This is a genomic window from Candidatus Limnocylindrales bacterium (assembly GCA_035626395.1).
Taxonomy (GTDB): domain Bacteria; phylum Desulfobacterota; class Binatia; order UBA1149; family CAITLU01; genus DASPNH01.
The window spans coordinates 171,143-228,813 of the sequence record DASPNR010000030.1; the positions used below are offsets into that span (position 1 = coordinate 171,143).

Sequence of the window (57,671 nt, forward strand, 5' to 3'; positions counted from 1 at the left end):
AGGTCGCCGTCGTTGTCGGTGTCGAGGATGACCGAGCACGACGGGTTGCTGATGGCGGCGATGTCGTCGCCGAGCTGCGTGAACGTGCCCGCGCCGTCGTTGCTGAAGATGCGCCAGAAGCCGCCGCCGAAGCTGGAGACCACCAGATCCTGGTCGCCGTCGCCGTCCAGATCGCCGACGTCGACGGAGGGAGTATGCGAGCCGATGGGCAGCACCGAGCTGAGGGACAGGGCGCCGAGGCCGCTGTTCATGAGAATGCCGACGGTGCCGCTGCCGTCGTTCGCCGACGCGACGTCGAGATCGCCATCGTCGTCGAAGTCGCCGAGATTGACGACCCAGACCGCACCTCCGCATCCAGCCGGGACGCCCGGTGTGAACGTGCCGTCGCCGTTGCCGAATACCACGTTGACCGTCTGGCTGCCGTTGCCGCCGACGACGAGGTCGGTGATGCCGTCGCCGTTCATGTCGGCGGGCGTCAGGCCGTATTCACCGTCGACGCCGCCTTCGAAATCGCTGGGCGCGCCGAAGATGCCGGCGCCGTCGTTGATCATCAGCGAGAGATTGTCGCCGTTCTCGTTGGCAACGACGAGGTCGAGGTCGGCATCGCCGTCGACGTCCAGCGCCGCGATGCCGTGATTGGCGGGGCCGACGTCGATGAACTGGCCGGGCGGAAACGTGCCGTCGCCGTTGTTGAGCAGGATCGTGACCTCGGCGCTGCTGGTGGCCGAGGTGGCGATGTCCATGTCGCCGTCATTGTCGAAATCGCCGACTTCGCTCGGGCTGGCCTCCACGCCGACCGGCTCGGGCGCCAGCATGTTTTCATACAGGCCGCTGCCGTCGCCGCGATTGAGGAAGACGCGCACGTCGTGGCTGTCCTCGTTGACGGTGGCCAGATCGATGAAGCCGTCGCCGTCGAGATCGGTGGCGGAGGCGCCGTAGATGCGCGTGTTCCCGCCGCCGCTGCGGTTGGTGAAAGAGGCGACCTGACGGAAGTTGGCGTCGCTGGCCACGACCGCGGCCAGGAACTGGTGCGCGTAGCCCTGCGTGCGAAGCGTCGTGGTATCGGCGCCCGTCAGCGCCTCGGAGAGATTGACGAAAACGGTGTCGCCTGCCGAAAACGGCTCATCGGGCGTCAGTGTGACGACGGTGTCGCCAGCCGAGAACGAGAACGTGCCGCGCGCGGGGCCGCTGGCGCGGCCGTAGACGCGAAAGGTCGAGTCATTGACGGTGGCGGTGTTCACCGCCTGGTTGAAGGTGACGACGATCGGCGCCGTGGTCGGAGCGGTGGCATTGAGCGCCGGGCTGATGCTGGTGACGACGAGCTCGGCCAGGGCCGGCGCGGTCGCCGCCAGGCTGGCGACGACGAACACGAACGCCCGCACGGCTGCGGGCAGAGACACGAATTTCATCTGCTTCCCCCCAACGACGCGCGCTGGCGCGTCGACGCTTCTCGGGCCGAGGCCCGGGCCAATCGCTGCCGTCCCATGGCGAGCGACGAGGACGCAGATAGCATGGCGCACCACCGCAGAGAAAGGGCGGCGCGCCAACTCGCGTCTTAACACGACCTAAATCCTTCGTCCCCGCCTCCGGCCGGTGTTGCGGCGAAGCGTCGTGCAACCTGGTTCGATTCGGACGCGACGCAGCGCCGCATCGTGCGCGCCGTCCGTGCACTGCCGCACGCGTGAGCATGGACCCCGGCGCGCGCTCACATATGATGCGCGCATGCAGAACGTTTCGCGGCTTTGGACTGCAGCTTCCGTGCAACCGGGCTCTCCGGCTGGCAGCGCGACGCTGGCGCCTGGCGCGCCGGTGATGGCATTGCCCTTGCTGGAGCTCCTTTCATGTTAGGTCTGGTCATGACCGCCGGAGGCGCTCGCGGCGCCTATCAGGCGGGCGTTCTCAAGCGTATTGCGGAGATCCCGGCATTCGCCGATGCGCCGTCGCCCTTCGCCATCATCACCGGCGCCAGCGCAGGCGCCATCAACGGCAGCGTTCTGGCGGCGCGAAGCGCGCATTTCGCCGACGCGGCCGAGGACGTGGCGCGGGTCTGGTCGCAGCTGCGAGTCGAACAGGTCATTCGCGCGGACGCGTGGTCCCTTCTGCGCACCGGCCTGTCGCTGACCAGCGACTTCGTGCTCGGCAGCGTCTTCGGCCACACGGTCACGCACGGTCTGTTCGATACGACGCCGCTGGAGACGATGCTGCGCGCGGTATTCCCGCCCAAGGGCATCGGCGAGTCGATCCAGCGCGGGCACCTGTACGCGGTGGCGATGACGGCCACCAGCTATCATTCCGGCCGCTCCTTCACCTTCATCCAGGGCCGCGAGGGCCATCCGGTCTGGAGCAAGAGCCGGCGCGTGGTGCTGCCGGTGACGCTGACGCATCGCCACGTCCTCGCCTCGGCCGCCATTCCCATCGTGTTTCCGCCGGTGCAGGTCAGCCTGCGCGAGGGCGATCTGTGGTTCGGTGACGGTGCGCTGCGCCTGGTCGCGCCCCTGAGCCCTGCCATTCGACTCGGCGCGACCCGCATCCTCGCGCTCGGTGTCCGGTCGAAGAAGTCGGCCGATACCCTGGCTCAGGAAGAGGCCGGCACCGCCTGCCGCATCGGCGGCGGCGGCGGCGGACCCGAGCTGCCATGCCCGCCGCTGGCGCAGATCTGCGGCGTGTTCATGAACGCGATCTTCCTCGACCACCTGGACGCGGACGTGGAGCACCTGCTGCGAATGAACGAGCTGCTCGCGGACCGCCCCGGCTTCACGAGCCTCGTTGCCACGCAGGAGGCCGGCGGGAAGCCGCTGGAGCCCATGAAGCGGATCGAGCCGCTCGTGCTCTCGCCGTCCGAGGATCTGGCGCTGGTCGCGCAGCGCTTCGTCCATCGCATCCCGCGCCTGGTGCGCCTGGTGCTCGACGGTCTCGGTTTCCCCGACGCGCAGAGCGCCGACCTGACCAGCTACCTGCTGTTCGACTCGACCTACACTCGCACGCTCGTCGACATCGGCTATCGCGACGCCAGCGCCTGCATCGACGAGCTCGAGCACTTCCTTCGCACCGCGCCCGTGCTGGCGCCGCCGTCGCAGCAGCCGAAGGCGCGCCGGCTGTGGGCCGTGACCAGCGACCGCGTTGCGGAAGGCGAGGACATCGAGCCGGGAGCGATGTAGATCCGGCCGCTCAGGCGCCGTCTGCCGCGGCTCCGCACGCGCGCACGGCAATCCGCTCGCGCGATGCCGATGCAGCCGATGTTCGGCCGCGCACGACAGGCTCGACACGCGCAGCCCTTCCTGATGGACTGCCTCGCCGTGCGCGCGCATTTCCTCCCTGCGATGGCGGCGGTCCTGGCGATGGTCGGCTGCGAGGATCCCGACGTCACGCGTGCGCGCATCTTCGAAGCTCAGCGTCAGGACACGTATGCGCGCTGCCTGGCGCACGGTGCTCTGGAGAACTACCGCAAGCAGTGCGAGCACATCGGCGGCCGCATCCTCGTCGTGCGCCATACGTTCGTGTGCTTCGGCGAAGGGCGCGAGCGCAATCCCGAAGGCCTCGGCGACGGGCCCTACTGCGTCTGCCACGAGCGCAACGAGCAGGGCCGCTGCGTCGGCGAGGCCGACTGCGACGCCGGCGTCAAGGAGAAATGCGAGCCGCTGCTGAGCGCCGAGCTCGTTCCGTTCTACAAGCCGCCCGCCGGCCAGGATCTGCCGGCAGAGGAGTCGAGCGGCAACGCCCCGGCGCGCCCGTGAGAATCGAAGCCGCCACGGAAGGCTCCGCGGCCGCGCCGCCGCCGTCGTCGTCCCGGCAGCAGCGCGAGCCGGAGCTGGACGGGCTGCGGGCCATCGCTGCCACGCAGGTGCTGCTGTTCCATTGCCTGAGCGCCGTGGGCGCGACGACCGAGGTGCAGCATTGGTTGATAACGGGGCCGCCCGCCGCCGTCGCCAACGGCGCCTCGGCAGTCGTCCTGTTCTTCGTGCTCAGCGGCTACGTGCTCGCAGGTTCGTTTCTGCGCGATGCGTCCGCGCTCGGCGCCGGCGCCTTTCTCGTCCGGCGCATGCTGCGGCTGTATCCGGCATTCCTCGCCGCGCTGGCGGCGGCATGGCTGGTCAGCATGATCGTGCCGCACTTCGACGATGGTGCGGGCCAGAGCGCGTGGCTCCGCGCCCATGCACAGCTGCGCCTCAGCGCCGGGCAGCTTCTGCTGAGCGCGCTGGCGCCGGGCGCCGCCTACGAGCTGGTGCCGGTGGGCTGGACGCTTCGTCTGGAGCTCATCTACTCGCTGCTCTTTCCGATGCTGATGGTCATTGCGCTGCGCACACACGTGGCGGTGCTCGTGCTGCCGGCGGCGCTGAGCCTGCTGCTGACGCCGTCGCGCCTGATCAACTACGCGTTCCCTTTTACCGTCGGCATCGCGATGTACGCGTGCCGCGAGCGCATCCACGCGTCCGATCGCGGCGTTCGTGCGATCCGCTGGCCGCTGCTGCTCGTGGCTGCCGGCGGCTATCTGCTGCCGCCAACGCACCTGTGGCCCGCCTCGCGGCTGCTCGGGATGGGCCTTGCGACCCTCGGTGCGGCCTCGCTGATGCTGCTCGCGCGAATGCCGCCGCTGGCGCCGCTGCTGCGCTCCCCGGCAATGGTCCGCCTCGGCGAGATCTCCTACAGCCTCTACCTTCTTCACGTCCCGGTCGTGCTGCTGGTCGCGCCGTGGCTGCTCGGAGGGGAGCCGGCGGAGGATGCAGCGACGGCAACGATGCGGTGGCTGCTCGTTGGGGTCGCGGTCCTGCCGCTGACGATCGTCGCGGCGTCCTTCGTCCATCGGACGATCGAGCTGCCGGGAATCGAAGCGGGGCGCAGGCTCGGCCGCCGCATCACGGCGCTCCAGGATTGAGTGAGGGCGCGAGCGGCAGGCCGAACGCCCCGCGCCGCTGACGGCGCTACTCGTCGCGATGCACCGTCTGCGGCGAGAATGCCGGCATGCATACGGCAATGTACTCGGCCCCTTCGGCACCCGGCGTGCTGTAGCGGACCCATTCTCCCGGCGCCGTGATCAGAGCCTGTCCGGCGCCGACGTCGGTCGAGCCGCCTTCATACTCGACGTGCAGCGATCCGTGCAGCACGATCGAAATCTCCTGGAACTCGGGGCGCTGTCGCGGCTCTTCCCATCCGCTCGGCGACTTCATGCGCGCCACGCTCACCGACCTCGTGCCGGTGCTCGGCACGCCCACGAACTCCTCGATGAGCTTCGGTTTGGTGCCGACGGCCTCGATGATGACGGGGGCCGTTACCAGCCGCGGCATGCCCGCTACTCCGGATCCACGAACTGGGGCGCGCGCTTCTGCATGTTCGCCTGCACGGCTTCGAGCTGGTTGGGGCCGCCGATGAGAGTGCGCTGAACGTCCTCCTCGAGCCGAAGCCCTTCGCCTTCGTCGGTGACGAGGTAGGCCCGTTCGAGCAGTTGCTTGGCAGCGCGGATCGCGTGCGGCGACTTTCCGGCGATCTCTTCGGCGAGTGCGAACGCCTCGGCCAGAGGATCCTCGGCCGTTCGCGTTGCCAGGCCGAGCGCCACCGCTTCGGTGCCGCTGACGATCTTCGCGGTGTACGTCAGCTCCTTGAGCACGTCCTGCCGCACCACCGTGCGCAGCGTGCGCGTGCCGCTCATGTCCGGAATCAGGCCCCAATACGTCTCGCGCACCGACATCTTGGCCTCCGGATGGACGATGCGAATGTCCGCCCCCGCTGCGATCTGGAGACCGCCGCCGTAGGCCACGCCGTGCACGGCGGCGATCACCGGCACCGGCACTTCTTTCCATACGTAGCCGGCGAGCTGGGCCAGATTGGCGGGGCTGGTCTCGTCGCGATCGAAGAGGCTGCGGCGCGGGCGGGCGTCGTCGGCCATGGCCATGAAGCTCGCGAAGTCCAGCCCCGCGCAGAACGCGCGTCCTTCGCCCGAGAGCACCACCGCGCGGATACTGCGATCCGTCGAGATGCGGCGCCCGGTCTCGACGAGCGCATCGAACATGTCCTGATCGAGGGCGTTGAGCTTGTCGGGGCGGTTCATGCGCACGTCGGCGATGTGCCCGCGCCTGGTGACGGTTACGCGTTCGGACATGTGCTTCTCCTCTGGCGATCCGACGAGCGGCGTCGAAACGCGCCCGACCCTTTACATCGGGCCTTGCTTTACCGGAAGCGGCTTTCAGGCGCTGGCGGTCCCTGCCACACTTCGCGGCGGAGGTGCCCATGTCGCAAGAACGCCCGCAGATTCCGCCGCCCACGCAGATACTCCAGATGGCAACCGGTTTCTGGATTTCCAAGGTTCTGCTCAGTGCCGCCGAGCTCGGTCTGTTCACCGAGCTGGGGTCGGGGCCGTTGTCGTACGAGGAAATCCGACGGCGTCTGAACCTGCATCCGCGCTCTGCCCGCGACTTCCTCGATGCGCTGGTTTCGGTCGGGCTCCTCCAGCGCGAAGGCGACCAGTACGCGAACTCGGAGCTCACCGCTGTGTATCTCGATCGCGCCAGGCCCACGTACATCGGCGGCTTCCTCGAGATGTGCGAGCGTCGTCTGTATCCGTTCTGGGGCCGGCTGACCGATGCGTTGCGAAGCGGCGTGGCGCAGAACGAATCCGGCGGCGCCGACGACTTCTTCGCCTCGATCTACTCGACGCCCGACAGGCTGAGGGGGTTCCTGCAGGCGATGACGGGCATCAGCAAAGGTGCCGCCGTCCAGATCGCGAGCAAGTTCCCATGGGATCGCTACCGCACCTTTGCCGACATCGGCTGCGCGCAGGGCTGCGTGCCGGTGGAGCTGGCCGAAACGCACGCGCACCTGAGCGGCATCGGGTTCGATCTTGCCGCCGTGGGCCCGGTCTTCGACGAGTTCGTCGCTTCGCGACGGCTCTCGGAGCGCCTGCGTTTCGTTGCCGGCGATTTCTTCGCCGACCCGTTGCCGCAGGCCGACGTGCTGATCATGGGTCACATCCTGCACGACTGGAACCTGGAGGAGAAGAAGACCCTGCTGAAGAAGGCGCACGATGCGCTGCCCAGCGGCGGCTCGCTCATCGTCTACGAGGCCCTCATCGACGACGACCGCCGCAGCAACACGTTCGGCCTCCTGATGAGCCTGAACATGCTGATCGAAACGCCGGGAGGCTTCGATTACACCGGCGCCGATTGCACCGGCTGGATGAAAGAGATCGGCTTTCGCGAGACGCGCGTCGAATATCTCGACGGTCCCGACTCGATGGTCATCGGCGTCAAGTAGCGGTCGCTCGGCCATTCCACGCTGGCGCGACAACAGGAGCGGAGCCATGGCGACGACGGAGATCCACGGAAACTGCGACGAGAAGTTCGAGCCGGTCAGGGAGACGTTCGCCGCCGCTTTCGACAGCGGGCTCGAGGTCGGCGCTGCCGTCGCGGTGACGATCGACAACGAGCTGGTCGTGGATCTGTGGGCCGGCCACGCCGATCACGCCGGCACGCGGCCATGGCAGCGCGACACCATCGCCAACTTCTATTCCACGACCAAGGGCGTGGTTGCGCTCCTCGCGCATCGTCTGGTCGAAGAAGGCCGCATCGATCTGGATGCGCCCGTGACGCGCTACTGGCCCGAGTTCGGGCAGGTCGGCAAGCAGACGATGCCGGTGCGGCATCTGCTCAACCACAAGGCGGGCCTGCCTGCCGTATCCATGCATCTGGCTCTGGACGCGATCTACGACTGGAGCGTCATGACCGAGGCGCTGGCCGCGCAGGAGCCGTGGTGGCAGCCGGGCGCCGCGCACGGCTATCACGCCGTCACCTACGGTTGGCTGATCGGCGAGGTGATGCGGCGCGTGACGGGCAAGAGCGTCGGCAGCTATCTTCGCGATGAGATCGCCGAACCGCTCGGCCTCGATCTGTGGATCGGTCTGCCCGAGAGCGAAGACGGACGCTGCGCCGAGCTCGCGGCGCCGCAGCTGACGATCGTCGAGGGTCAGCCCAATCTTCTCGAGCTCATCATGCGCGACCCCGAGTCGGTCACCGCCAAAGCCTTCACGAACCCGCCGACGCTGATGATGCCGGGCACCGTCAACTCACGCCCCTGGCGCGGCGCCGAGATCCCCGGCGCCAACGGCCACGGCAGCGCAAGATCGCTCGCGCAGCTCTACGGCGCCGTCGCCAGCGGCGGCGACCTGCGCGGCGTGCACGTGCTCGGGCCCCAGCAGGCCGCGCGCGCCGCCACCGAAGAGGCACGCGGCATGGACCTCGTGCTGCAGATGAACACGCGCATCGGCCTGGGCTTCATGCTCTCGCAGCCGCACGCATCCTTCAGTCCGCGCGAGGGCGCCTTCGGACATCCCGGCGCCGGCGGCTCGGTGGCGTTCGCCGATCCGAGCGTGAAGATGGGGTTCGGCTACGTGATGAATCGGATGGGGCCGCATATTCTCATCGATCCGCGGGCGCAGGCCTTGATCAATGCGGCGCATTCCTGCGTGTGGTAACGGGCGGACCGCGCGGAACGGGTCATTGGCGGCGTTGCGGCCTGCGTGCTCGCTCCAGCGGGCCTCCAGCCCGCTTCCGCTGTGCGCGCGGGCCGCGCCTTGCCACTGACCCGTTGCGCGCGGTCCGTTGCAAAGTTGTGCTCTGGTGCTCAATCGGACGTCGAGCGAATCAAAAATCTTATCTTCGAGCGCGGGCGCGAAGAGTGGTGCGGCTACGAGGCGCAGACCGAGGAGTGAGCGTAGGCGGGCTGGAGGCCCGCCGCAGCGAGCCCCGAGGGCGGCAACGAAGTAGACGGGCCGCTATGCGCGTCCGCGGCCGCTATCTGGCAGAGACCACCATCGGCCGCCCCGGCGGAATGACCACGCACGGTATGCGCCCATGCTGCAGCTCGGTGCACGCCTGTCGGGCATCCTTCTCGTTGACCATCGCAAAGCGTGAGCTGACGTGGGTGCCCAGGGAGCTCACCAGCAGCGGGGCAGTGCGCAGCTGCACCGGCAGCTTGACGCGCACCTCTTCGCCGCGCTGGCGGGCCATCGAAGCGTCGCGGAAGACTCCGACCTGAACTGACCAGCCTTCGGGCGCCGGCGTTGCGGCGGCGGGCGCGGGAGCCGCGGCCGGACCGTCCCCTTGCTCGATGGCGGCTTCCGGCTCTTCGCTTGCCGGCGTGCCAGGACGTGATGGAGGCGTTGCCGCGACTTTGACCGCGGCGGTCGTCGCTGCGACCGCGACGGCGGCGGACTTGGCCGGTGCGGCAACAGCCGACTTCAGCGCCGCCGCCGGGGATGTTGCAGCGGCCGTGGCGGTAGCGGCAGCCGGCGCGGCCGGAGCCGACTTCGTGGTCACGACCGTGGCCGCGCGAGCCGGCGCTGCCGTCGCCGTCTTGACCGGTGCCGGTGCTGCCGCACTCCCCGTTGCTGCCGCTGACGCTGGCGAGACTGGTGCCGCAGCGGCGGGCGCCGCTGCAACGGCTGCAGGCGCGCCGGGCTGCACTGCTGCACCGGCAGCAGCAGTTGCCGGTGCCGGCGCGGCAGCTTTCTGCCCGCGGGGATTTTTCTGGTACGCGGCCGCCGCCGTCAGCAGCATCGACGTGGCAGGCGAGGGGGAGTGCACCGCGGGCGGCAACTCGGTGCTGGCCGCCGCCGCCGCAACCGGCGCCGCTGCGCCCTGCTCCGAAGGCAGCACGGGAACGGAGGGCGCGTTGCCGGCGGCAAGCGAAGGAAGCTCGACCGGCTTGGCCTCTTCTTCCGTCACTTCCTCCATCGGAGCGCGCTCGGGCTTGGCATCGGCGACGACGATCAGGCTCGGGTCGATTGCCGCGTACGCGATGTCCATGAGACGCGAGGCGTGCTCGCGCGTCCATCCTGCCGTGTCGCCGCCGAGCACGATGGCGATGAGGCGCTTGTTCTGGCCACGCACGGCCGAGGCAGCCAGGTTGTGCCCGGACGAGTAGATGAAGCCGGTCTTGATGCCGTCGGCGCCGAAGTAGGTTCGCAGCAGACGGTTCTGATTGGGCCAGTGCCTGCCGCGATATTCGAAGTCGTTGAGCGAGACGAAGTGGTAGTACTCGGGGAAGTCGCGGATCAGAGCCCGCGACAGGATGGCAAGGTCGCGTGCCGAGGAAACGTGGCCCGCGGCGGGCAGGCCCGAAGCGTTGTAGAAGACGGTCTGGACCATGCCGAGGACCTTGCCCTTGGCGGTCATCAGCTCGGCGAAGTTCTGCTCGCAGCCGGCCAGGTGCTCGGCTAGGACGCTGGCTGCGTCGTTGGCCGACTTGGTGGTCATGCCGCGAATGGCCTGCTCCACCGTCAGGGTCGAGCCGGGCGTGAGGCCAAGCTTGGACGGATCGCGGCCGGCGGCGTACTCGGACACCTTCATCGGCGTATCCAGCTTGATGCGCCCGGTCTTGAGCGCCTCGAACGCCAGATACAGCGTCATGATCTTCGTCAGTGATGCGGGATAGCGCGAAAAGTCGGCGTTGCGCTCATAGAGCACCTTGCCGGTCTCGTGCTCCACGACGATCGACGCATAGCGGGACGCAGGCGCGCTGGCGGGCGCAGCCGCGACTTTCGCCGCAGCCGGGCTCGCCAACATCCCGGCGATCAGCACCCCCGCAAGTGCAGATTGGAACCCCATTCCCCCTGAACCCCACCCTGACAGTCTCGTCACCCTTTACTCCATCGGATAGCGGATGTCGCTAGAAATCTGGTCGACGGCTGCGATGGCGTCTCCGGAGAGCGTCACGTCGGCCGCGGCCAGGGTTTCGTCGAGCTGGTTTCGATGAGTGGCTCCGATGATGGCGGAGCCGAGGAAGTCTCGGGTCAGCGTCCACGCGATCGCGAACGTCGCCGGCGCCAGGCCATGCTCCTTGGCCACCGCCGCCATGCGGTCGAAGGTGGCGCCAGTGGCGTCGTTGACGAAGCGCTCGGTCATGCGCGCGCCGCGGGCGGCGTCGCTGCGGTAGTTGGTGAAGCGTGCGCCCTGCGGCCACTGGCCGCGCTGGTACTTTCCGGAAAGTACGCCGCCTCCGAGCGGACTGTAAGCCAGCAGGCTCAGGCCCTCGCGCCGGCAGACGTTGGCGAGCTCGTCGTCGAAGCGGCGGTGCATGAGGCTGTAGTTGTTCTGTATGGTCTCGTAGCGGACGCGGCTGCCGAGGGAGTCGGCAGCCCACAGGCTCTTCATGACTCCGTAGGCGTTCTCGTTGCTGCAGCCGACGTAGCGGACCTTGCCCGCCTGGACGACCCGCTCCAGGCCCTCGAGCGTCTCCTCGTAAGGCAGGCCGATGTCCTGCCAGTGCGTCTGGTAGAGGTCGATGTAATCGGTTCGCAGTCGCCGCAGGCTGCCTTCGACCGCGCGCTCGATGGAATGGCGGTCCAGGCTCGTGTTTCCGCTGCGGACTGGCGCCTGGAACCAGCCGCCGCTCGGGCCGCTGATCTTGGTGGCGACGATGACCGAGTCGCGCTGGCGGCCGGCCAGCCAGTCGCCGACGATCTCTTCGCTGCGGCCGGCCCATTCCCGGCGCGGCGGCACCGGATAGATCTCGGCGACGTCGAGGAAGTTGACGCCGGCATCGAAGGCCTTGTCCAGGATCGCGTGGCTCTCGGTCTCGTCGGCCTGGGCACCGAAAGTCATGGTGCCAATGCAGATTTCGGTGACCGTCAGGCCACTTCGCCCGAGACGCCGTCGCTTCATGCTGTTCCCGTCGCGCCAATGCAGCGCGCGATTTGGCATCCGACGAAGCCAGCTCCCTCCGGCTCCGCCCGACGTGCCGCGAATCCTAGCGCTGAACGATTGCGTCAGCGAACGGCGGAGGCGGCCGAAAGGTATTCGCATATCCGGTGCAAATTGGAATATAGAAAGTCCGTGCCCACGCAGACTGCCGCCGTCGACGGACGCCGCGCCAGGTCGCTCAAGACCCGGCACGCCATCGTCGATGCCACCATCGCCCTGCTCGAGGCCGGGGACCTCAAGCCCACGGCGGCTTCGGTCGCCGAACGCGCGGGGCTGTCGGTTCGTTCGATATTCCAGCACTTTACCGATCTCGAAGACCTGTTCCTGGCGGTCTCGGACCGGCAGGCCAACCGCGTGGCCGCGCTGTATGCGGGCACCGCCTACGACGGAGACCTGCCTTCGCGCCTGGCGACCTTCGTCGGATATCGCTCGCGGCTCTTCGAGACCGTCGCCCCCATTCGACGCGCGGCCCTGCTGCAGGAGCCTTTCTCCCCCACGGTTGCCGACCGTCTCGCGCTGGCTCGCATGCTTCAGCGCGTCGATGTCGAGCGCGCCTTCGCGCCGGAGATCGCGGCGGCAAACGCCCAGGGCAAGACCTGGCTGCTGGAAGCGCTGTGCGCGATCACGTCCTTCTCGACCTGGGACGAGCTGCGCCGCAGCGCCGGTCTGAGCATCGAAGCCGCCAGCGAAGCGTATGGCCGTGCGGTCGAGGCGATTCTGACGTCGGCGGTCGCCGGCCAGGGCGCGGCTCACCCTGCCGCCGCGCACGACGCGACGGACAGCGCGGCCGACTGACGCTGCACTGCCGGCTGCTGCGTCCGCGCGACTGACGCTGTAGAGGACGCGCGTGCAGCCGACGCTTCCGCCGCCTCCTGCCGTAGCGCGAGCACGCCGGCGGCTCCTTCGCTTCTACGACCACGACGGCCGCGACCTTCCCTGGCGCCGCACCACCGATCCCTACGCGATCTGGATCTCGGAGGTGATGCTGCAGCAGACGCGCGTCGAGGCGGTGATCGCGCACTACGAGCGCTTCCTGAAACGATTTCCGACGCTGGCCGATCTTGCATCCGCTGAGCTCGAGGAGGTTCTGGCGGCCTGGACGGGCCTCGGCTACTACCGCCGCGCGCGCCTCCTTCATGCCGGCGCACGCTTCGTCGCCGACGAGCATGACGGCAGGCTGCCGTCTTCGCGTGAGCAGTTGCAGGCCATTCCCGGGGTCGGCGCGTATACCGCCGGCGCGGTCGCATCGATTGCGTTCGGCCGCGCCGAGCCGGCGGTGGATGCGAACGTGGCGCGTGTGGTCGCGCGCGTGTTTGCCGGCGGCGGCGACCAGGGCTCGCGCGCCCCGTCGCGCATGCAGATCGAGCAGCATGCCGCGGCCCTCGCGCGCTGCCGCCGCGCGGGCGACGTCAATCAGGCCTTGATGGATCTGGGTGCGCGCATCTGCCGGGCGAAACGGCCGCGCTGCCAGGAGTGTCCGCTGCAGCCGCTGTGCGGTGCGTGGCAGACCGGAGTGCAGGAGCAGATCCCGCCGCCGCGCCCGCGAAAGCCGGCGCGCGACGTGCATCTCGCGTGCGCGGTGGTGCGAAGCGGCCGGCGCGCGCTGCTCGTTCGCCGCGACCGCGATCGTGCCCTGCTCGGCGGGATGTGGGAGCTGCCGACCGTCGAGCAGGCCGCGGCAGCCGACGCGCGCCGCCTGCTCGAGGACCTGGTGGATGGCGCGCTGGGCCGCCGCGCAAGCCTCAGCGGACCGTGCGCGCGGGTGCGCCACGATATCGTCGGCCGGCGCATCGTCGCCGACGTCTACGTCGCCGAGGTCGATGCCGGGGCGCCTCGCGCGCAGCGGCCGAGCGGCGCCGCACGCGGCGTGGAATTCTTTTCCGAGGAAGAGATGAAGAGGGCGGCGCTGTCGGCGCTGCCGCTCAAGATCCTGCGCGCGACCGGCTTTCCTGGGCGGCCGCAATCGAGCGCATCTCGCGCGGAAGCGCGAACGTGACGTCCTCACGCGCCGTCTCCAGGTCGCGCACCGTCGTGCATCCGAGCTGACGCAGGCGCTCGATCGTCTCCTGCACCAGCGTCTCGGGCGTGGACGCCCCCGCCGTAAGTCCCACGCTGACGATGCCCTCGAGCCAGTCCGGCTCGATGTCGCCGGCGCATTCGATTAGGCGCGCCCTGGCTCCGCTGTTGCGTGCCACTTCGACCAGGCGGTTGGCATTACTGGAGGTGGGCGAGCCGATCACCAGCACCAGTTCGCTCGCCCGTGCCAGCTCCTTGACGGCGGTCTGGCGGTTCTGCGTCGCGTAGCAGATGTCGTCCTTCTTGGGTGTGCGCGCGTGCGGGAACCGCCTCTGGATCGCCTCCACCACCTCGCGCGTATCGTCGACCGACAGCGTCGTCTGCGTGACGACGGCGACCGGAGTGTCCGCCGGCAGCGCGAGCCGCTCGACGTCGGCGACGGTCTCCACCAGATGCATGCGGTCGGGTGCGTGCCCGAGCGTTCCCTCCACCTCGACGTGGCCGCGGTGGCCGATGAGCAGGATCTGGAAGTCCTGGCGCGCGAAGCGCAGCGCTTCCATGTGAACCTTGGTGACGAGCGGGCAGGTTGCGTCGATGACGCGCAGGCCCGCGCCGGAGGCGCCGGCGCGCACTTCGGGCGAGACGCCGTGGGCCGAGAAGATCAGAAGGCTGCCGGCCGGAACGTCGGCCAGATCGTCGACGAAGATCGCGCCGCGCTCGCGCAGACGGTCGCAGACGTGACGATTGTGCACGATCTCATGGCGCACGTAGACGGGCGGCCCGTAGTGGTCGAGCACCAGGTCGACGATCTCGATGGCGTAGGAGACGCCGGCGCAGAAGCCGCGAGGGCTTGCCACCAGCAGTTGTCGTGCGGCTTCCGTGCTCATGCGAACGCGCAGGCTGACATGCCCGCTGCCGGCAGACAAGCAGCCGTTCCACCTGCCACCGCCCCGATTGGCCTGACGCGCGGCGGTTGGCATGATGGCGCCACATGCAAAGCATCGCACGGTACGCGTCGCTGCCGGCAGCGCTGGGGCTCGCCTGTCTCTTCGCAGGCTGCGAGGGCAAATCCCAGGGCCCCGGCACCATCGAAGGCAAGGCACTCCCTGTCGAAGTGGTGGCCGCGCGCGGCATCGTCGAGGCCAAGGCGGCCACGGCCATCGCCAAGCGGGTCAAGGCGGATCTTCCCGAAAAGCAGATCCTCTTCGGCGACCTCCACGTTCACACGACCTACTCGGCCGACGCGTTCATGATGAGCCTGCCGATCATGCAGGGCGAAGGCGTTCATCCGGTCGCGGACGCCTGCGACTTCGCGCGCTACTGCTCCTCGCTCGACTTCTGGAGCATCAACGATCACGCCGAGTCGATCACTCCCAAGCGCTGGCGCGAGACGATCGATTCGATCCGCCAGTGCAACGCCATCGCCGGAGATCCGGCCTCGCCGGACGTCGTCGCCTATCTGGGCTGGGAGTGGACGCAGATCGGCCTTACCGCCGAAGAGCACTACGGTCACCGCAACGTGATTCTCAAGGATCTCGACGACGGCAAGATCACGCGCCGTCCGATCGCGGCCTCGGCATTCAGCGGACAGGCCATGCGCGACGCGCCGCCGTGGAACGTGCGCTATCTGCTTCCGCACCTGGATTGGGCCAACCGGCATCGCTACTACGATCTTCTGAAGTTCCAGGACGAGACGCGCGAGACGCCTGTTTGTCAGGCCGGCGTCGATACCAAGAGCCTGCCCGACGACTGCATGGAGTTCGCCGCCACGCCGGCCGAGCTGCTCGAGAAGCTGGCGCAGTCCGGCGTGGAAAGCATGGTCATCCCGCACGGCACGACCTGGGGCATCTACACGCCGCCCGGCTATACCTTCGACAAGTCGCTGGCAGGCAGGCAGCACGACGAAGAGCAGCAGCGCTTGATCGAAGTGTTCTCGGGGCACGGCAATTCCGAGGAGCACCGGCCGTGGCGCGAGGCAACGCGCGATGAGCAGGGACGCCTGGCATGCCCGGAGCCGACGGCGGAATACGAGCCCTGCTGCTGGCGCGCCGGCGAGATCATCCGCTCGCGCTGCGCCGATCCGCAGTCGGCGGAGTGCCAGCGGCGTGTCGAGCAGGCGCGCGCCGATTATCTGGCGGCGGGAGCATCGGGACGCCTGAGCGTGCCGGGCGCCGACGTGCCGGAGTGGGGCGCGTGCGGCGTGTGCCGCGACTGCTACCTGCCGTCGTTCGAGTATCGGGCGGGCGGCGCGGTGCAGTACATCATGGCGCTGAGCAATTTCGAGGATCCGGCCAAGCCGCGGCGGTTCCACTTCGGCTTCATCGCCTCCAGCGACAACCACTCGGCCAGGCCCGGCACCGGCTACAAGGAGTTCGATCGCCAGGAGCATACCGAGTCGTTCGGTCCGCGCAGCTCGTTCTGGCGCGATCAGTCGCGCCCCCTCGGCGATCCCGAGGAGACCTCGCTGCAGATCGATCCCAATGGCGGCGGCCGTTTCCAGCGCTTCCAGCTCCTGGACTTCGAGCGCGGCTCCTCGTTCTTCTACACCGGCGGCCTGGTGGCCGTGCATTCGCCGGGACGCGACCGCGACTCGATCTGGAACGCGCTCGAAAGCCGCGAGGTCTACGGAACCAGCGGCGAGCGCATCCTGCTGTGGTTCGACATGATCAACTCGCCCACGGGCAAGGTGGCGATGGGCTCGCAGGTGCAGTTCTCGGCGCGGCCGCGCTTCCGCGTGCGTGCGGTGGGCAGCCTCAAGCAGAAGCCGGGCTGCCCGGATCACGCAGCGAGCGGGCTTTCGGCCGAGCGCCTGCAGAAGCTGTGCGGCGGCGAGTGCTACAACCCCACCGACGAGCGCTACCGCATCAAGCGGCTCGAGATCGTGCGCATCCAGCCGCAGACGCGGCCTGACGAGCCGGTCGAGGAGCTGATCCAGGATCCGTGGAAGACCATTCCGTGCTCCGGTGAACGCATCGGGTGCGTGGCAGAGTTCGAGGACTTCGACTTCCCGGCCGAGCGTCGCGACACGCTCTACTACGTGCGTGCGCTGCAGGAGGCGACGCCGACCGTCAACGCCGGCAATCTGCGCTGCCGGACCGACGAGACCGGCAAGTGCGTCAGCATCGACCCCTGCTACGGCGACTGGCGGACCGACTACGAGGACGACTGCCTCGCCGACGCCGAGGAGCGGGCCTGGTCGTCGCCGATCTTCCTGCACTACCAGGTCGATGCGGCCACGCCCGCCGCTGCGCAGCCCGTGCCGGCGCCGGCTCGCCCGACGGCTCCACCGCCGGCGGAGGCGCCGCCGCCGGACGCTCCTCGCTGACGATCGCATCGCGCCGGCTTCCGTTGCTGCTGCATTCGGAGCTATATGCACGGCTGATTCTGCGCATGTCGTGAGGGGGACGGCGCGATGGATGATTCGAGCCTTGAACAGATGGCGGCCGCTGCCGCCGCCGTACGCGACGCGGGTGCCGGCGACGCAGGCCCTGCGGCGACGGGGAACGGGGGATCTGCGGCAGCAGAGCCGCGGGCGCATGCTGGCCGCGGAACCGTTCCATCACTGAACGACCTGCCTGCCGACGAGCGGGCGGCGATCCTGGCAACGGCGCTCGACGCGGTTCCCGAGATCGTCTGGTACAAGGACACGCACAACAACATCCTGTGGGCCAATCGCGCGGCCCTCGCGCGAGCCGGCCGCAGCGCCGAGGATCTGCTCGGCCGCAGCTGCTTCGACCTTTCGCCGCGGGAGGGAACCGAGTACTTCGAGCAGGACCTGCGCGTCATCGAGACGCGCCAGCCGATGCTCGGCATCCTTCATCGCCTGCGCCGCGCCAACGGCGAGCGCGAATGGGTCTCGACCGACAAGCACCCGGTGCTGGGCGCCGACGGACAGGTGCGCGGCATCATCGCGGTGTCGCGGTACATGCCCCATCCTCCCGCCGCTGCCGAGCCCGCCGCTTCCCACGCCGCCGGCAATCTGCGGCTTCCCGGCGAGATGATGCGCACGGACGTCAGCGGTGCGGTCACCTTCGTCAGCGACGGCTGCTGCCGGCTGCTCGGCCTGCGCGCGGACGCCGCACTGGGTCAGGGATGGCTCTCGGTCGTCGAGGAGGAAGACCGCGCGGCCCTCGAGCGCACCTGGCGCGCGGCGGTGCAGGAGCGGCGCGAGATCTTCGACGTGCGCCTGCGCGTGCGGCGACCGGGCGAGACCGAGCCGGTCGCGCTCAACGTGCGCGCGATTCGCGAAGTGGACGACGACGGCGAGGTGCTCGGCTTCGTCGCCAACCTTTCGGAGCCCGCACGCACCGAGGACGTTTCGGCCGAGCAGAACCAGCGCCGGCTGCTCGACGCCATGGCGGCGACGGCACCGGTGGGCATGTTCGTTTCGGACGCGCAGGGCCGTTGCACGTACGTCAACGACCGATGGTGCCGGATCTGGGGCGTCGAGCGGTCCGAAGCACTGTCGCGCGGGTGGATCAAGGCGCTGCACCCCGAAGATCGCGACCGCGTGCTGCTCGACTTCCTGACGATGACGCAGGCCAAGCGGCCGTACTCGGGAGAATTCCGCGTGCGACACGGTGACGGCCGCGAGCGCTGGGTGCTAGGGCGCTCGGTGCCGCTGCTCGACGGCAACGGCGAGGTCATCGCGCAGGTCGGCACCGCCACCGACATCACCTCGCGCAAGCTGGCCGAGGAGGAGGTTCGACGGCTCAACCGCGATCTGGAGGCGCGGGTGGCCGAGCGCACTGCCGAGCTGCAGTCCGCGCTCAAGGAGCTCGAGGCGTTCTGCTACGCGGTCTCGCACGATCTGCGCGCTCCGCTGCGCGCGCTCGACGGTTTCAGCTCGGCGCTGCTCGAGGAGTTCGGCGACCAGCTCGAAGGGCACGGCAAGGACTGGCTGCTACGCTTGCGCGCCGGCAGCCAGCGCATGGGGCGCCTGATCGACGACCTGCTGGCACTGTCGCGGCTCAGCCGCGGCAGCATGCGGCGCGAGCGTGTCGATCTGACGCGGATCGCGCAGGACGTGATCGAGGAGCTGCGCCACACCGCCGACGCGCGCTCGGTGGCGGTGGAGATAGAGTCGGGCGCTTCCTGCATGGGCGACCCGACGCTGCTGCGTGTGGTGCTGCAGAACCTGCTCGGCAACGCGTGGAAGTTCACTGCGCGCACCGAGCACCCGCGCATCGAGTTCGGCACCGCCAACGACGAGGACGGAGCTCCGGTCTTCTACGTCACCGACAACGGCGTCGGCTTCGACATGATGTTCGCCGACAAGCTCTTCGGCCTGTTCCAGCGCCTGCACCATCCGAGCGAGTTCGACGGCACCGGCATCGGCCTCGCCAACGTCCGGCGCATCATCGAGCGGCATGGCGGGCGCGTGTGGGCGCAGGGTCAGCCCGGCGCCGGCGCCACCTTCTATTTCACCGTTTGAGACGCTACGACGCAGGCGAGGCCTGCGCATCTCGCAACGACGTCGCGCCGCGCTAAGGTGAAGCGACAGCGAGGTGCAGCATGGACTGGCAGCAGAACATCGTCAGCGACATCGGGCAGGTCCGCGATCTTCTCGCGGATACCAGCACCATTGCCGTGCTCGGCATCAAGACCGAGGCGCAGAGCGACCAGCCGGCGTACTACGTGCCGGAGTATCTGGCCTCCGCGGGCTTTCGCGTCATTCCCGTGCCCGTCTACTATCCCGAAGCAACGCGCATCCTGGGACAGCAGGTGTACCGGCGGCTGTCGGACATCCCCGAGGACGTCGACCTGATCGACGTCTTCCGTCGCAGCAGCGACGTTCCCGGGCATCTCGAGGACATGCTGGCGAAGAAGCCGAAGGCGGTCTGGATGCAGTCCGGCATCAGCCACGACGGCGTGGCCAGGGCCCTTGCCCAGGCCGGAATCAAGGTGGTGCAGAATCGCTGTCTGATGGTCGATCACCGCCGCCTCGGCGCCGGGCCGCGTCGCTGACCGATACGAGGACGCAGGAGCGGCGGGCGCTGCCATGCAGCACCGTCTTCTCCTGCATGCGCAAGCCCGCCTCTTCCACCACGCGCCGGAAATCCGCCTCGTAGGTGACCCTGCCGAAGTCGATGCTCGTCACGCTGCGCAGCAGCGGCTTGATGCGCTCGAGCAGCGGCGACGGCCGGTGCTCGAACGTCTGGGTGAAGAAGATCGGCGAGCCCGGATGCAGCAGCGAGCGCACGTGCCGCAACGCCGCCAGCGGCTGCGGCAGCAGCATGAAGCTTCCGCTGAAGTAGGCGGCTTCATAGGGGCCGCCGTCGTGATCGTAGATGGATTCGAGCCTGGCGGTGACCGCGTCGGCCAGGCCTGCGCGATCGATCGAGACGCGGCAGCGCGCGATGTAGGCCGCGTCGATGTCGATGCCGGTCACGCGCAGCGCCTTCTCGCGCAGCAGCGCCGCGTTGGCCAGCAGCGCGCTGCCGGTGCCGATGCCGACGTCGAGCAGGTGGCAGCGCGGCGCCAGGCGTTGCAGGACCTGCGCGTACCACGTCGCCGTCATGCCGACGATGGCGGCGTCGTAGACGGCGGCGCGAAGGCGGCTCGACAAGGTCACGCCGCGCCTCGCAGCGCGGCGTCAGGAGCGCAGCAACGGTGGAGCGGTGTCAGGCGGGCACGCATCGGCATCCGGCGCCGACGATACAGCGCGCGACGGCCACTTCCATCCGCGCGCGCCGGCCAGGTCCGACGCCTGCGACGTCCAAAGCAGCGTGCGCCGGTAAGCGGCCTCGGCGCGGTTGCGCAGCGTCGATGCCGCCCGGCCGGGAACCAGCGCCAGCGCCGACGCGTCGCCGCCGCGCAGGTCCGCCAGCGCCCATGCCAGCACGCGCCGCGCAGGAAACAGTGCATGCGGCGCCAGCTGCCCGTCGATGACGCTACCGAAACGATCGCCGAGCGATCCGAGCTCGCCCACGCGCCGCGCCACCAGCCGCTCGAGCGCGCTCACCGAATCGGCCCGTCCCAGCTCCTGACCCCAGCGATACATGCCGATGCGCTCGACGTCTCGGCGGCGCCAGTAGCGCGCCAGGGCAGCATCGGTGTCCGCGACCACCGCGGCTGCCAGCGCGCGGCCGTCGCGCAAGGCATCGGTGATGCCGAAGCCGACGAAGAACTCCTTATGATGTCCGGCGTCGCCGGCCAGCGCCCATCCCGGACCGGCGGCGGCGCGGAAGAAGTAGCGCGTGCGCGCCAGGCAGCGGACGCGCGAGAGCGGCCGCGAATCGCGCAGCACCTCGCTCAGTCGCGTGCAGGAAAGAACGTCGCTGCGATACGCCGTCTCGCGCGCACCGCGCCATCGGTCCGCATGTTCGGCAGGCGGGGAAGTGGCGATCAGCACCTGGTCTTCGGCGGTAGGGAACAGGATGTGCGACGCGTCGCCGTGCGATCCGTTGTAGAGCAGAGACGGATCCCACTGCGACGGCCGCGGCCAGTACGCCCAGCATGCGGCGCGCGGGCCCTCGTAGCCCAGATACTCGCGGGCACCCGCCAGCCTGGCGACCATGGAGGCGCGGCCGTCGGCGCCGATCACGAGGCGCGAGCGGACCGAATCGATGCGGCCGTCGCGGCGGCGCACCTGCACGCCGCACACACGGCCATCGTCGCGGCGGAGCAGCCCGACCACGCGCGACTGCGGCTGCAGATCGGCGCCGGCTGCGATCGCAGCCTCCTGCAGGAGGCCGTCGAGCCTGTCGCGCCGCAGGCAGTGCGCCGCACGGCCGCTGCCGTAACGCATCACCATGCTCTCGTCGTCGAGATCGAAGAGCGCGGCCGTGATGGCGGGCGACAGCCGGCGAACCGCATTTCCGACTCCGAGCCGATCGAGCTCGTCCATGCCCGGCGGCTGCACGAGGTGCGTCGACATCGGCTGATCCGACGGCAGCGCGCTCGCATCGAGCAGCGCCACGGAGGCGCCGGCGCGGCAAAGATGCGTGGCAACGGACGCGCCCGCGCAGCGTGCGCCGACCACGATCACGTCGAAGGAGGACGCGCTCATCGCCAGCTCGCGTTGCGGCTGGCGCGCAGGGGGTCGCGAAGCAGCGTCAGCATCGGAACGCCGATTCCGTAGGTGGAGATCGTCGGGCCGGGAGTGATGCGCACGATGCACGACCCGGGCGCCTCCAGCGCGCCGTGGGCCGCGATCTTGCGCAGGCGGCCGCTGCGTACGAGCGACGCAATCTGCGCCGCGTCGACGTCGAGCAGCTCGGCCGTTGCCTGGAACTGCACGCAGAATGGCGGCGCCATCGGCACGCGGCGCACGGGCACGCAGACCGCCACGTACGGATTGGCGCGGATGTTCCGGGCCTTGCGGCTGTCGGCGAAGGTGTGGACGTAGAGCCGCCCCTCGACGAAGGAATAGACGACGCCGACCACGTGCGGACGGTTCTGCGCCGAGGATGTGGCAAGCGTGCAGAACGAGTGACGGGTCAGGGCGGCGCGCGCGGCATTGCGGATCGGGTCGAGCGAGGGCTGGATGCTGGCTTGCTGGTCCATGGCTGGTGCCTCCAGCTTCAGGAGCGTGAGGTTCCAGCGGACGTCGTGCGGCGCCGCCGTACGAATGTCTCGGTACCCGCTTCAGGCGGCGCAGGCGCCGCAGCTGACGGCGGCCGCGATCAGAAAGTCCAGTCGATGGGGCGCTCGGGCCGGTAGGCGCACAGATGGCCGGTGTGGATGCTCATGGACAGGTGGCGGGCCAGATCCGGCTGGCTCGCGCGGATGCGCGCGATGGCGTCCTTGATGCGTTTGGTCACGGTGAGGCGGGCACGCTCGGAGGCCGATCCGGCACGGCGCTCGCGTCCGCCGAGGCCGACAGCGGCCGCGAGCTGTTCGCCGAGCGCCTCGATCTCGGCCCTTGCAGCGGCGGCGCCGGCCGCATCGCCTGCCGTCTCCGCCGCATCCAGCGACGCGCGCAACTCGGCAAGCCGGCCCTTGTAGGACTGCCTTGCCCTGGCGTCCAGGATCGGCCCGGAGTCGCCTCCGTAGCGGGCAACTTCCGGCTCGTGCTCGACGACCAGGTCGATCGCCGCGATGTCGCGTCCCCTCTCACGCATCAGCCTTGCGATGTGGCGCATGCCCTTGGTGTCGCGTACGCGCGTGATCGCGCCGTCGAAGCCGAGCGTCCAGTACTCGCCTTCGCGGCGAAAGACGTACGCCAAGGGAGCTGAAGCCGGCACGGCGGTCGCGGATGGTGCAGACGACGGGAGATCCTCTTCCGCGGTGTCACCGAGGAACGCGTCGACGGCGCGCGCGGCCGCTTCGATGTCGCCGACGCCCGGACGCATGACGTCGCCCTCGAGCACCACGAGGCGCGCCTGCGGGATGAGGGAGGAGATGCGCGCGACGGCGGCTGCCGCGATGGTCGTCAGCTGCCGGCGATGCAGGACGAGCGTGGGGACCGAAAGATGCGGGAGGTCGGCGCTGGCGTCGAGGTCGCGCGTGCCGCCGATGAGCATGCGCATCCCCTCGGGCGTCACGCACGCCCGCAGATACGCCGCATAGCGATGCGCGGAATCGCCTCTGCCCCAGCCGACCATGACGTGCGCGGCCGCTTCGGTGAACAGCTCCCAATCGCGCTCGGCCACGTCGAACAGCGTTTCGACCTGCGGCGGAATGCTGTCGCCCATTCGTGCGACGGGACACCACAGGATCAGATGCGAGACACGCTCGGGATGAAGCCGCGCGTAGCGCACGGCCACCGGCACCGAGTTGACGCACGCGAACAGCGCAGCCGCCTCGCCGGGCGCGGCCGCGTCCAGCACGGCCTCGAGATCGGCCGCAAGCGCGTCCATCGAGCATGGCACGCCGTCACGATCCGAAAGGCCCAGGCCGCGCGGATCGTAGCGCAGCACGCGCCGCCGCCGGCCCAGGCGCTCGAGGAAGCGTCGGTCCTCGTCCAGCTGCCACTCCAGCTCGACGTGGCGGAATGGCAGCGGCGGCGTGCAGACGACGCAGCGGCCGGTGGCGGCGCCGCTGATGGAATACGCGATGCGCACGCCGTCGCGGGTGGTGGTGAACTGCACCGCCGGAGTCACGGCGGGCTCTATAGCAGAAGAAAGGGGTCAGGCACGTGCCGTGCCGGACCCCTTCGCAAGCGCGCGCCCATATCGGCCGACGGGCGCAATTTGGCTTAGACTAGGCGGTGGCGGGAAGCTTCGCCAGCAGGTCGCGATACATCGTCAGCTGCTCGATCAGCTCCTCGATGCGTCTGGCGCGGCGCAGGCTGCGCTTGTCGCGCTCACGCCGCCATTCCTCGACGCGCGCCGACAGGCGCTGCCGAAGCTCGGCGAGGTCGAGCGCGGCCGGCGTGTGATCGTGCACGATCGCCGACAGCGATGCGATCTTCGCTTCGCTGCGGCGCGTGAGCCGCTCGAGCGTGCGGCGCGCGTTCTCGACCAGATCGGCGCGCGTGCTCTGGGAGCCCTGGTAGGTGAGGATCGCACGGACGCGGCGCTCCCAGATCGTCTCGGGGCTCGTACGCTTGAGGTCGGTGGCGGCGCCGATCTTGGACATCAGCCAGATCGTCCACTTGCTCGGGTCGAAGGCCATGGCGCTGATGCCGTTTCGGTAGTCGTTCGGGAAGGTGTGGTGGTAGTTGTGGAATCCCTCGCCGAAGGTCAGCAGCGCCAGGAACCAGTTGTCGGCGGCGGTGACGTCGGGATTGTACGGGCGCTTGGTGCCCGAGTGCGCCCAGGAATTGATGAACCAGGTCGTATGGTGCGTGGCCACGATGCGCACGCCTCCCACCAGCAGCAGGCCGCCCCAGCCGCACAGGGCAACCGGGATGACGATGCTGACCAGGATGGCCAGCGGCACGTAGACCTTGTGCTGCAGCATCACCAGGCGGTCGTTCTTCAGGAAGTGGGGGATGCGCTGGTAGTTGGTCGGGCTCTCGCGCCGGAACAGCCAGCCCATGTGCGCATAGAAGAAGCCGCGGCGGCGGTTGTAGGGGTCCTTGTCCGTATCGATGTGCGAGTGGTGCTGGATGTGGTCCAGGGACCATTCCAGGGCCGAGCCCTGCCAGGCGGCAGATGCCGCGATCAGCAGGAGCGCCTCCGCCACCGGATGCGCCTTGTAGGCGCGGTGCGAGATCAGGCGGTGGTAGCCGACGGTGATGGCCATGCCGCTGATCAGGAAGTAGGCCACGGCCAGAACGATCTCGGTCGCGGTTACCCCCGCGTAGTAGGCATAGAAGGGCCAGGCCATGGCGGCGAGGGTCGATCCGAGGATGAAGAGAACGGTGGGCCAGTTGATGGGTGATTGGTCGGAGGCAGTCGCTGTGCTCATTACCGGCGAACTTTGCCATATCCGGTGCCGGTACTCTATCGAACAGTTGCCTGGGTCGACGATTCCCGTCCCGTCGAGGACGCAAACGCGCACGATGCGCGCAAGGAACCTGCCGCGCAACGGGGTGGAGAGCTAGTTGAAAACCCGCGGGTCCGCCATTATGAGAGCGCCCGGCCACCATAAAGCTCGCACCTTTAGCTTCCCCGCGAGACCTACGACGAGGCAGGAGACGCACAGCCGATGAGCAAGATCAGGGTCGCCATCGTAGGCGTGGGCAACTGTGCCAGCTCGCTCGTGCAGGGGATCCACTACTACAGCGACGACCAGCGGCTCGAGGAGGCGGTCGGGCTCATGCATCGGGAGATCGGCGGCTATCGGCCCGGCGACGTCGAAGTGGTGGCCGCCTACGACATCGATGCACGCAAGGTCGGCGCCGACGTCGCCGAAGCCATTTTCGCCCCGCCGAACTGCACCGTCAGCTTCTGTCCCGACGTCCCCGCCACCGGAACCAAGGTCCGCATGGGCGCCGTCCTCGACGGCTGCTCCGAGCACATGGACGGCTACGCACCCGAGCGTACCTTCGTGGTCAGCAAGGAGCTGGAGCCCGAAGCGCACGACGTGGTGCGCGTGCTTCGCGACAGCGGCGCAGAGGTCGTCCTGAACTATCTGCCGGTGGGATCGGAGGCTGCCACGCGCTTCTACGCGCAGTGCGCACTGGATGCCGGCTGCGGCTTCATCAACAACATCCCCGTCTTCATCGCCAGTGACCCGGCCTGGGCCAAGCGCTTCGAGGAGCGCAACCTTCCGCTCATCGGCGACGACATCAAGGCGCAGGTCGGCGCCACCATTACGCACCGCATGCTGACCGATCTCTTCGGCAAGCGCGGCGTGCGCATCGATCGCACCTACCAGCTCAACACCGGCGGCAACACCGACTTCCTCAACATGCTCAACCGCCACCGCCTGGCTTCGAAGAAGATCTCCAAGACCGAGGCCGTCCAGTCCGTCGCCGCCGAGCGCCTCGACGACGACAACATCCATATCGGCCCCAGCGACTACGTCCCCTGGCAGAAGGACAACAAGGTCTGCTTCCTGCGCATCGAAGGCCGGCTGTTCGGCGACGTGCCGATGAGCCTGGAGCTGCGCCTGTCGGTCGAGGACTCGCCGAACTCCGCCGGCGTCGCCATCGACGCCATCCGCTGCTGCCGCCTGGCACTGGACCGGGGCCGCGGCGGCGTGCTGTACGCGCCCGCCGCCTACTTCTGCAAGCACCCGCCGCGCCAGTACACCGATGACGAGGCGTATCGGCTCACCGAAGCGTTCATCGAGGGGAGTTGGGGGGAGACGGAGGCGGGGCATCTGGCGGTAGTCGACAAGGCTGCCGCGAAAGCCTGAGGAGAGAACGGTCGCGTGTCCGCCGTCCCGCCCCTATGGGGCGGCGGTGGTGCGTACAACGAAGATTTCGTTGAGCAAGTGCGTGCCGGCTATAGCCTCGCCGCCGCGTACCCTGTACAAGCGTCGCCTCGCACCGTACGTGCTGGCGGTCCCGGGGAGGCTGCGGCGGCAGGGGCGACTGTTCGATGCGACGACGGAATGCGCTGACAACTCCGGAACTTGCGCAGGTTGCCCTGTCGTTCCGGCGCGCCATCGAAGCGAGCAACCTCCGTCGCCATGCGCGCGTCATGCGGCGCTTTCCCACCGGTTGCTGCAAGCACAGCTCCCAGCTCCTTGCCCGCTACCTCGTCACCGAGCTTCATCTGCCGCTGGTCACGTTCGTCCACGGCGAGCGCGGCGGCGGCGACAAGGGCGACCCCTGGCAGTCCCACGTCTGGCTGCGCGTCAACGACCACATGGTCGACATCACCGCCGATCAGTACCCGGAAGTCGACGCTCCGATCATCTGCCTGGCCGGCGGCGGCTGGCATGCCAGCTGGGACCGTCAGCGCCAGCTCACCTACGGCGAGATGATGTCCTTCGATCGCTGGGAAGGCCTGCGCTTCTCGCGCATGTACTACCGCGTGCTGCGCACGATGAACTACGTGCCGCGGCCGCGCGTCCACGTCCCGCTTCGCAACGGCGGCCCGCCGGCCGAGCCCGCCTGAGCCGCATCCCCTCGCGACCGCGGCGCCTGCCGTCTAAGATGGCGGCGGAGGTCGCCGCATGAGCTTCACCATCATCGAAGACGGCCGCGCCACCGACGTGCAGGCGCGCGTCATCGGCAACAGCGTCCGCATCGCACCTGCCGATGTCGAGCGCGCGCTCGGCTGGAGCCTGAAGAGCCAGGGCCTTTGCCGAGGCGACGTCTGCGTGCCGGTGACGCCCGGCGCCGCCATCGCCAGCGACGAAGGCATCGATCTCGTCGCGCTGGCGTCCGCACTGGATCGCCCTCTGGCGCTCGACGTGGCGGCCGGCGCCGCATGCATCGGGGATTCGGCCCGCGAGCGTGCCGCCTCGCTGTCGGCAGGCGAGGCGCCCGACTTCACTCTGCCCGATCTTTCGGGGCGCATGCACAGCCTGAGCGATTACCGCGGCCGCAAGGTGCTGCTGATCGCTTGGGCGTCCTGGTGAGGGTGCCGGGAAGAGCTGTCGGTCTGGCAGCAACTTCAGCAAGAGCTCGGCGATCACGGCTTCACGGCGATCACGGTAGCGCTCGACAAGTCGGCCGAAGACGCGCGCCCGTACATCGAGCGCGCAGCGCCGACGCATCCGGCGCTGATCGACAGCGAGCACGTCGTCGCGCATCGCTACGGCATCATCAACATCTCGAGCGTCGTCTGGATCGACGAGAATGGACGCATCGTGCGGCCCCCGCTGATCGAGTATGGCACCGACATGTTCAAGGAGTTCCACGGCAAGGAGGCGGGCCCGCATCTCGATGGGCTCCGGCGCTGGGTTCGCACCGGCGAGCTGCCGATGAGCCGCGACGAGGCAGCGCGCGCGCAACTCCTGCCCACGCACGACGAGCAGCTGGCCCGCGCCGAGTTCGGCCTGGCCTGGCACCTGTGGCAGCGAGGCGACCACGAGCGGGCGCAGCGTCATTTCGAGCGTGCCGGTGCGCTGGCGCCGCTGGACTGGACCATTCGTCGCGGCTCGATGCCGATCCAGGGCAAGGACCCGATGGGCCCCGACTTCTTCGACCTCTTCCGCGAGTGGATGGACGCGGGACGTCCCGACTATCGCAGCCTTGCGCAGCAGCGCCGCGGCGGAGCGGCCTGATCGACCGATGGCGCTGTCGCTTCGTGCCGCCACTTTCGGCGACGCGCCCGCCATTGCAGCCGTCTACGCGCCGTACGTCCAGCACACGGTCATCTCGTTCGAGGAGATCGCGCCTACGGCCGAGCAGATGCACGACCGCATGGCCGCGAGCATCGCGTCCCATCCCTGGCTCGTTGCGTGCCGTGACGGCGAGGTGGTCGGCTACGCGTACTCGTCGCGGCACCGCGAGCGCGCGGCCTATCGGTGGTCGGTCGACGTCTCGGTCTATCTCAGCGCGCGATGGCACCGGGGCGGAATCGGGCGTGCGCTGTACACGACGCTGCTGGCCGCGCTGCGCGAGCTCGGCTTCGCACGCGCGTACGCCGGCATCACGCTTCCCAACCAGGCCAGCGTGGGCCTGCACGAGGCGATGGGCTTCACGCTCGTCGGCGTCTACCAGGGCGTGGGCTACAAGAACGGCGCCTGGCGTGATGTCGGCTGGTGGGATTGCCGTCTCGATGGCGCGATGCCCCAGCCGCAGGAGCCTCGTTCCTTCGCTGAGCTGAAGAACTCGCGCGCGTGGGAGCGATGCCTCGATGCAGGCATGCGCCTGCTGGCGCGCTGAGCGTGGCCGCGCCGGTGACTCGACAACCGGCTCCGCATGGCTTAGGCCTGACTACAGGACGTGTGTCTGGAGCGTTCGAGGAGCAAATGCCGTGGCCGATCCCATCAAGCTCGACGAACTGCAGGTCGATCGAAACAACCTCTACCGCGAAGACGTCTTCACCGACCTGCGCGTGGCATCGATCCGCCGGCTGATTCCGATCAAGGCCGACGGCAGCGACGACCCTTCGCGGCCGACGCTCTTCACTGCCGAAACCCAGATCCTGACCCCGCAGGGCCTGGTCCCGGTCCACGCGCCGGTGGAGGCCGGCTCTCTGCAGGAAGCGATCGACAAGTTTCCCGAGGCCATCCAGGCGGGCGTGGACCGCATGATCGAGGAGGCGCGCGAAATGCGCCGGCAGGCGGCCAACCGCATCATCACCCCGCAGGAAGCCGCGGGCGGCAAGATCATCCTCGGCTAGGGAATCGTCGGGCAGAAAAAACCGCGGCCGACGGTGGGGAGCCTATTCTCCTCATCGCCGACCGCGGCACCGGGTGCGCCCGTAATGGGCGGTTCGTGTATATGCACCTAAAGTGCGCGGGTCAAACGGCGCCGTCCGTGCCCTGGCAGTCGTGGGGGCTCTCGAAGAGCCGGGTCCCGGAAGGCTGTCTGGCCGCGCCGATCGCCACCGTCAGGTCCTCGAGCATCCGCTCCAGGCGCTCGGCCCCGAGCTTGGCGACGACCTGCCTCTGAACCTCCTCCCATAGCGGCAGCGCCGCCTGCAACGCCGCTTTGCCCTCCTCGGTCAGGCAGATGCTGCGGATGCGCTTGTCGTCGCCGCAGTTGGTGCAGATCAGGCCCTGCTTCTCCAGGGGCTTGATGTTCCGCGTCAGCGTCGTCCGATCCATCACCAGAAGCTCGGCCAGCCGTGAGATGGGCAGGCTGCCGGCCTTGTGCGTCATGGCCAGGAGCCCGAGCTGGGTCGCACGCAGCCCGCACGGTCGCAACGCCTCGTCGTAGAGCTGGGTGACGGCGCGCGCTGCCTGCCGAAGGTTGAGGCAGACGCAGTCGCCGGCCGAGCGCGGCGGCGCGGGCCTGTCGGGCGGATTGCTCATCGTCGGGCGCTGCGAAGCTGCGCTCGCTATTCGTGCGCCTCGTGCTCGGCGCCGCCGTGATTGCACCTGGTCTTGAGCTGGCCCTTCTCGTCGGTGGTCGCGACGATGTTGGCGCGGTATCCCGCACCGAGCTCGGCCTGCACGCCGCCGCCGGGCACTTCGATGGCAGGCGCCTGTCCTGCCGTCCTGGCGTCGGCCTCGGCCGCACCGGCCGCCGCTCCAGCGGCCGGCGGCGTCGTCAGCTCGCCGGTCTCCGGATCGATGTAGGCTCGCACGCCTGCTCCTTCGGGAGCCTTGGCATCGGCCGCGGCCTCGGCCTTGCCGGCGCATCCGCAACCGCCGGCTTCCTTTGCCTGATCGCAGGCCTGCTCCTTCTGGGCGCACGAGGGGTCCCCGCATTCGGCAGCGGCCGGCGTGGCCGACAGCGCGGCCGCCGCGGCCAGTGAGACCGCCAGCGCGGCCGATCGGTGGATGATCCGGTAGCTCTTCATCGCAAAACCTCCTGGCGCCGCCGGGGCGCCTGCGTCCGGCCATAGTAGGCGTTGCCAGCAGTCGGAGCGAGTCGGTGGACGCCGGGCCGCCGCTCGACGGCAGCACGGCCGTCACGATGCCGGCGTCAGCGTTGCATCGATGAGAGGGAGAGCGAACGGGCGTGGATGGCGGAGTCGTGGCAAGTGCGTCGCGCGTCGGGCGCTGAGCGCGGCACGATCACGAGGCGCTAACGAAAAACTAACCAAAAACGGAAGCCGGAATTCTTCCCCTGCACCCCGTGCCGTGCGAGAAGGCGCACATGGCACGCGAAACGATTCTCGTCGTCGAGGACGAGGACGATATCGCCGAGCTCATTCGCTACAACCTGCAGACCGAGAACTACACGGTCGTGGTAGCCGAGAGCGGCGAGAAGGGCCTGCAGGCGGCGCAAACGTCTCCGCCCGATCTGCTGCTGCTCGATCTGATGCTGCCGGGCATGGACGGCCTGGAGGTGTGTCGCGCGCTGAAGGCGGATCGAAACACGGCGAGCATCCCCATCATCATGGTCTCGGCGCGAGGAGCCGAGAGCGACGTCGTGGCCGGTCTCGAGCTCGGCGCCGAGGATTACGTGACCAAGCCCTTCAGCACCAGGGTGCTCATCGCACGCGTGCGTACCACGCTGCGGCGCCGCAATCGCAGGGTTCCGGACGAAGACGAGCCGATCCGCATCCATGACATCGAGATTCATCCCGGACGACAGCAGGTGCGTGCCGACGGCGCCGACGTCGCACTGACCAACACGGAATTTCGCATCCTCCACTTCCTTGCGCGACGGCCGGGTTGGGTCTTCACGCGCTACCAGATCGTCGACGGCATTCGCGGCGAGAACTATCCGGTAACGGAGCGATCGGTGGACGTGCAGGTCGTCGCCCTGCGCCGGAAGCTCGGCGGCTTCGGCGGCCTCATCGAGACGGTGCGCGGCGTCGGCTATCGCTTGAAGGAATAGCGATGACGCGCGTGCGCCTGCTGTGGCAGATCGCGCTGCCGCTGGTGGTTCTCGTGATCGTGTCGCTGGGGGCGCTGACATGGGGCGCCTCGGGCATGGTCCACGACTTCCATCTGGACCGGACGCGCGAGGATCTGTTCGCGCGCGCCGCGCTGGTCGAGCATGCACTGGCCGAGGCCTTGCCGGCGGCGCGCCGTCACGAAATCGATCCGGTGGCCAAGCGCCTGGGCTCGCTGGCCGGGATGCGCGTGACCGTCATCGCGCCCGATGGCACCGTTCTCGGTGAGTCCGACCGCGACCCGGTCTTGCTCGACAACCACGCCGGGCGTCCCGAAGTGGCCGAGGCGCTGCAACACGGCCAGGGCACCGCCATTCGTTTCAGTGACACCGTGGAAGTGCCGATGATGTACGCCGCTCGCGCGGTCCGCCCCGCCGGCGCCGTGCTCGGCGTCGTGCGAATCGGGCTTCCGCTTGCGAGCCTCGAAGGCGCCGTCTCCACGCTGCAGATGCGCGCCGCCATCGCCGCGCTGGTCCTGGCCACGGCGGCCACGGCTTTGGGTCTGTGGATCGCCCGCCGCATCACGCGCCCGCTCGAGGACCTCGAGGTCATGGCCGAATCCTGCATGGCCGGCGAGGTGCCGGCGCGGGCGCCGGCCGCTGGATCCAGCGAGATCGCTCGCGTGGCCGAAGCCGTCCACCGTCTGGCGCACGAGCTCGATGCGCGCATCCGCAGCCTCGTCGCCGAGCGCAACGAGCAGCAGGCGGTGCTCGGCAGTATGGTCGAGGCCGTCCTGGCGGTGGACACGCGCGAGCGCGTCATGGCGCTCAATGCCGCCGGGGCCGATGTCTTCGGCGTCGATCCGGAGAGCGCAGTCGGACGCAGCATCCAGGAGGTCGCGCGCAACAGCGACCTGCACCGTTTCGTGGCCGAGGCGCTGGCAGCCGACGGTCCCATCGAACGCGAGCTCGCGGTGCATGCCGAGGCGCCGCGCTATCTGCAGGCGCACGGCGCGCCGGTGCGCGACCGCGACGGCGTCCGCATCGGAGCGGTCGTCGTGCTCAACGACATCACGCGCATGCGGCTGCTGGAGACGGTGCGGCGCGACTTCGTCGCCAACGTCTCGCACGAGCTGAAGACGCCCGTGACCTCGATCAAGGGCTTCCTGGAGACGCTGCTGGGCGGCGCGATCGACGATGTCGACAACCGCCGGCGCTTCCTCGAGATCGCCTCCCGACAGGCCGACCGTCTCGGCGCGATCATCGACGATCTGCTGCTGCTGTCGCGGGTGGAGCAGGAGTCGGACCAGCAGACGCTGGAGAGGCCGGTGACGTCGCTGGCGACGGTCGTGTCCGAAGCGGTCGACGTCTGCGCACTGGACGCCGAGCGCAAGAAGATCGAGCTGCGCGTGCAGTGCGGCGACGGCGTGCAGGCGCGCGTCAACGGAGCGCTCGTCGAGCAGGCGGTGGTCAACCTCATCGGAAACGCCATCAAGTACTCCGAGGAAGGCTCCACCGTCGATGTCGAGGCCCGGCGCGACGGGGCCGACGCCGTCATCGAGGTGCGCGACCGCGGCGTCGGCATCGAGGCCGAGCACCTGCCGCGCCTGTTCGAGCGCTTTTATCGCGTCGACAAGGCCAGAAGCCGCGCGCTCGGCGGCACCGGCCTCGGCCTGGCCATCGTCAAGCACATCGTGCAGGCGCAGGGGGGCACCGTGACGGTCGCGAGCAGGCCGGGCAGCGGCAGCACGTTCGCGCTGCGTTTTGCGGCCGCGTGAAGAGGTCGTGAGCTCCATCGGCGCGTGACGCAGGCCTGACGCAATACTCACGTGCGGCTCACGAGCCGCTAACAAAGACTTTCTAACACTCCTTTCGTGCGAGCGGCCGTGAGCCGCCGCGCGAAAAGGAGCATCCAATGGTCAATCGATGGGGACTCGCCGTGGGCGCAGCGATCGCGTTCGCTCTTGCCGCACCGGCTTCCCACGCTCAGGACAACACGTTCAAGGTCTTCTGGAAGGACGGCGTGCGCGCGGAATCGGGGGACGGCGCGTTCAAGCTCAAGCTCGGCGGACGCATCATGTACGACGCCGCGTTCTTCGATGCCGATACCGGACTGGAAGAGGGGCTCGGGACGCGCGCCGCGCCACCGTCGGCGACGGCGCCGCTCGGCGGGCCGGCGCTCAAATTCAAGGATGGCACCGAGCTGCGCCGCGCGCGCATCGAGCTCGACGCCATCATCTACGAGCGCTTCCTGTTCAAGGCCCAGTACGACTTCGTCGACACGCGCGCGAACATCAAGGACATGTGGCTCGGCGTGGATGCGCTTCCCTACGTGGGCACGCTGCGCATCGGTCAGGTCAAGGAGCCGTTCAGCCTCGATGAGCTGACCAGCAGCAAGTACGACGAGTTCATCGAGCAGGGGCTGCCGACGGCCTTCACTCCGGGTCGCAACCCGGGAATCACCATCCAGAACGCGGTGCTGGACGAGCGCGTGCAGTACGCCGCGGGCATCTACCGCAACGCCGACGACGCCGGCAACAGCGGCGGCGACGGAACCTGGGCGATCACTTCGCGCATCACCGGCCTGCCCTGGTACGGCGCGGAGAACAAGCTCCTGCACATCGGCGCCAACTTCACCTATCGCGACGTGGCCGGCCGCTTGCGTTTCAACAGCCGGCCCGAGTCGCACCTTGCGCCCAACGTCGTCGATACCGGCAACATGGAAGCGAACTGGATGATCGCCGCCGGCCCCGAGCTGGCCTTCGTCTACGGCCCCTTCTCGCTCCAGGGAGAGTTCATCTACACCCACGTCGATGGCGAGACAGGGACGGCCAACCCGGTCGGCGAGCAGGGCTTCTACGGCTACTACGCCTACGCCAGCTACTGGCTGACCGGCGAGAGCCGCAACTACAAGACCGCGGTGGCCGAATTCGACCGCGTCAAGCCCGCGCGCAACCTGCTGCAGAGCGGCGGCTGGGGCGCCTGGCAGGCGCTCGCGCGGTTTTCGTCGATCGACCTCGACGACAGCAACGGCATCAAGACCGTCAACGGCGGCAAGGCGTGGGATTTCACCGCCGGGCTGAACTGGCACTGGAACCCGAACATGCGGCTGATGTTCAACTACGTCTACACGGACGTGGAGGGGCTTCCGGCCGATCCCGCCATACCCGGCGGCCCCGAGCGCACGGGCAACGCTCACATCGTGCAGGCGCGCGCACAGGTCGACTTCTAATCAAACCCTAACATTGGCGTGCCAGGGTCGGCCCGTTTTCGGCGCGACTCTGGCAACGCCGCACCCGGAGATCGAAAACATGAAATTCCCAAGGATGATCGTCACGGCGGCAGCGCTGTGGGTTGCGAGCCTCTCGAGCGCGCAGGCGCAGCAGGTGAGCGTCGACCCTGCCATTCCCGAGTACACGCCGGTGCAGGGCGTCTCCGGCACGCTCAAGAGCGTCGGCTCCGACACCATGAACAACGAGATGACGCTGTGGGCGGAAGGCTTCAAGAAGTTCTATCCCAACGTCCAGATCGAGATCGAAGGAAAAGGCTCGTCGACGGCGCCGCCGGCGCTGATCGCCGGTACTGCCCAGTTCGGCCCCATGAGCCGCGAGATGAAGGAGGCCGAGATCGCCGACTTCAAGAGCGCCTTCGGCTACCCTCCCACGCAGGTCGCCACCAGCATCGACATGCTGGCGGTCTACGTGCACAAGGACAATCCCATCAAGAAGCTGTCGCTCAAGGATACCGACGGCATCTTCTCCAAGACGCGCAGCACCGGCGCCGACAACATCACGACGTGGGGACAGCTCGGTCTGACCGGCGAGTGGGCGGGCAAGACGATCAGCCTGTACGGGCGCAACTCGGCCTCGGGCACCTACGGCTTCTTCAAGGAGCACGCGATCGCCAAGGGCGACTTCAAGGACTCGGTCAAGGAGCAGCCGGGCAGCTCGGCCGTGGTGCAGGCAGTGGCCAGCGACAGATACGGCATCGGCTACAGCGGCATCGGCTACAGGACGGCCGACGTGCGCGCCGTGCCGCTATCGAAGACGCCTCCGGCCAGGGCGGTCGAGCCGACGCCCGAGAACGTCTACTCGGGCGACTACCCGCTGGCGCGCGTCCTGTACCTGTACATCAACCTCAAGCCCGGCACCGAGCTCGATCCGCTGCGGCGCGAGTTCCTGCGCTTCATCCTCAGCCGGCAGGGCCAGCAGGTCGCGGTGCAGGACGGCTACTTCCCGCTGACGGCCGCGCTGGTGGCCGAGCAGAAGAAGGCACTGGGCCTCGAGTAGACGGGGGGACGAGGCTGGTGCGGCGCTGCAAGTCCCCGCGCGTGTCGCGCCAGCCTCGGTCGTCGCTCCGATGACGCAGCCGAAGCGACGCTACCGCCGCGCACTCTCGACGCGCCCGTCGGTGCGCCTGGCCGACGCCGCCGCGCGCACTCTCATCCGCATCGGCGGCATCGGTACCATCGTCGCCGTCTCCACGGTCTGCCTGTTCCTGGTCTGGGTGGCGGCGCCGCTGTTCGGTCGCGACCGCCTCGAGCAGCCGGCACCGGTCGCGCACCTCGGCGCCGGCGAGTCCGTGGTGGCGCTGGCGGCCGACGACACCGGCTCGGTGCTGTGGACATACACATCGCAGAACCGCTTCGTCGTCATGGCAGCCGCTACCGGCGTCGTGCTCGAAGAGCTGCGCCCGCTCGTGCAGGCGCCGGCCGCCTACTCCTTCGCGATCGGCAGCGGCGAGGCGATCTTCGGCTTCGCCGACGGCAGCACGCGGCTGCTGCGCGTGGAGTTCCACACCGAGTATCGCGAGCCGTCGGCGCTGCCCGAGGCGGCGCGCTCGCGGGCCACGGGCGAGCGTTTCGTTCTGGAAGGCAAGGTCGCCGAACGCGTCGGCATCGACCAGTTCGCGCTGCGCGGCGTTCGCGTCTCCGTGGACGAGCCGATCGCGGTTTCCCAGCTGGGCTTGCACGCGGTGGATCTTACCCGCACGCCGTCAGGCCCGGCGTTCGCATCGCTCGATGTCGGTGGCGTGCTGCGCGTGACGCAGGTGTCGCGCAGCCGCAACTTCCTTACCGGAAAGGACAAGCTCACGGCCGAATCCGGGGAGTTGGCGCTGCGGCCGGTTGCCGACCATGGGCTGCCGCAGTGGGTCTCGCTCAGTGGCCTTGCCAACCAGGCGCTGGCCGTGTGGAAGGACGGGCTGGCGGTGCGCGTGGACGTGCGCGACCTGACTGCACCGGCCATTGCCGAGGAAATCGATCTGTTGCCGGAGCGCGATCGGACGCTGACGGCGGTCTCGCTGCTCAACGGCAAGAACACGCTGCTGGCGGGCGACTCCTCCGGCAGGCTGCGCGCCTGGATGCGATCGCCGGCACCGGCGATGAGCACTCGCGACGGGCTTCATCTGGTGCTCGCGCACGACCTGGGAAGCGCGAGCGCTGCGGTCACTTCGCTGGCGACGTCCACGCGCACGCGCTCGGTCGCCGCCGGATATGCCGACGGCTCGCTGCGCGTCTTCCACGTCACCACCGAGCGCCTGCTGGCGCAGGCCGCCACGGATGCCGGTGCTCCGGTTTCCGCCATCGCGGTCGCTCCCGGCGATCGCGCGGTGCTCGCGTGGGACGGCCGGGTGCTGAGGGCGGCGCTGGACTCGCCGCACCCCGAGGCCTCGCTGCACGCCTACCTGCGTCCGGTCTGGTACGAGGGCTACGCGGCGCCCGAGCACATGTGGCAATCCTCGAGCGCCAGCGACGACGCCGAGCCCAAGCTCGGACTGTGGCCGCTGATCTTCGGTACGCTCAAGGCCACCGTCTACTCGATGCTCTTCGGCGTGCCGCTGGCACTGCTGGCCGCCATCTATACGAGCGAGTTCCTGCGGCCCGAGGCGCGCGCGCGCGTCAAGCCCGCCATCGAGCTGATGGCGAGCCTTCCGAGTGTCGTGCTGGGCTTTCTGGCTGCGCTCGTGATCGCGCCTGCCATGGAAGGGTCGGTTGCGCATATCCTTGCCGCGGTCGTGGCGGTGCCCTTCGCGTTGCTGCTGGCGGCGCATGTCTGGCAACTGCTGCCGCGCGTCGTGCGCGCGCGCTGGGAGAGCCATCGCCATTTCCTGGCGGCGCTCGCGCTCACAGGCGGCGCAGGCATGGCCGTGATGGCCGGCCCGGCGCTGGAGCGAGTGCTGTTCGGCGGCGACATCCGACAGTGGCTCGACGGCCAGGGCGGCAGCGCTCTGGGCGGTTGGCTGCTCCTGACCACGCCGGCCGCCGCGCTGCTGACGATGGTCGCCTCCGCGCGCCTCCCGCAGCCGGCGCCGCAGCCGGGCGCATCGCTACCCGCGCGCGCGCTGGTGCGCTTCATGGCGGGATCGCTGATCACGGTCGCCGTGGCCGTGTCGCTGTCGGCGGCGCTGTCGGCTGCGGGATTGGATCTTCGCGGCGGTGTCCTTGGCACCTACGTGCAGCGCAATGCGATGGTCGTCGGCTTCGTGATGGGCTTCGCCATCGTCCCGATCATCTACACGATCGCCGACGACGCCCTGAGCAGCATTCCCGAGAGCCTGCGCGCCGGATCGCTCGCTCTCGGTGCAACGCCCTGGCAGACCGCGATCCGCATCGTCGTTCCCACGGCTGCCAGCGGGCTGTTTTCGGCGATCATGGTCGGTCTCGGGCGTGCGGTCGGTGAGACGATGATCGTGCTGATGGCGGCGGGCAACACGCCCGTGCTGCAGTGGAACGTCTTCAACGGCTTCCGCACCCTGTCGGCCAACATCGCCGTGGAGCTGCCCGAGGCGGTGCGAAACAGCACGCACTACCGCACGCTGTTTTTGGCTGCGCTGGCGCTGTTCGCGATCACGTTCGCGCTCAACACGATCGCGGAGCTGGTGCGGCAGCGCTTTCGCGAGCGGGCCTACCAGCTATGAGCCTGAGCGCCTCACATTCTGCGAGCGAGACGGCGCGGCCGCGAGCCGTCACGGCCGCAGCGGCCAGGCGGCGCGCGCGGGCAGGCACGCTGACCCTGAGGGCGTTCGGCGAGCCGATGCTGTGGCTGACCGCCGGCGCGCTGGCGGCTGCGCTTCTGATGATCGGCGGGCTGATCGCGCTCGTGCTCGTGCAGGGCGTCTCCACGTTCTGGCCGTCCAAAGTCATGCAGATCGAGACGAGCGACGGCCGCCGCCTCATGGGCGAGGTCACGCGCGTGCAGTCGTACCGGCCTTCGGCGGCCGTCCTCGAGGCGCTGCCGGAGCGGTCGCGCGATCGCCCGCGAGCGGCTCTGGCTCGTGCGGAGGGCAGCGCGCAGCGGCGCCTGCTGCGCATCGGCAACTACGAGCTGACCGGAGAGCACTTCGCGTGGGTCAGCGATTTCGAGATCGGCTCCGAGAGCATGCCGCGCTGGGTGGTGGTCATCGAGCGGCGGACGTGGGGCCGCTTCTACGGCGAGCCCGTCGCCTTCACCGTCGACGATGCGATCGTCGCGGACACGCCGCAGGAGGCGTGGCATCGCTACGAGGCGGCCATAGGCGAGGTGCAGGAGCGCTGGCGCGAGCGCCGGCGGCTCGAGACGCACGAGATCGGAGAGGTGAACGGCCGGCTCGAGCAGGGCCGCCTGCGCATTCGTGCAGCCGAGCTGGAACACGGCCGTCATTCCGCCGAGCGCGCCAGGGCCGAAGCGGAGTTTGCCGATGCGCAGGCGCAGGCGACGGCGGACTTCGAGCGGATCCGTGCCGCCGTGCGCGCGCTCGATGCGGAGAACGCGCGCTATCGGCTCGTGATGCGCACGGCCGCGGGACAGGAGGCGAATATCGCGCTGGCCGACATCGTGCGCGCCTATCCGGCCAACGTCCTTGGGCCGGCAGGCTCGCTGCAGCTTTACCTTTCGCGCTGGTGGGAGTTCCTGGCCGACGAGCCGCGCGAGGCCAACAGCGAGGGCGGGGTGTTCCCGGCGATCTTCGGAACCGTGGCGATGACGCTGATCATGTCGCTGCTGGTGACGCCGTTCGGCGTGCTGTCGGCGCTCTACCTGCGCGAGTATGCGCGCGGGGGAATCGTCATCAGCACGGTGCGGATCGCCATCAACAACCTTGCAGGCGTTCCGAGCATCGTCTTCGGCGTCTTCGGCCTGGGCTTCTTCTGCTACATCGTCGGTGCGGGCGTCGACCAGCTGCTGTTCGCCGAGAAGCTGCCGACCCCGACCTTCGGCACCGGCGGCATCCTGTGGGCATCGCTGACGCTGGCGCTGCTGACGCTGCCCGTGGTGATCGTCGCGACCGAGGAGGCGTTGGCGGCCGTGCCCAACTCGATGCGCGAAGGGTCCTACGCCTGCGGTGCGAGCAAGTGGCAGACGATCCAGCGCATCGTGCTGCCGCGCGCACTGCCCGGGATCATGACCGGAATGATCCTGGCCATCGCCCGCGGCGCCGGCGAGGTGGCGCCGCTGATGCTGGTCGGCGCGGTCAAGCTGGCACCCGAGCTGCCCATCGATGCCACGGCGCCCTTCCTGCATCTGGAGCGCAGCTTCATGCACCTGGGCTTCCACATCTACGACCTGGGTTTCCAGAGCCAGAACAGCGAGGCCGCCAAGCCGATGGTGTTCACGACGACGCTGCTGCTGATCGCGCTCGTGACGCTGCTCAACCTGACCGCCATCTGGCTGCGAGGCCGGCTGCGGCGGCGTTTCGTGTCGAGCCAGTTCTGAGGAGGATGAATGCTTTCTCGTGCGGGAGTCATGGTGGCCGCCGGTAGGGAAGGGGCCGGCGCGCGCGGCGACAGAACCGTCTCGGACGCCTCCCGCGCCGGCGACGTCCTGGCGGCGGCCGCGCGCGGCGACGCCGTTGCCACCGAAGTGCATGCAGCCCTTGCGGGCGAGGACGCGGCCGTGGCGGTCGAGGGCTTCAGCCTCTGGTACGGCAGCGCTCAGGCGCTGCACGACGTCTCGATGATCGTGCCGCGCGGAAAGGTCACCGCGCTCATCGGCCCTTCGGGCTGCGGCAAGTCGACGCTGCTGCGCTCGGTCAACCGTCTCAACGACCTGGTCCAGAACGTGCGCATCCGCGGCGACATGAAGCTGTCGGGACGCTCCATCTACGACGACTCGGTCGACGTCATCGCGCTGCGCAAGCGCATGGGCATGGTCTTCCAGAAACCCAATCCGTTCCCGATGAGCATCTACGAGAACATCGTCTACCCGCTGCGCATCGACGGCGAGCGCGACCGCACCGTTCTCGATGAGGTCTGCGAGACCAGCCTGCGCGGCGCGGCGCTATGGGACGAGGTGAAGGACCGGCTGCACCAGAGCGCGCTCGGATTGTCGGGCGGGCAGCAGCAGCGGCTCTGCATCGCCAGAGCGATCGCCGCCGACCCCGAGGTCCTGCTGATGGACGAGCCGTGCTCGGCGCTCGATCCCATCGCCACCGGCCGCATCGAGGAACTGATCGCCGAGCTGCAGGGCGAGTACACGATCCTGATCGTGACCCACAACATGCAGCAGGCCTCGCGCACCAGCGACTATACGGCCTTCATGTATCTGGGCCGGCTGATCGAGTACGGCGGCACCTACGAGATGTTCAGCCGCCCGCACCTGAAGGCGACCGAAGCCTACGTCTCGGGCCGTTTCGGCTGAGCAGGGGGAGGAAGTGGCCAAGCACATCGCGCACGAGATCGAGAAGCTCAAGCGCCAGATCCTGGAGCTGGCAGCGCTGGTCGAAGAGGCCGTCGCCAGAAGCGTTGCGGCGTTCAGTGATCGCGATGCCGCGCTGGGACAGCAGATCATCGAAGCCGACGATCGCATCGATGTCATGGAGGTGGACGTGGAGGAGGAATGCCTCAAGCTGCTGGCGCTGTACCAGCCGGTGGCACAGGACCTCAGGTTCATCGTCGCCTGCTTTCGTCTCAACAGCGACCTCGAGCGCATCGGCGACCTTGCCGTGAACATCGCCGAGCAGGCGGTCTACCTGTCGGGAGTGCCGGCGCCCTCGGTCAGGCCGCTGGACGTGGGCGCTTTCGCGAAGCACGTTCGCGCGATGCTGTCGGGAGCGCTGGACGGATTCGTCAACATGGATGCGGGCACCGCCCGCCGCGTGTGCGCCGCCGACGACGAAGCCGACCGCATGCACCGCGACACGTTCACGCGCGTCGAGGAAGCCGTGCGGAGGTATCCCGCCGAGTTCGCGGTGCTGACGCACTACCTGTCGGTGTCGCGCTACCTCGAACGCATCGCCGATCACGCGACCAACATCGCCGAGGACGTCATCTACATGGTCGAGGGAGAGATCGTGCGCCACCGGGAGCCGACCGAGCGCTGAAGCGTTTTCCCCACGTCCTTTTTTCTCGCAGAGCCGAGGGCGAACGGATGACGGCGGCTGCGGCGCGCATGCCGCAAAAGCCCATATTGAACCGTCTCCTCTCGGCCCGCTGTCTCGCTCCAATACACGGCCGGCGACGCCCCCGATGGATGAAAAATCAGCGACTTCGGAGGCTTGGGCGCGTGCACGAGAAACGGTCCGTCCCTTGCTCCGTCCAGTGCGACCGGCGTTCCGACGTTGCCGGCCGAGAGGAGCATCGGATGAGGATCAGCGCGTACGCAGCCGCCAAGACGAACGAAGCGCCCGAGATGGCCCGCGAGCCCGAAGGCCGCCTGATGCTCGCCGTCCTCGAAGACGCCCTGGTCTGCTTCCAGCGCGGCCTCGAATCGGAAGTTCCCGACCACCGCCGGCATTTCTGGGCAGTCAATCGCTGGGTGGCCAGCACGGAAAGCGACTGGCTGTTCTCGTTCGAGAACATCTGCACGACGCTCAAGCTCGACCCGCAGTACATCCGCGCGGGCCTGCGCGAGATGAAGGTGAAGGCTCGCATGCAGGGCGTCGCCTCCAAGCAGCGCATCGTGCGGCGCGAGCGGGCACACCGGCGCACCAGACTCTGCGCGACCGCGACCGCCTGACGCGTATCGCGGGTCCGCAAGCAACGGCTGCAGCGCCGAGCGCCCGTGCGCTCGCGCTGCGGCCAGCTTTTTCGCCTAGTCTCCCTCCAGAAGCTTCTCGAACTCGGCCACGTCGCGGCGCATCGCCGCAAGCTGCTCCTGCGTCAACGATCGTCGCTCGGTGCCGTGGTACTGGAGTGGATCGAGCGTCTTTTCGCCGCGATCGAGCTGGTAGTGGAGATGAGGAGCGGTCGAACGACCGGTGTTGCCGGTCAGCGCTATGACCTGGCCCGCGCTGACCTTGTCACCCTGCTGCACGCGGTTCTCCGACAGGTGCAGGAACTTGGCGAGGACGCCGTCATCGAAGCGCACCTCGATGCAGTTGCCGTTGGCGTTCCAGTTCCAGTTGACGCGAGTCACCGTGCCCGCGCGCGGCGAGCGCACCTCGGTCCCGACCGGCGTCTTGAAATCCATTCCCTTGTGCGTAGGCCGGTCCTTGAGAAGGCTCGTGATCTGCTCGTAGTGATCGAGCGGCCCGTTCTTCAGACGTAGCGCAGCCTCCGACCCGTCCGGATGCCAGTAGCTGGCATAGGTGTCGCCCGGCATCTTCCAGCGATAGGCGTGGATTGCCTTCCCGAGCTTCTTCGACTGCAGGCTGGCGGCGGCAATCTCGGGAAAGCCGTCGGCACCGATCCGCCAGACGGCCGTCAGGCTGTCGCCGCGCTGCAGGTCGCGGCGCAGGTCCAGGTCCCAGACGAACAGACGCGTGTAGACGCTGCTCAAGGCGTCGCCGGCTTCGCCCGCTTCCACCTGGAATGTCCGCGCCAGCGAGTGCTCCACCGTTCCGCGCAGGATGCTCCACTCGCCGCTGCCGCGTTCGGGCTCGTCCTCATCCTGCTCCGCATCGGCCGCGGCGCCGGCGGCTTCGCGCGGCTGATCCGCGGGCTCGGCTGGCGCACCGGCCACGGGGACCTCCGGCGGCGGCTCGAACAGAGGCGCGTCGGCCCGCTCGGAGCCGGAGCCGCCAAAGAGCAGCACGACGTTGAGCGCCAGCGAGCAGGCAAGAAGTCCGTAGAGCACCCAGGGCGTGTCGTTGTTTGCGGGCATTGCGGGCCTCGAAGGAAGAAGGGGCGGCACCCCTCGGGTTTCGGCCGCGCGAGCGGCCCGAAAAGCGACACGTCTAACGCCGCTTCGACCGGCGGTCCAACGAGCGGTGTGCCTTGCACGGTGCGCCGTGCGACCTCGCACAGCGGCTGCGGGTGCAGTTCATTTTCCGGCCCGACAATGCCACTAGGACCGGCGCGGCCGTGCCGTCGCTGGCGGCGCGGCCGCAGACGTTCTGCAGAATCACGGGCTCATGGACATCCTGCGCACCCTTCTTCTGATCCTGGCCATCGGTGTACTCGCGTGCGTGGGTGGTCCGGCGTCGGCTCAGCCGTGGCCGCCGTCGTCGATTCCCGAGCCCGAGCCCGACATGGTCCCGTGGGGCCCTCGCGATCGCGACGCGTACCGCGAGCGTGACGAGTACGCCGAGCGCCGTGCTTCCGGCGCCGCCGCCCAGCTCTGGCTGCTCGAGCAGGCGCTGGATCGCTATCGCGAAATCGAGCGGCGCGGCGGCTGGAAGAAGGTCCCGACCGACCTGTCGATGGGCCCGCCGTATTCCTACGACTGCCGGCGCATCGAGATGCTCGAGGACCGGCTGCTGGCCGAAGGATACCTGCGCCGGCGCAGTACGCCGCCGCCTCCGCCGCCGGTGCCGATGCCACCCGCAGGCAATCCGCCACGACCCGTCGCGCCGCCTCCGCCGCCCGAGCCTCTCGGCCAGGGCGGCCCATGCGAGTACGGCCGTACGCTGGCCGACGCCGTGCGTGCATTCCAGAAGGACCGCAAGGTGCTCGGCGACGGCCAGGTCGGAGCGCTGACGTTTGCGGAGCTCAATCGGCCGGTCGGCGAGATCGTCGACATCCTCGAGCAGGACGTGGAGCGGTGGCGAGACGTGTCGCTGGACCCGTCGGGAACCTACCTGCTCGTGAACATCCCGTTCTTCGAGCTCATCGCCTACGAGCGTGGCCGCGAAGCGCTGCGAATGCCGGTGATCGTGGGGCTGCCGACCTGGCAGACTCCGTTGTTCAGCGACGAGCTCGAGCACATCATCGTCAACCCGGACTGGGGAATTCCCGACACCATCGCCAAGAGCGAGATCTGGCCGCTGCAGAAACGCGATCCGAATTATTTCAAGCGCGAAGGCATTACCGGAGGCGAGGGCGGCCTGCGCCAGAAGCCGGGGCCGCGCAACCCGCTCGGCCGCATCAAGTTCATGATGCCCAACAAGTACAACGTCTACCTCCACGACACGCCGCACAAGAAGGCGTTCAACGCCGCCGTGCGCGCGCTCAGCCACGGCTGCATTCGTCTGAGCCAGCCGATCGAGCTGGCCACGTACCTGCTGCGCGACTCGGAGTGGAGCCCGCGCCGCCTTCAGGCCGCGATCAGCTCCGGCCGCACCCAGCGGATCAACCTGCCGCAGCACATGCCGGTGCACATCATCTACTCCACGTCGCGCGTGAACGAGGACGGCAGAGTCGAGTTGCGGCCGGATGTGTACCGCAAGAACCGGCGGTCGCATCGCCCGCCGCCGCCGGTCGAGCGCATGGGAGAGGAGATCGACGTCGGGCCGTAACGGGCAGTGACGGCGCGGCGCCTCAGCGCCCGGCCTGCGGCAGCGCGAACACGAACAGTGCGCTGCCGCGCGTCCCGCCGTACATCTCCGGCGCGAAGCCCTTCATCCAGCCGCCCCACCCCGTGGGCACCGCAACGTACTGCCTGCCGTCGACCGAATACGTGACGGGGTTGGAGTGGATGCCCGTGCCGGTCTGGAACTGCCAGAGCAGCTTTCCGGTGCGTGCATCGAACGCATCGAATTCCCCGGTGGGCTCGCCGGCGAAGATCAGTCCGCCGGCGGTGGACAGGAGCGAGCTGAGCATGGGATGGCGGCCCTTCCACGCCCACACCTGACGCCCTGTCGCAGGATCGAATGCCTTGATCTGTCCGCCGCGCACCTGCTGCGGTGAAACGATCGCATCGCCGCCCCACCACGAAAGCCCCTCGCGAAACTCGGTGCGCATGCGGCGGAAGGTCCCGCATGCATCGACGGTCGGCGTGTAGAGCAGGCCGGTCTGCGGGCTGTAGGTCGCGTGCGGCCATTCCTTGGCGCCAGCGGGTCCGGGACAGATCTCGACGCCTTCTTCGGTCGGAGACAATGCGACGCGCACGTTGCCCGAACGATCGATGCTGCCCCACGTCGTTTCGCTGAACGGCTGCACGCTGACGAGCGCGCCGTTGGTGCGGTCGAGGATGAACAGGTAGCCGTTCTTGTCGAAGTGGGCCAGCAGCCGGCGCCCGCCGCGATCGAAGAGGATCATCTCGTTGACGCCGTCGTAGTCCCACAGGTCATGAGGCGTGAACTGGTAGTGCCACTTGCGCCGGCCGGTGTCCGGATCCAGGGCGACGACGCTGTTGGTGAAGAGGTTGTCGCCGGGCCGGACGGTGCCGTCGAAGTCCGGCGATGGGTTGGCTGTGCCCCAGTACAGAGTGTTGAGCGCGGGGTCGTAGGTGCCGGTTATCCATGCGGCTCCTCCGCCGCGCTCCCACGAGCCTTCCTGCTGCCAGGTCTCGCTCCCCTCCTCGCCCGGCTTGGGCACGTTGTAGTGACGCCACGCCGGCTGTCCGGTGTCGACGTAGAAGGCGTCGATGTGCCCTCGCACCCCGTACTCGGCGCCCGAGGAGCCGACGATGACCTTGTCGCGCACCACCAGCGGCGCCATCGTCGCGCTCTCGCCGGCTTTCACGTCGACGAACGTCTTCTGCCACACCAACTCGCCGGTGGACGCGTCGAGGGCGAGCAGCTGCCCATTGATGGTCGCCATGAAGACGAGGCCGCGCGCGACAGCGACGCCGCGATTGACGTTGCCGCAGCACAACGGCACGTCCAGCGGGATCGGGTGCCGATAGCGCCAGAACAGCTTCCCGGTGGCCGCATCGAGCGCCCACAGGTACCCATCCCATCCCGACAGATAGAGGACGCCGTCGACGACGATCGGTGCGGCTTCGAGCGAGTAGGTTGCAGGGGCGGCGATCAGGCCCAGCACGCCGGCCTGGAATACCCATGCCGGCTGCAGCCTGCGCACGTTGCCGGTGTTGATCTGGTCGAGCGTGCTGAAGCGCTGGCCGTCGTACGCGCCGTAGTAGGTCAGCCAGTTGTGCGGCTCCTGCCGGGCGCGTTCGAGCCGCTGCGCGCTGACCGCGCGGACCACCGGCGGCGCTGCGCCCTTTTTCGATGCGTCCAGCTCATCGAAGCGCACGCTGGTCTGCGTGATGGGATACTGCGCGGGCACGTGCCGGCATCCCGGCAACGCAACCACCGCCGCAGCAACGACGAGGATGGCAGGCGCCAGCATTCGCGTCACGGCCGCTTCTGTCTCGGGCGATCCAGCCGCGCCTCCTCGTCCACCGTGCCCTTGACGATGACGAGCCCGAGCATGCCACGGCCTGCATGATTGGAAACCGGGCAGCCGAACCAGTACAGCCCCGGCTGATCGAGCTCCAGGGTGGCGCGGCCTCTGGTCTTCGGCGGCAGATCGAGCAGATGCCGCTCGCCCTTGTTCGGCAGGAAAGCCATGTGATGAGCCGTATCCTCGTTCGAGATGTCCAGGTGGATCCGTCCGCCTCGGGGCATCACCACGATGGCAGGCTTCCAGATGTACTCGTTCTCCGGCACCGCGATTGCGGCATGCATGACGCCGTCGGCGCCGACGCGGGCGCGCGTGAGGCCGCCATGCGCGAAGAGCCGCCCCACGATGGCCTCGTTCTGATGATCCACCTCGGGCAGCTCGTTCACGAGCGCCACCATCTCCGGCGTGAGCTGCTTCAGCGCGTTGGGGCGAAGCAGGCGCGCGTACTCACATGCGGCCAGCATCGTGACCGCCACCGCGGTTGATGCGGCACGCAGCCTGCGCGAACCAGCCATCGCTCGATCCTTCGCGCTCAAAGCCGGATCCGTCAAGACGCTTGCGAGGGAATCCTCGAGACGCCTCAGCCGGCGTAACGGATGCGGGCGCCCTCGGTTCGGCGCGCTGACTAATTCCGGCTTGCGAATACATGTATGAATGATACATGTACACCGTGAGCCTGTTCATGCACGCCCTTTCGACGCAGGGAGGACCCGCCGGCACCGGAGAATGGCGACGCGATGGCGTCGGGGACGCCGACGAATCGCCGCCCGAGCACTGCGAGTCAGCACCGCCCGAGCACAGCGAGTCATCGCCGCCCGCGCGCTCCGAGTCATCGCCGCCAGAGCTCCGCGAGTCATCGCCGCCCGAGCGCTCCGAGTCATCGCTCCCCGAGCACGATGGAGTCGCCCTGGCCCCGCTTGCCAACAAGAGCTCTCCATCCAGCGCCGAAGCGGCCAAGGCTGCGAGCCGGCATCTGCGCGCGCACCTGGCCGAGGCGCTCGTCGATGCTTCGCCGAAGATGGAAGAGGATGAGGTGCAGGTGCTGAAGTTCCACGGCGCCTACCAGCAGGACGACCGCGACTGGCGCGAAGCCGCCAAGTCCACCGGCGGCGAGCGTGCCTACAGCTTCATGGTCCGCGTCAAGGTGCCCGGCGGCATGCTGAGCGCCGCCCAGTACCTGGCAATGGACCGACTCGCCGACGAGGTGGTGAGGGGACGCAGCCTGCGCGTGACGACGCGGCAGAACTTCCAGCTCCACGGCGTGCTCAAGACCGATCTCGTGCGGACCATCCGTGTGGTGAACGAGTGTCTTCTGACGACGCTGTCGGGCTGCGGCGACGTCGAGCGCAACATCGTCGCTCCGCCCGCGCCGCTGGCGGATGCTGCGCACGCATCGCTGCGCGCGCTGGCGGGCGAGCTGACGGCCGCGCTGGCTCCGTCCACCAACGCCTATCACGAGATCTGGCTGGGAGCGCAGAAGGTGGATTCGAGCGAGGAGCCCGCCGACCCTCTCTACGGCGAGACCTACCTGCCGCGAAAGTTCAAGACCGGCCTCGCGCTCCCCGACGACGACGCCGTCGAGGTCCTGGACCAGGACTGCGCGCTCATCGGGCTCGTCGCGCGCGATCGGCTCTACGGCTTCAACATCGCGCTCGGCGGCGGAGGAGGGCTGACGCATCGCAAGCCCGACAGCTACGCGCGCCTTGCCACGCCGCTCGGTTCCATCGATGCCGAGCACGTCGTGGAGGCGGTTCGCATCGTGGCCGGTATCTTTCGCGATTTCGGAGATCGCACCGACCGCAAGCACGCACGCCTCAAGCACGTCGTCGAGGAGCGCGGCATCGACGCCGTGCGCGCGGAGTTCTGCCGTCGCGCCGCCTTTCCGCTGCGGCCGTGGGTGAAGCTCCCGCCGCTTCAGCGCAAGCTCTGGCTGGGGCGGCACGAACAGGGCGACGGGCGTGTCTTCATCGGTGTGGCGCTTTCGGCGGGCCGCATCGCCGACACACCGGCGCTGCGGCTCAAGACCGCGCTGGCCGCTGCCGTTCGCGCGGTCATGCCCAACATCGTGCTGACACCGCAGCAGAACATCCTGTTCACCGACATGACGCCGCAGGACGCCGACCGGCTCGAGTCGGTCCTGCATGCCTATCGCATCGAAACCGGCGCCGGCCTGACCCCGCTGCGGCAGCAGGCGCTGGCATGCCCGGCGCTGCCCACGTGCGGTCTGGCGCTGGCCGAGGCCGAGCGCGTGGCCCCCGACGTCCTCGACGAGCTCGAGCGCGAGCTGATGCGGCTGGGACGCGCGCGCGCGCCGCTCGACCTGCGCATCACCGGCTGCGCCAACGGCTGCGTGCGCACCTACAACGCCGAGATCGGCCTGGTCGGCCGCAAGCCCGGCCACTACGACATCTACGTCGGCGGCGGTCCTGAGCATCTTGCGGAAATCTACGCCGAGGTCGTGTCGCAGGAGGCGGTCGTGCTCTGGCTGCGCCCGTTGCTCGAATGCTGGGCGAGCGAGTCCTTGCAGGATGAAGGGCTGGGCAGCTTCTACCGGCGTCGATTCGGCAGCAGCCGTCGTGCCGACCTGTGCACCGGCGCCAAGGATGATCCGGCGTGGAAGCGGGTCGCGGCGTCCTCGCGGGATGAGCCCGTGATGGCCGCACATTCGCGGTGATCGCTCGGTTTGCCACGGTCGCAGCGACACGCTCATAACTCGCCTGCATGCGCCTGACCGATTACACCGACTACGGCCTTCGCGTCCTCGTGTACCTCGGCACCACCGGCGACCGTCTCGTCACCATCGATGAGATCGCCGGGCACTCCGGGATCTCGCGCAACCACCTGATGAAGATCGTGCACCGGCTCGGCCAGCTCGGCTACGTCGCCACCGTGCGCGGCAAGAACGGTGGCGTGCGCCTCGGCGCGCCTCCCGCGAAGATCAAGGTCGGCGACGTCGTTCGCGATCTCGAAGAAGAGCTCGGCACCATGACGGCCGATGCTCCGAAAAAAGGCCCGGCGCTGCAGCCGGCCGATGCGGTGCGGGCGGTCCTTCAGGATGCCTTCGCCGCATTCGCGCGCGTGCTCGACGACACGAGCCTGGCGGATCTGGTCGAGCCCTGCCTCGGCCGTCGCAGCCGCGGGACCCGATGACAAAGGGCATGCCTGCCCCGGCGCAAGCCCGCGGCGGACCGGCTACTCCGAGGTCAGCTCGTTCATGCGCTCCATGACGCTGACGAACTCTTCGATCATGTCGGCCACCACTCGCCGCGCCGGCATCGGCGTGTTCATCTGTCCCACGCACTGGCCCACGAAGTAGGTGACGAGCTGGCGCGCGCCCGAGTCCGGCTGATGCGCGACGCGGTGGATGCGCCGCTGCGCCTCGGCGATGAGCACGCTCTGCAGAGGCATCGGAAGCGTGTCCGGCGCATCGGGCGCCTCCCACGCGTCCGTCCACGGCGAGCGCAGCATTCGAGCCGGCTTTCCCGTCAGCGAGCGCGAGCGCAGCGTGTCGGCGGAGGTGGCCGCCAGGAACTTCTCGCGAATCACCGGCGTCGTCTCGGCTTCGTTGGTCGTCAGCCACACCGACCCGCACCAGACGCCTTCGGCGCCCAGGCACATCGCCGCGGCGACCTGGCGTCCGGTGGCGATGCCGCCTGCGGCGAGCACGGGGATGGGAGCGACGGCATCGACGACCTGCGGCACGAGGACCATCGTCGCGATGTCGCCGGTGTGCCCGCCGCCCTCGGTGCCCTGCGCAATGATGATGTCGGCGCCGGCCTCCTTGTGCGCGATGGCGTGGTCGAGGCGGCCGGCCAGCGCCGCCACCGGAACTCCTGCGGCGTGCGCGCGTTCGACCAGCCATGCCGGCGGCGATCCGAGCGCCGATGCGATGAGCCGGACCTCGTGCTCGAACGATACGTCGATGAGCGGCGCCATGCTCTTGGGGTCGACGCGCAGACCGGCCATGCCGCGCTGCTCGCGCTTGCCGTCGCTCGAGGGCGGAAGCTCGGGCACGCCGTAGCGCTCCAGCAGCTCCTCGAGCCACTGCTTGTGCTCGTCGGGAATCATCTGGCGCAGGCTGCCGGGAGTGATGCCGCCTTCCTCGGAGCCGACGTACTTGCGCGGGATCAGCAGGTCGACGCCGAAGGGACGCCCTTTGGTCTGCTCACGAATCCACTTCAGGTCGACGTCGAGCTGCTCGGGCGTGTGCGCGACGGCGCCGAGCACGCCCATGCCGCCGGCGTTTGTGACGGCGGCGACGACGTCGCGGCAGTGGGTGAAGGCGAAGATCGGGAAGTCGATCCCCAGCATCTCGGTGACTTTCGTTCGCATTCGGAACTCCTGCTGTCGCGCCGCTTCGGCCGCGCGCGATCATCGCGCCGCCGTCAACTGCTCGGACACGGCTGCGGCCCGCCGAGCACGCGGTCCGGAGAGAGCGGATCGCACACCGGATGTCCGAGAGCGCGCCGATCCACGGCCGCGCGAATGGCCGCATGCTCGCGCCGGCCGATGGGGTAGGCAAGCGCGATCGCGAAACCGGCGGCGTTGCACGCGCACGGCACGAGCGCGTACAGCGCGACCAGCACGTCGCGCACGTGCGGCGTCTGCTCGGCGTTGGGAACATAGCCGGCCAGGTCGAGAACGTGCAGGCCGACGCCCACGCCGATCGCCGCCGACATCTTGCGCGCCACCGCCCACACGCCCAGATAGCTGCCTTCGCGCCGGCGGCCCGAGAGCAGCTCGTCGTAGTCGATGACGTCCGCCTGCATCGAAGAGGGCAGGGCGATGGTGGCGCCGAAGCCGATGCCCGAGACGAAGACGAGCGCCGCATAGACCGCCGCATCGCCGGGGCCGAGGAAGTAGACACCGGAGAATGCGGCCGTGTTGACGGCGGTGGCGGTCAGCCAGGCGTGCTTCTTGTCGAAGCGCTTCGATACCGCCACCCACATCGGCAGGCAGGCGATGCCGGTGACCAGGTAGAGGAGCATGAAGTAGTCGGCTGACGGCGACTGCAGCACGTACTCGACATAGAACAGCACCAGCGTGGCCGGCAGGTTGCTGCCGAGCGCGGCCACCGCATACGACGACAGCAGGATCAGGAACGGACGGTTGGCCAGCATGTCGCGCCAGGTCGCGCGCAGCCGCTGGCGGCGCGGCGGCTTCGAGTCCTGCCGCTCGCGCACGCTCCATACGCACCACAGACAGGCGGCCACGATGAGCGGTCCGTACGACAGCGCGACCAGGCGGAAACGCGCGGCCTCGGCAGCGGGTCCCGGCGGCATCTGCACGAGAGCGGCGGCGGCGGTGGGCGAGGCGGCCGCGACCAGCGTTCCCAGCAGAAGCGCGCCGTCGCGCAGCGCCAGCAGCGAGGTCCTCTGGTCGTAGTCGTAGGTCAGCTCCGGCCCGAGCGACTCGTAGGGCACCACCACCAGCGTCCACAGCACGAACACCGCGAACAGCCAGATGCCGAACCACCACGGCGCCAGCGCCGGCGAGCCCAGGGGCGGGGTGAACAGCAGATACAGCGCTGCCGCGAGCGGGATGGCCGCACCGATCACGTACGGGCGGCGCCGCCCCCAGCGCGTGCGCGTGGCATCGCTGAGCGCTCCGATCGTCGGGTCGAGCAGGCCGTCGAGCAGGCGCGCGGCCATCAGCAGCGCGCCGAGCGTTCCCACCGGCACGCCGACGACGTCCGTGTAGAACTTGGGAAGGTGGACGTAGACGGGAATGCCGATGGCGGCCAGCGCGAAGGCCGGCGCGGCGTACGCCGCGCGCACCGCTGACGACATCGCTTTCACGGGCGATGGCTAGTAGCACGGCGCGGCCCCCGTGCTAGCAAGGCGAGCGTGCCACGCTCCCGCGCCAGCGCGCCGCCGCAGCGGCCGGCGACTCCGGCTCATGATGACGGCGACATCCTCGTCGGCGTCTCCACCTGTCTTCTCGGCGAGCACGTCCGCTACGACGGCGGCCACAAGCACGACCGCTACGTCACCGGCGTGCTCGGCCGGTACTTCCGGTTGGTCCCGGTGTGTCCGGAAGTCGAAGCCGGCATGGGCGTGCCGCGCGAGCCGGTGCGCCTGGTTCGCGACGGCGGCCGGCTTCGGATGCTCGGCGTGACCAGCGGCTGCGACCACACCCGGCGCATGCAGCTCTACGCCCGCCGCCGCGTCGCCGAGCTCGACGCGATGGGCCTGTCCGGCTACGTCCTGAAGCAGGGCTCGCCTTCCTGCGGCATGAAGCGGGTTCGTGCGTACACGACGGCGGGCGCGCCTTCGGCGCCGTCGAGCGGCCTGTTCGCTGCTGCTCTTCTGGATGCGATGCCGACTCTGCCCCTGGAAGAAGAGGGCCGTCTCGAAGATCCCGGCCTGCGCGAAAACTTCGTCGAACGCGTGTTCGCACACCGTCGCCTGCAGCGGGCGCTCGCCCCGGGTTGGAAGATCGCCGACCTCGTCGAGCTCCATGCGCGCGAAACGCTGCTGCTGGCGTCGCATGGCTCCGCCGCCGAGAAGGAACTGGGGCGGCTCGTTGCCGGAGCGCGCAATATGAACCGCGGTCAGGCGCGGGATCTATACAAACGCTCGTTCATGCGGGCGCTGGCACGGCCGGCGACGCGCGCCCGGCACGTCAAGGTTTTGCAGCATGTTCTCGCGTACTTCGGCGACCGCATCGATGCGCCGGCGCGCCGCGCCGTCGCGAGCGTGATCGAGGACTATCGCCGCGCCCGCGTTCCGCTGCTCGTTCCTCTCGCGATCGTGCGCCATTACGCCGATGTGTGCGGCATCGATTCCCTCGCGCGTCAGACCTATCTCGATCCGCATCCGAAGGAGCTCATGCTTCGCAATCATGTCTGAGCCGTAGCTCACAAAGTGCTTGCTTTGACGATGGCGAAGTTATTATTGGGTGGCCGCCTGGGGGAAGGCGTTTTTCGACTGTCGCCACCGCGCAAGGACCTCGATCCTTCCTTCGCACGCACGAGAAGTGTGCTGCGGGTGGTGGCCCCGAGCTTTCACGACAATTCGTTTCCGGACCGGTAACTCCCCCCTTACCGGACTGGAGCCGGGGAGGTCCTTTCGGGGACCTCCCCGCGCACGATTCTTCGCCGTTGCAGCACCTGTCTCCGCGAAATGGGACTTTGCCCTGGCATGACACCCGACGCCGCTTGCGAACTCGTGGTGATGGCGACAGCCTCGACCCGCACCGATGTATAGATTCCTTCCCGCTCCCGTTCTCGGCGCCCTGACCCTGGCGGCCATCGTCCTCAACACGATCCTGATATCCATTCCCTATTTCAGCGTCGCGATCGTGAAGTTCGTCGTGCCGGTTGCCGCATGGCGGCATTTCTGGACGGTGCCGCTGGTATGGGTGGCCGAGCTGTGGATTCGCATCAACAATCTCATCCTGGATGCGACGCAGCCGACGCAGTGGGATTTTCGCGGCCTGGACGATCCGCGGCTGTCGCGCAAGGGCCGCTATCTGGTCACCAGCAATCACCAGACCTGGGCCGACATTCTGGTGCTGCAGCGCCTGCTCATCGACCACGTTCCGTTTCTGCGCTTCTTCATCAAGCAGGAACTGATCTGGGTCCCGATCCTGGGGCTGGCATGGTGGGCGGCCGACATGCCGTTCATGAAGCGATACTCCAAGGCCAAGCTGGCCAGGCATCCAGAGCTTGCCGGAAAGGACCTCGAGACCACGCGCAAGGCGTGCGAGCACTTCCGCCGCGGGCCGATCTCGATCATGAACTTCATCGAGGGCACGCGCTTCACACGCCAGAAGCACGACGGCCAGGAGTCGCCGTACGTGCATCTGCTCAAGCCCAAGGCCGGCGGCGTGGCGGCGGTCCTGGACGCTCTCTCGGGCGACCTCGGCACCCTGGTCAACGTGACCATCGTCTATCCGGGCGCGCGGCCGAACCTGTGGGACTTCGTGTGCGGCAGGGTTTCCAGGGTGATCTGTGAAACGACCGTCGAGGACATCCCCGCCGATCTCCACGGCCGCGACTACACCGCCGACGACATCCACCGCGAGCGCATGCAGATCTGGATCCGCGAGCTGTGGGCCCGCAAGGACCAGCGCTTCACGCAGCTCGAAGCCGAGTCTGCGGGTTCCCGACCGTCCTCGCGCCGCCAGCGCCGCGCCGCCTGAGCCCGCGTTCCGTTCGACGCCGGTCTCGGCTACAGGCGAGGGCCATGCGACTTTGCCTACGCCGCGCCGGCGCATCGTCCGCCCTCCTTCTCCTCCTGCCGTTGACGCTGCCCATGGCCGTGCTGGCGCAAGTGGAATCGCCGGTCGCCCCCGACACCGGGCGGCAGGCGGCCAAGGAAGCGCACGTCGAGATGCGTCCGAAATGGGAGCTCGGCGTCGGCAGCGTCTTCTACACGCAGCCCGACTACATCGGCTCGGACGAGTATCGCTTCCGCATCATCCCGTTTCCGTGGATCGTCTACCGCGGCGACCGTTTCCGGGCCGACCGCGAGTCGATCCAGACGAAGATCTTCGGCACCGACCGCATCCGCTTCGACATCTCCACCAGCGGCCAGATCGCGGTCGACAGCGACGACAACGACCGCCGCCATGGGATGCCCGACCTGGACTGGATGTTCCAGATCGGCCCGTCGCTGACGATCCATCTCCTGCGCAGCGACGACGGCAACTCGGCGCTCGAGATCGACATCCCGCTGCGCCCCGCCTTCGCCATCGCCTTCGACCACTTCAAGTATGAAGGGCTCGTGGCCAGCCCGCAGATCGAGTACAAGCTCAGCCGCGGCCCCTACCAGTTCACCGGCCAGGCCGGGCTGGAATTCCAGGACAGCGAGTACAACGACTTCTTCTACGGCGTCGATCACCGCTTCGTGACGCCCGACCGGCGCCAGTACGACGGCAAGACCGGCTACGGCGGCGTGCGCGTGGCTGCCGGCGTGGCCCGCTACTTCTTCGACCGCTTCTACGTCGGCGTCTTCACGCGCTACTACAACCTGGAAGGGGCGGCCTTCGAGAACAGCCCGCTGACCGGATCCACGCACGCGTTCGTCGGCGGCGTCGCCCTCGGCGTGGTGCTGACGAAATCGGACGAGATGGTGCCGGTGACGGCGGCCGAGCCCAAGACCAAGGAGCTCGGCAGCCCCGGCACACTGATGCCGGCGCACGACGACACCCTGAGCGAGCCTCCACCCCAGCAATGACGCGCACGGTCCAGCCTTGCCGCCTCTCCGCGCTCGGCATGGTGAGCGCGCTCGGCACGGGTCCGGCCGAAACCTGGCCGCGCCTGATCGCCGGCGACACGTCGCGGCTGGTGCGGCGCGCCGATCTGGTCCCGGAGCAGGAGCTCATCATCGGCATGTGCGCGGAGCCGCTGCCGCCGGTGCCCGAGGGCCTGCGCGAGTTCGACTGCCGCAACAACCGGCTGCTGCTGGCCGCGCTCGACCAGATCGTGCAGCCCATCGTCGGCGCCATTGCCAGGTATGGCCGCGCGCGCGTCGCCGTCGTGGCCGGCACCAGCACCGCCGGCGTAGCCGATGCCGAAGAAGCCATCCGTCACCAGGTTCGCACGGGCAACCTTCCGGAGCGCTTCCGTTACGCGCAGCTCGAGTTCGGCGGCACCTCCGACTTCATCGCGGCCTACCTCGGCACCACCGGTCCGGCCTACACGCTCTCCACCGCATGCTCCTCGGGCGCACGCGCACTTGCCTCGGCGCGCTCGCTGCTGGCGATGGGAATGGCGGATGCGGTCGTGTGCGGCGCCGCCGACACGCTCTGCGGCGTCACCGCCAACGGCTTCAGCTCCCTCGGCGTCGTCGCGCCCGAGCTGACCAACCCCTGCAGCGCCAATCGCCGCGGCCTGACGCTCGGAGAAGCCGCGGCGTTCTTCCTGGTGACGCGCGAGGAGGGCGGCGTGCAGTTGAGCGGCGTCGGCGAATCGAGCGAAGCCCACCACATGTCGTCGCCCGATCCGGAAGGGTCCGGCGCGCGTGCGGCCATGCAAGCCGCTCTGGCCGACGCCGGAGTGTCGGCCGCCGACATTGCCTACCTGAACCTGCACGGCACCGGCACCTCCATCAATGATGCGATGGAATCGCGCGCCGTCTCCGAGGTGCTCGGGCCTTCGGTCCCGGTCAGCTCCACCAAGTCGCTGGTCGGGCACACGCTCGGTGCCGCCGGCGCCATCGAAGCCGCGTTCTGCTGGCAGGTGCTGGATGCGTTCGACGGGGGCGAGCTGGCGCTGCCGCCGCATCGCTGGGACGGCGTGCCCGATCCGGACCTTCCCGCTCTCGATCTGGTCGAGCCGGGCCGGCGCGTGGCCGCCGGCAAGGTCGCGCGCGTGATGACCAACTCCTTCGGCTTCGGCGGCAACAACTGTACGCTCATCCTGGAGCGGCGCGTGGCGTAGATCGGCTCTTCGGGAGCCGGGCGGCAAGGAAGGGGCGGCAAAACATTGGTCGAATTGGTCCTTCAGCATTGGGCGGCGTGGGCGCCGGGGCTGTCCAGCCGCCAGCAGTGGGCGCAGTGGGCGCAGTCGCCGCACCCGCTGACGAGCAAGGAGGTTGCCGACGCCGCCTTCCTTCCGGCCATGCTGCGACGTCGCTGCACTCCGCTCTCGCGCGCGATGCTGGCGGCTGCGTACGGCTGCGCCGAAGCCGTCGATCTCTCCACCGTGCGCAGCGTGTTCGCCTCGCGCCACGGCAGCATCAACGAGTCGGTCCCGCTGTTCCACAACATCGCGCACGGCGAGCGCATGTCGCCGTCCCGCTTCACGCACACCGTGCACAATGCACAGTCGGGCCTGTTCTCCATCGCCGCCGGCAATCGCATGGCTTCCAGCGCGATGTCGGCCCGCGCCGAGACCTTCGCGTGCGGCTTC

The 57,671-nt window shown here is 68.8% G+C and carries 50 protein-coding genes (2 of these 50 running past the window's edge); 32 read left to right on the forward strand and 18 right to left on the reverse strand.

The window, feature by feature from the left end:
• On the reverse strand, positions 1-1,409 hold the 5' portion of the coding sequence (locus tag VEC57_10195; GenBank protein HYB99486.1) for an FG-GAP-like repeat-containing protein. 595 nt of this gene lie to the left of the window's left edge; 1,409 of the gene's 2,004 nt are visible here — the first part of the coding sequence; it begins with the start codon at positions 1,407-1,409; its stop codon lies beyond the left edge, outside the window.
• Positions 1,410-1,841: 432 nt separating this feature from the next.
• Between VEC57_10195 and VEC57_10200 the strand changes: the two genes are divergently transcribed.
• From VEC57_10200 to VEC57_10210, 3 genes are all read left to right on the forward strand, one after another.
• Positions 1,842-3,158 carry a patatin-like phospholipase family protein gene (locus VEC57_10200; protein HYB99487.1) on the forward strand — a complete coding sequence of 439 codons (1,317 nt, stop codon included), beginning with the start codon at positions 1,842-1,844 and terminating at the stop codon, positions 3,156-3,158.
• A gap of 69 nt (positions 3,159-3,227) precedes the next feature.
• A complete protein-coding gene (locus VEC57_10205; protein ID HYB99488.1) occupies positions 3,228-3,734 on the forward strand; it encodes a hypothetical protein in 507 nt (168 codons plus the stop codon).
• Positions 3,731-4,873: an acyltransferase gene (locus VEC57_10210; protein ID HYB99489.1), complete on the forward strand. Its 1,143-nt coding sequence runs from the start codon at positions 3,731-3,733 to the stop codon at positions 4,871-4,873. The genes VEC57_10205 and VEC57_10210 overlap by 4 nt, the downstream gene beginning before the upstream one ends.
• 46 nt (positions 4,874-4,919) lie before the next feature.
• Here the strand turns inward: VEC57_10210 and VEC57_10215 are convergent, their stop codons facing one another.
• Both VEC57_10215 and VEC57_10220 read right to left on the reverse strand, forming a co-directional pair.
• Complete coding sequence (locus VEC57_10215; GenBank protein ID HYB99490.1) at positions 4,920-5,282, reverse strand: cupin domain-containing protein; 363 nt, start codon at positions 5,280-5,282, stop codon at positions 4,920-4,922.
• Between the two features lie 5 nt (positions 5,283-5,287).
• Positions 5,288-6,094, reverse strand: coding sequence for a crotonase/enoyl-CoA hydratase family protein (locus VEC57_10220; protein HYB99491.1), 807 nt, complete (start codon positions 6,092-6,094; stop codon positions 5,288-5,290).
• 128 nt (positions 6,095-6,222) lie between these two features.
• Between VEC57_10220 and VEC57_10225 the strand changes: the two genes are divergently transcribed.
• Positions 6,223-7,245, forward strand: coding sequence for a methyltransferase (locus tag VEC57_10225; GenBank protein HYB99492.1), 1,023 nt, complete (start codon positions 6,223-6,225; stop codon positions 7,243-7,245).
• Positions 7,246-7,291: 46 nt separating this feature from the next.
• On the forward strand, positions 7,292-8,461 hold the full coding sequence (locus tag VEC57_10230) for a serine hydrolase domain-containing protein (protein HYB99493.1): 1,170 nt from the start codon (positions 7,292-7,294) through the stop codon (positions 8,459-8,461).
• A gap of 319 nt (positions 8,462-8,780) precedes the next feature.
• Here the strand turns inward: VEC57_10230 and VEC57_10235 are convergent, their stop codons facing one another.
• Positions 8,781-10,475, reverse strand: coding sequence for a D-alanyl-D-alanine carboxypeptidase family protein (locus VEC57_10235; GenBank protein HYB99494.1), 1,695 nt, complete (start codon positions 10,473-10,475; stop codon positions 8,781-8,783).
• A gap of 156 nt (positions 10,476-10,631) precedes the next feature.
• Positions 10,632-11,591: an aldo/keto reductase gene (locus tag VEC57_10240; GenBank protein ID HYB99495.1), complete on the reverse strand. Its 960-nt coding sequence runs from the start codon at positions 11,589-11,591 to the stop codon at positions 10,632-10,634.
• Here VEC57_10240 and VEC57_10245 point away from each other — a divergent pair.
• Positions 11,553-12,485, forward strand: a complete 933-nt coding sequence (locus VEC57_10245) for a TetR/AcrR family transcriptional regulator (GenBank protein ID HYB99496.1) — start codon at positions 11,553-11,555, stop codon at positions 12,483-12,485. The genes VEC57_10240 and VEC57_10245 overlap by 39 nt on opposite strands.
• 52 nt (positions 12,486-12,537) lie before the next feature.
• Positions 12,538-13,686, forward strand: a complete 1,149-nt coding sequence (gene mutY / locus VEC57_10250) for an A/G-specific adenine glycosylase (GenBank protein ID HYB99497.1) — start codon at positions 12,538-12,540, stop codon at positions 13,684-13,686.
• Here the strand turns inward: mutY and ispH are convergent.
• Positions 13,613-14,593, reverse strand: a complete 981-nt coding sequence (ispH, locus tag VEC57_10255) for a 4-hydroxy-3-methylbut-2-enyl diphosphate reductase (GenBank protein HYB99498.1) — start codon at positions 14,591-14,593, stop codon at positions 13,613-13,615. The genes mutY and ispH overlap by 74 nt on opposite strands.
• Positions 14,594-14,697: 104 nt before the next feature.
• Between ispH and VEC57_10260 the strand changes: the two genes are divergently transcribed.
• The 3 genes from VEC57_10260 (at position 14,698) to VEC57_10270 (ending at position 19,673) form a co-directional block, all read left to right on the forward strand.
• Positions 14,698-17,031 carry a DUF3604 domain-containing protein gene (locus VEC57_10260; GenBank protein HYB99499.1) on the forward strand — a complete coding sequence of 778 codons (2,334 nt, stop codon included), beginning with the start codon at positions 14,698-14,700 and terminating at the stop codon, positions 17,029-17,031.
• 87 nt (positions 17,032-17,118) lie between these two features.
• A complete protein-coding gene (locus VEC57_10265) occupies positions 17,119-19,140 on the forward strand; it encodes a PAS domain S-box protein (GenBank protein HYB99500.1) in 2,022 nt (673 codons plus the stop codon).
• An 80-nt stretch (positions 19,141-19,220) separates the two neighbouring features.
• Entirely contained in the window at positions 19,221-19,673 is a 453-nt protein-coding gene (locus VEC57_10270; protein HYB99501.1) for a CoA-binding protein, read from the forward strand.
• On the opposite strand, the gene VEC57_10275 is transcribed toward VEC57_10270, so the two are convergent.
• The 5 genes from VEC57_10275 to VEC57_10295 all read right to left on the reverse strand — a co-directional run bounded on the left by VEC57_10275 (position 19,606) and on the right by VEC57_10295 (position 25,004).
• A complete protein-coding gene (locus VEC57_10275; GenBank protein HYB99502.1) occupies positions 19,606-20,280 on the reverse strand; it encodes a class I SAM-dependent methyltransferase in 675 nt (224 codons plus the stop codon). The genes VEC57_10270 and VEC57_10275 overlap by 68 nt on opposite strands.
• Before the next feature lie 21 nt (positions 20,281-20,301).
• Positions 20,302-21,717, reverse strand: a complete 1,416-nt coding sequence (locus tag VEC57_10280) for an NAD(P)/FAD-dependent oxidoreductase (GenBank protein ID HYB99503.1) — start codon at positions 21,715-21,717, stop codon at positions 20,302-20,304.
• The gene (locus VEC57_10285; protein HYB99504.1) at positions 21,714-22,214 is read right to left on the reverse strand and encodes a pyridoxamine 5'-phosphate oxidase family protein; all 501 of its coding nucleotides are present in this window, start codon (positions 22,212-22,214) and stop codon (positions 21,714-21,716) included. The genes VEC57_10280 and VEC57_10285 overlap by 4 nt, the downstream gene beginning before the upstream one ends.
• 119 nt (positions 22,215-22,333) lie before the next feature.
• A complete protein-coding gene (locus VEC57_10290) occupies positions 22,334-23,752 on the reverse strand; it encodes an alpha/beta hydrolase (protein ID HYB99505.1) in 1,419 nt (472 codons plus the stop codon).
• 100 nt (positions 23,753-23,852) lie between these two features.
• Complete coding sequence (locus VEC57_10295; GenBank protein ID HYB99506.1) at positions 23,853-25,004, reverse strand: acyl-CoA desaturase; 1,152 nt, start codon at positions 25,002-25,004, stop codon at positions 23,853-23,855.
• 240 nt (positions 25,005-25,244) lie between these two features.
• Between VEC57_10295 and VEC57_10300 the strand changes: the two genes are divergently transcribed.
• From VEC57_10300 to VEC57_10320, 5 genes are all read left to right on the forward strand, one after another.
• Positions 25,245-26,399, forward strand: coding sequence for an inositol-3-phosphate synthase (locus VEC57_10300; protein HYB99507.1), 1,155 nt, complete (start codon positions 25,245-25,247; stop codon positions 26,397-26,399).
• A gap of 185 nt (positions 26,400-26,584) precedes the next feature.
• On the forward strand, positions 26,585-27,106 hold the full coding sequence (locus VEC57_10305) for a hypothetical protein (protein HYB99508.1): 522 nt from the start codon (positions 26,585-26,587) through the stop codon (positions 27,104-27,106).
• Between the two features lie 58 nt (positions 27,107-27,164).
• Positions 27,165-28,220: a redoxin domain-containing protein gene (locus VEC57_10310; protein ID HYB99509.1), complete on the forward strand. Its 1,056-nt coding sequence runs from the start codon at positions 27,165-27,167 to the stop codon at positions 28,218-28,220.
• Positions 28,221-28,227: 7 nt separating this feature from the next.
• Positions 28,228-28,824: an arsinothricin resistance N-acetyltransferase ArsN1 family B gene (locus VEC57_10315; protein HYB99510.1), complete on the forward strand. Its 597-nt coding sequence runs from the start codon at positions 28,228-28,230 to the stop codon at positions 28,822-28,824.
• Positions 28,825-28,915: 91 nt separating this feature from the next.
• Positions 28,916-29,284 (forward strand): hypothetical protein, encoded by a 369-nt coding sequence (locus VEC57_10320; GenBank protein HYB99511.1) that lies wholly within the window; start codon positions 28,916-28,918, stop codon positions 29,282-29,284.
• Between the two features lie 121 nt (positions 29,285-29,405).
• On the opposite strand, the gene VEC57_10325 is transcribed toward VEC57_10320, so the two are convergent.
• Positions 29,406-29,918 (reverse strand): MarR family winged helix-turn-helix transcriptional regulator, encoded by a 513-nt coding sequence (locus VEC57_10325; GenBank protein HYB99512.1) that lies wholly within the window; start codon positions 29,916-29,918, stop codon positions 29,406-29,408.
• Positions 29,919-29,944: 26 nt separating this feature from the next.
• Positions 29,945-30,409 (reverse strand): hypothetical protein, encoded by a 465-nt coding sequence (locus VEC57_10330; protein HYB99513.1) that lies wholly within the window; start codon positions 30,407-30,409, stop codon positions 29,945-29,947.
• 299 nt (positions 30,410-30,708) lie between these two features.
• On the opposite strand from VEC57_10330, the gene VEC57_10335 reads away from it, so the two are divergent.
• The 9 genes from VEC57_10335 (at position 30,709) to VEC57_10375 (ending at position 42,323) form a co-directional block, all read left to right on the forward strand.
• The gene (locus VEC57_10335) at positions 30,709-31,395 is read left to right on the forward strand and encodes a response regulator (GenBank protein HYB99514.1); all 687 of its coding nucleotides are present in this window, start codon (positions 30,709-30,711) and stop codon (positions 31,393-31,395) included.
• A 2-nt stretch (positions 31,396-31,397) separates the two neighbouring features.
• Entirely contained in the window at positions 31,398-33,170 is a 1,773-nt protein-coding gene (locus VEC57_10340) for an ATP-binding protein (GenBank protein HYB99515.1), read from the forward strand.
• 137 nt (positions 33,171-33,307) lie between these two features.
• Complete coding sequence (locus VEC57_10345; GenBank protein HYB99516.1) at positions 33,308-34,624, forward strand: porin; 1,317 nt, start codon at positions 33,308-33,310, stop codon at positions 34,622-34,624.
• Positions 34,625-34,703: 79 nt separating this feature from the next.
• Positions 34,704-35,681, forward strand: coding sequence for a phosphate ABC transporter substrate-binding protein (locus tag VEC57_10350; GenBank protein ID HYB99517.1), 978 nt, complete (start codon positions 34,704-34,706; stop codon positions 35,679-35,681).
• A 70-nt stretch (positions 35,682-35,751) separates the two neighbouring features.
• Positions 35,752-38,310, forward strand: a complete 2,559-nt coding sequence (locus tag VEC57_10355; protein ID HYB99518.1) for an ABC transporter permease subunit — start codon at positions 35,752-35,754, stop codon at positions 38,308-38,310.
• 116 nt (positions 38,311-38,426) lie between these two features.
• On the forward strand, positions 38,427-40,082 hold the full coding sequence (gene pstA / locus VEC57_10360; GenBank protein HYB99519.1) for a phosphate ABC transporter permease PstA: 1,656 nt from the start codon (positions 38,427-38,429) through the stop codon (positions 40,080-40,082).
• A 9-nt stretch (positions 40,083-40,091) separates the two neighbouring features.
• Positions 40,092-41,006 carry a phosphate ABC transporter ATP-binding protein PstB gene (gene pstB / locus VEC57_10365; GenBank protein HYB99520.1) on the forward strand — a complete coding sequence of 305 codons (915 nt, stop codon included), beginning with the start codon at positions 40,092-40,094 and terminating at the stop codon, positions 41,004-41,006.
• 13 nt (positions 41,007-41,019) lie between these two features.
• Complete coding sequence (gene phoU / locus VEC57_10370; GenBank protein ID HYB99521.1) at positions 41,020-41,688, forward strand: phosphate signaling complex protein PhoU; 669 nt, start codon at positions 41,020-41,022, stop codon at positions 41,686-41,688.
• A gap of 260 nt (positions 41,689-41,948) precedes the next feature.
• Complete coding sequence (locus VEC57_10375) at positions 41,949-42,323, forward strand: hypothetical protein (GenBank protein HYB99522.1); 375 nt, start codon at positions 41,949-41,951, stop codon at positions 42,321-42,323.
• Positions 42,324-42,398: 75 nt separating this feature from the next.
• On the opposite strand, the gene VEC57_10380 is transcribed toward VEC57_10375, so the two are convergent.
• The gene (locus VEC57_10380) at positions 42,399-43,409 is read right to left on the reverse strand and encodes a M23 family metallopeptidase (protein HYB99523.1); all 1,011 of its coding nucleotides are present in this window, start codon (positions 43,407-43,409) and stop codon (positions 42,399-42,401) included.
• Positions 43,410-43,659: 250 nt separating this feature from the next.
• On the opposite strand from VEC57_10380, the gene VEC57_10385 reads away from it, so the two are divergent.
• Positions 43,660-44,982, forward strand: a complete 1,323-nt coding sequence (locus VEC57_10385) for a L,D-transpeptidase family protein (GenBank protein HYB99524.1) — start codon at positions 43,660-43,662, stop codon at positions 44,980-44,982.
• 22 nt (positions 44,983-45,004) lie between these two features.
• On the opposite strand, the gene VEC57_10390 is transcribed toward VEC57_10385, so the two are convergent.
• Both VEC57_10390 and VEC57_10395 read right to left on the reverse strand, forming a co-directional pair.
• Positions 45,005-46,759: a PQQ-dependent dehydrogenase, methanol/ethanol family gene (locus tag VEC57_10390; protein ID HYB99525.1), complete on the reverse strand. Its 1,755-nt coding sequence runs from the start codon at positions 46,757-46,759 to the stop codon at positions 45,005-45,007.
• A gap of 5 nt (positions 46,760-46,764) precedes the next feature.
• A complete protein-coding gene (locus VEC57_10395) occupies positions 46,765-47,328 on the reverse strand; it encodes an MSMEG_3727 family PQQ-associated protein (protein HYB99526.1) in 564 nt (187 codons plus the stop codon).
• A gap of 155 nt (positions 47,329-47,483) precedes the next feature.
• Here VEC57_10395 and VEC57_10400 point away from each other — a divergent pair, with 155 nt between their 5' ends.
• Both VEC57_10400 and VEC57_10405 read left to right on the forward strand, forming a co-directional pair.
• The gene (locus VEC57_10400; GenBank protein ID HYB99527.1) at positions 47,484-49,487 is read left to right on the forward strand and encodes an NADPH-dependent assimilatory sulfite reductase hemoprotein subunit; all 2,004 of its coding nucleotides are present in this window, start codon (positions 47,484-47,486) and stop codon (positions 49,485-49,487) included.
• Between the two features lie 47 nt (positions 49,488-49,534).
• On the forward strand, positions 49,535-49,963 hold the full coding sequence (locus VEC57_10405) for an Rrf2 family transcriptional regulator (GenBank protein HYB99528.1): 429 nt from the start codon (positions 49,535-49,537) through the stop codon (positions 49,961-49,963).
• A gap of 42 nt (positions 49,964-50,005) precedes the next feature.
• Here the strand turns inward: VEC57_10405 and VEC57_10410 are convergent, their stop codons facing one another.
• Together VEC57_10410 and VEC57_10415 are read right to left on the reverse strand one after the other, a co-directional pair.
• Positions 50,006-51,145, reverse strand: a complete 1,140-nt coding sequence (locus VEC57_10410) for a nitronate monooxygenase (GenBank protein ID HYB99529.1) — start codon at positions 51,143-51,145, stop codon at positions 50,006-50,008.
• A gap of 53 nt (positions 51,146-51,198) precedes the next feature.
• Positions 51,199-52,602 carry an MFS transporter gene (locus VEC57_10415; protein ID HYB99530.1) on the reverse strand — a complete coding sequence of 468 codons (1,404 nt, stop codon included), beginning with the start codon at positions 52,600-52,602 and terminating at the stop codon, positions 51,199-51,201.
• Between the two features lie 57 nt (positions 52,603-52,659).
• Between VEC57_10415 and VEC57_10420 the strand changes: the two genes are divergently transcribed.
• From VEC57_10420 to VEC57_10440, 5 genes are all read left to right on the forward strand, one after another.
• Positions 52,660-53,664, forward strand: a complete 1,005-nt coding sequence (locus tag VEC57_10420) for a DUF523 and DUF1722 domain-containing protein (GenBank protein ID HYB99531.1) — start codon at positions 52,660-52,662, stop codon at positions 53,662-53,664.
• 349 nt (positions 53,665-54,013) lie between these two features.
• Positions 54,014-54,958: an acyltransferase gene (locus tag VEC57_10425; protein HYB99532.1), complete on the forward strand. Its 945-nt coding sequence runs from the start codon at positions 54,014-54,016 to the stop codon at positions 54,956-54,958.
• A gap of 44 nt (positions 54,959-55,002) precedes the next feature.
• Positions 55,003-55,995 carry a MipA/OmpV family protein gene (locus VEC57_10430; GenBank protein HYB99533.1) on the forward strand — a complete coding sequence of 331 codons (993 nt, stop codon included), beginning with the start codon at positions 55,003-55,005 and terminating at the stop codon, positions 55,993-55,995.
• Entirely contained in the window at positions 55,992-57,200 is a 1,209-nt protein-coding gene (locus tag VEC57_10435; GenBank protein HYB99534.1) for a beta-ketoacyl-ACP synthase, read from the forward strand. Before VEC57_10430 ends, VEC57_10435 begins: the two co-directional genes overlap by 4 nt.
• A gap of 54 nt (positions 57,201-57,254) precedes the next feature.
• Positions 57,255-57,671 carry the 5' portion of a beta-ketoacyl synthase chain length factor gene (locus VEC57_10440; GenBank protein HYB99535.1) on the forward strand. It continues 336 nt past the right edge of the window, so 417 of the gene's 753 nt are visible here — the first part of the coding sequence; it begins with the start codon at positions 57,255-57,257; its stop codon lies beyond the right edge, outside the window.

Coding starts and splice junctions, on each gene's coding strand:
- VEC57_10200 (HYB99487.1), top strand. CDS start 1,842: ATGTTAGGTCTGGTCATGACCGCCGGAGGCGCTCGCGGCGCCTATCAG.
- VEC57_10205 (HYB99488.1), top strand. CDS start 3,228: ATGCAGCCGATGTTCGGCCGCGCACGACAGGCTCGACACGCGCAGCCC.
- VEC57_10215 (HYB99490.1), bottom strand. CDS start 5,282: ATGCCGCGGCTGGTAACGGCCCCCGTCATCATCGAGGCCGTCGGCACC.
- VEC57_10220 (HYB99491.1), bottom strand. CDS start 6,094: ATGTCCGAACGCGTAACCGTCACCAGGCGCGGGCACATCGCCGACGTG.
- VEC57_10225 (HYB99492.1), top strand. CDS start 6,223: ATGTCGCAAGAACGCCCGCAGATTCCGCCGCCCACGCAGATACTCCAG.
- VEC57_10230 (HYB99493.1), top strand. CDS start 7,292: ATGGCGACGACGGAGATCCACGGAAACTGCGACGAGAAGTTCGAGCCG.
- VEC57_10240 (HYB99495.1), bottom strand. CDS start 11,591: ATGACTTTCGGTGCCCAGGCCGACGAGACCGAGAGCCACGCGATCCTG.
- ispH (HYB99498.1), bottom strand. CDS start 14,593: ATGAGCACGGAAGCCGCACGACAACTGCTGGTGGCAAGCCCTCGCGGC.
- VEC57_10260 (HYB99499.1), top strand. CDS start 14,698: ATGCAAAGCATCGCACGGTACGCGTCGCTGCCGGCAGCGCTGGGGCTC.
- VEC57_10265 (HYB99500.1), top strand. CDS start 17,119: ATGGATGATTCGAGCCTTGAACAGATGGCGGCCGCTGCCGCCGCCGTA.
- VEC57_10270 (HYB99501.1), top strand. CDS start 19,221: ATGGACTGGCAGCAGAACATCGTCAGCGACATCGGGCAGGTCCGCGAT.
- VEC57_10280 (HYB99503.1), bottom strand. CDS start 21,717: ATGAGCGCGTCCTCCTTCGACGTGATCGTGGTCGGCGCACGCTGCGCG.
- VEC57_10285 (HYB99504.1), bottom strand. CDS start 22,214: ATGGACCAGCAAGCCAGCATCCAGCCCTCGCTCGACCCGATCCGCAAT.
- VEC57_10295 (HYB99506.1), bottom strand. CDS start 25,004: ATGAGCACAGCGACTGCCTCCGACCAATCACCCATCAACTGGCCCACC.
- VEC57_10300 (HYB99507.1), top strand. CDS start 25,245: ATGAGCAAGATCAGGGTCGCCATCGTAGGCGTGGGCAACTGTGCCAGC.
- VEC57_10305 (HYB99508.1), top strand. CDS start 26,585: ATGCGACGACGGAATGCGCTGACAACTCCGGAACTTGCGCAGGTTGCC.
- VEC57_10315 (HYB99510.1), top strand. CDS start 28,228: ATGGCGCTGTCGCTTCGTGCCGCCACTTTCGGCGACGCGCCCGCCATT.
- VEC57_10325 (HYB99512.1), bottom strand. CDS start 29,918: ATGAGCAATCCGCCCGACAGGCCCGCGCCGCCGCGCTCGGCCGGCGAC.
- VEC57_10330 (HYB99513.1), bottom strand. CDS start 30,409: ATGAAGAGCTACCGGATCATCCACCGATCGGCCGCGCTGGCGGTCTCA.
- VEC57_10335 (HYB99514.1), top strand. CDS start 30,709: ATGGCACGCGAAACGATTCTCGTCGTCGAGGACGAGGACGATATCGCC.
- VEC57_10340 (HYB99515.1), top strand. CDS start 31,398: ATGACGCGCGTGCGCCTGCTGTGGCAGATCGCGCTGCCGCTGGTGGTT.
- VEC57_10345 (HYB99516.1), top strand. CDS start 33,308: ATGGTCAATCGATGGGGACTCGCCGTGGGCGCAGCGATCGCGTTCGCT.
- VEC57_10350 (HYB99517.1), top strand. CDS start 34,704: ATGAAATTCCCAAGGATGATCGTCACGGCGGCAGCGCTGTGGGTTGCG.
- VEC57_10355 (HYB99518.1), top strand. CDS start 35,752: ATGACGCAGCCGAAGCGACGCTACCGCCGCGCACTCTCGACGCGCCCG.
- pstA (HYB99519.1), top strand. CDS start 38,427: ATGCTGTGGCTGACCGCCGGCGCGCTGGCGGCTGCGCTTCTGATGATC.
- pstB (HYB99520.1), top strand. CDS start 40,092: ATGCTTTCTCGTGCGGGAGTCATGGTGGCCGCCGGTAGGGAAGGGGCC.
- VEC57_10375 (HYB99522.1), top strand. CDS start 41,949: ATGAGGATCAGCGCGTACGCAGCCGCCAAGACGAACGAAGCGCCCGAG.
- VEC57_10380 (HYB99523.1), bottom strand. CDS start 43,409: ATGCCCGCAAACAACGACACGCCCTGGGTGCTCTACGGACTTCTTGCC.
- VEC57_10385 (HYB99524.1), top strand. CDS start 43,660: ATGGACATCCTGCGCACCCTTCTTCTGATCCTGGCCATCGGTGTACTC.
- VEC57_10390 (HYB99525.1), bottom strand. CDS start 46,759: ATGCTGGCGCCTGCCATCCTCGTCGTTGCTGCGGCGGTGGTTGCGTTG.
- VEC57_10395 (HYB99526.1), bottom strand. CDS start 47,328: ATGGCTGGTTCGCGCAGGCTGCGTGCCGCATCAACCGCGGTGGCGGTC.
- VEC57_10405 (HYB99528.1), top strand. CDS start 49,535: ATGCGCCTGACCGATTACACCGACTACGGCCTTCGCGTCCTCGTGTAC.
- VEC57_10410 (HYB99529.1), bottom strand. CDS start 51,145: ATGCGAACGAAAGTCACCGAGATGCTGGGGATCGACTTCCCGATCTTC.
- VEC57_10415 (HYB99530.1), bottom strand. CDS start 52,602: ATGTCGTCAGCGGTGCGCGCGGCGTACGCCGCGCCGGCCTTCGCGCTG.
- VEC57_10425 (HYB99532.1), top strand. CDS start 54,014: ATGTATAGATTCCTTCCCGCTCCCGTTCTCGGCGCCCTGACCCTGGCG.
- VEC57_10430 (HYB99533.1), top strand. CDS start 55,003: ATGCGACTTTGCCTACGCCGCGCCGGCGCATCGTCCGCCCTCCTTCTC.
- VEC57_10435 (HYB99534.1), top strand. CDS start 55,992: ATGACGCGCACGGTCCAGCCTTGCCGCCTCTCCGCGCTCGGCATGGTG.